Origin of the sequence: Bradyrhizobium sp. ARR65, from assembly GCF_000472385.1 — a bacterium.
GTDB lineage: Bacteria > Pseudomonadota > Alphaproteobacteria > Rhizobiales > Xanthobacteraceae > Bradyrhizobium.
Genome location: NZ_AWZU01000052.1, coordinates 1 through 57,671 on the forward strand (window position 1 = coordinate 1; position 57,671 = coordinate 57,671).

At 64.1% G+C, this 57,671-nt stretch carries 50 protein-coding genes (1 of these 50 running past the window's edge); 24 read left to right on the top strand and 26 right to left on the bottom strand.

Annotated elements, in window-relative coordinates:
* Positions 1–271: 271 nt before the first annotated feature.
* The 5 genes from F758_RS0135675 to F758_RS0135695 all read right to left on the bottom strand — a co-directional run bounded on the left by F758_RS0135675 (position 272) and on the right by F758_RS0135695 (position 4,161).
* Positions 272–1,648: an ATP-binding protein gene (locus F758_RS0135675; protein WP_024512339.1), complete on the bottom strand. Its 1,377-nt coding sequence runs from the start codon at positions 1,646–1,648 to the stop codon at positions 272–274.
* Positions 1,635–2,327 (bottom strand): response regulator transcription factor, encoded by a 693-nt coding sequence (locus tag F758_RS0135680; RefSeq protein WP_024512340.1) that lies wholly within the window; start codon positions 2,325–2,327, stop codon positions 1,635–1,637. Before F758_RS0135680 ends, F758_RS0135675 begins: the two co-directional genes overlap by 14 nt.
* Positions 2,328–2,410: 83 nt before the next feature.
* Complete coding sequence (locus F758_RS51165) at positions 2,411–2,947, bottom strand: hypothetical protein (RefSeq protein ID WP_035724251.1); 537 nt, start codon at positions 2,945–2,947, stop codon at positions 2,411–2,413.
* Between the two features lie 287 nt (positions 2,948–3,234).
* On the bottom strand, positions 3,235–3,684 hold the full coding sequence (locus F758_RS0135690) for a cupin domain-containing protein (RefSeq protein WP_051387137.1): 450 nt from the start codon (positions 3,682–3,684) through the stop codon (positions 3,235–3,237).
* A gap of 21 nt (positions 3,685–3,705) precedes the next feature.
* Complete coding sequence (locus F758_RS0135695) at positions 3,706–4,161, bottom strand: carboxymuconolactone decarboxylase family protein (RefSeq protein ID WP_024512343.1); 456 nt, start codon at positions 4,159–4,161, stop codon at positions 3,706–3,708.
* A gap of 136 nt (positions 4,162–4,297) precedes the next feature.
* Between F758_RS0135695 and pdxR the strand changes: the two genes are divergently transcribed.
* Complete coding sequence (gene pdxR / locus F758_RS0135700) at positions 4,298–5,728, top strand: MocR-like pyridoxine biosynthesis transcription factor PdxR (protein ID WP_084305923.1); 1,431 nt, start codon at positions 4,298–4,300, stop codon at positions 5,726–5,728.
* Between the two features lie 86 nt (positions 5,729–5,814).
* Here the strand turns inward: pdxR and mmsB are convergent, their stop codons facing one another.
* The 11 genes from mmsB to F758_RS0135760 all read right to left on the bottom strand — a co-directional run bounded on the left by mmsB (position 5,815) and on the right by F758_RS0135760 (position 17,123).
* Complete coding sequence (gene mmsB, locus F758_RS0135705) at positions 5,815–7,005, bottom strand: multiple monosaccharide ABC transporter permease (RefSeq protein ID WP_024512345.1); 1,191 nt, start codon at positions 7,003–7,005, stop codon at positions 5,815–5,817.
* Positions 7,002–8,579: a multiple monosaccharide ABC transporter ATP-binding protein gene (gene mmsA / locus F758_RS0135710; protein WP_024512346.1), complete on the bottom strand. Its 1,578-nt coding sequence runs from the start codon at positions 8,577–8,579 to the stop codon at positions 7,002–7,004. Before mmsA ends, mmsB begins: the two co-directional genes overlap by 4 nt.
* A gap of 84 nt (positions 8,580–8,663) precedes the next feature.
* On the bottom strand, positions 8,664–9,737 hold the full coding sequence (chvE, locus tag F758_RS0135715) for a multiple monosaccharide ABC transporter substrate-binding protein (RefSeq protein WP_024512347.1): 1,074 nt from the start codon (positions 9,735–9,737) through the stop codon (positions 8,664–8,666).
* 65 nt (positions 9,738–9,802) lie between these two features.
* Positions 9,803–10,687: an SMP-30/gluconolactonase/LRE family protein gene (locus F758_RS0135720; protein WP_024512348.1), complete on the bottom strand. Its 885-nt coding sequence runs from the start codon at positions 10,685–10,687 to the stop codon at positions 9,803–9,805.
* The gene (locus F758_RS0135725; RefSeq protein WP_024512349.1) at positions 10,687–11,769 is read right to left on the bottom strand and encodes an aldose epimerase family protein; all 1,083 of its coding nucleotides are present in this window, start codon (positions 11,767–11,769) and stop codon (positions 10,687–10,689) included. Before F758_RS0135725 ends, F758_RS0135720 begins: the two co-directional genes overlap by 1 nt.
* Entirely contained in the window at positions 11,766–12,542 is a 777-nt protein-coding gene (locus F758_RS0135730) for a FadR/GntR family transcriptional regulator (RefSeq protein WP_024512350.1), read from the bottom strand. Before F758_RS0135730 ends, F758_RS0135725 begins: the two co-directional genes overlap by 4 nt.
* 388 nt (positions 12,543–12,930) lie before the next feature.
* Positions 12,931–13,857 (bottom strand): Gfo/Idh/MocA family protein, encoded by a 927-nt coding sequence (locus F758_RS0135740; RefSeq protein ID WP_024512352.1) that lies wholly within the window; start codon positions 13,855–13,857, stop codon positions 12,931–12,933.
* A 190-nt stretch (positions 13,858–14,047) separates the two neighbouring features.
* Entirely contained in the window at positions 14,048–15,016 is a 969-nt protein-coding gene (locus F758_RS0135745; protein ID WP_024512353.1) for a PDR/VanB family oxidoreductase, read from the bottom strand.
* Positions 15,013–15,534, bottom strand: coding sequence for an MOSC domain-containing protein (locus F758_RS0135750; protein ID WP_024512354.1), 522 nt, complete (start codon positions 15,532–15,534; stop codon positions 15,013–15,015). Before F758_RS0135750 ends, F758_RS0135745 begins: the two co-directional genes overlap by 4 nt.
* Positions 15,535–15,591: 57 nt before the next feature.
* Positions 15,592–16,905, bottom strand: coding sequence for an MFS transporter (locus tag F758_RS0135755; RefSeq protein WP_024512355.1), 1,314 nt, complete (start codon positions 16,903–16,905; stop codon positions 15,592–15,594).
* Complete coding sequence (locus tag F758_RS0135760) at positions 16,905–17,123, bottom strand: hypothetical protein (RefSeq protein WP_024512356.1); 219 nt, start codon at positions 17,121–17,123, stop codon at positions 16,905–16,907. Before F758_RS0135760 ends, F758_RS0135755 begins: the two co-directional genes overlap by 1 nt.
* A gap of 122 nt (positions 17,124–17,245) precedes the next feature.
* Here F758_RS0135760 and F758_RS0135765 point away from each other — a divergent pair, with 122 nt between their 5' ends.
* The 8 genes from F758_RS0135765 (at position 17,246) to F758_RS0135800 (ending at position 26,492) form a co-directional block, all read left to right on the top strand.
* Complete coding sequence (locus F758_RS0135765; protein ID WP_024512357.1) at positions 17,246–17,809, top strand: helix-turn-helix domain-containing protein; 564 nt, start codon at positions 17,246–17,248, stop codon at positions 17,807–17,809.
* 63 nt (positions 17,810–17,872) lie between these two features.
* Positions 17,873–18,799: a LysR family transcriptional regulator gene (locus F758_RS0135770; protein ID WP_024512358.1), complete on the top strand. Its 927-nt coding sequence runs from the start codon at positions 17,873–17,875 to the stop codon at positions 18,797–18,799.
* Between the two features lie 160 nt (positions 18,800–18,959).
* Positions 18,960–19,814, top strand: a complete 855-nt coding sequence (locus F758_RS0135775; RefSeq protein ID WP_024512359.1) for an alpha/beta fold hydrolase — start codon at positions 18,960–18,962, stop codon at positions 19,812–19,814.
* A 42-nt stretch (positions 19,815–19,856) separates the two neighbouring features.
* Positions 19,857–20,843, top strand: a complete 987-nt coding sequence (locus F758_RS0135780; RefSeq protein WP_024512360.1) for an ABC transporter substrate-binding protein — start codon at positions 19,857–19,859, stop codon at positions 20,841–20,843.
* A 242-nt stretch (positions 20,844–21,085) separates the two neighbouring features.
* Positions 21,086–21,871: an ABC transporter ATP-binding protein gene (locus tag F758_RS0135785; protein WP_035724265.1), complete on the top strand. Its 786-nt coding sequence runs from the start codon at positions 21,086–21,088 to the stop codon at positions 21,869–21,871.
* 28 nt (positions 21,872–21,899) lie between these two features.
* Entirely contained in the window at positions 21,900–22,688 is a 789-nt protein-coding gene (locus F758_RS0135790) for an ABC transporter permease (RefSeq protein ID WP_024512362.1), read from the top strand.
* A 125-nt stretch (positions 22,689–22,813) separates the two neighbouring features.
* On the top strand, positions 22,814–24,310 hold the full coding sequence (locus F758_RS0135795) for a glycosyl hydrolase family 79 N-terminal domain-containing protein (protein ID WP_024512363.1): 1,497 nt from the start codon (positions 22,814–22,816) through the stop codon (positions 24,308–24,310).
* Positions 24,311–24,452: 142 nt separating this feature from the next.
* Positions 24,453–26,492, top strand: coding sequence for a glycogen debranching protein (locus F758_RS0135800; protein WP_024512364.1), 2,040 nt, complete (start codon positions 24,453–24,455; stop codon positions 26,490–26,492).
* 125 nt (positions 26,493–26,617) lie between these two features.
* Here F758_RS0135800 and F758_RS0135805 read toward each other — a convergent pair whose 3' ends face one another.
* Together F758_RS0135805 and F758_RS45320 are read right to left on the bottom strand one after the other, a co-directional pair.
* Positions 26,618–28,036 carry a M20 family metallopeptidase gene (locus F758_RS0135805; RefSeq protein WP_024512365.1) on the bottom strand — a complete coding sequence of 473 codons (1,419 nt, stop codon included), beginning with the start codon at positions 28,034–28,036 and terminating at the stop codon, positions 26,618–26,620.
* Positions 28,037–28,645: 609 nt separating this feature from the next.
* Complete coding sequence (locus F758_RS45320) at positions 28,646–29,032, bottom strand: hypothetical protein (protein ID WP_024512366.1); 387 nt, start codon at positions 29,030–29,032, stop codon at positions 28,646–28,648.
* A 51-nt stretch (positions 29,033–29,083) separates the two neighbouring features.
* On the opposite strand from F758_RS45320, the gene F758_RS0135815 reads away from it, so the two are divergent.
* From F758_RS0135815 to F758_RS0135830, 4 genes are all read left to right on the top strand, one after another.
* Positions 29,084–30,712, top strand: a complete 1,629-nt coding sequence (locus F758_RS0135815; RefSeq protein ID WP_024512367.1) for an ATP-dependent Clp protease adaptor ClpS — start codon at positions 29,084–29,086, stop codon at positions 30,710–30,712.
* A 148-nt stretch (positions 30,713–30,860) separates the two neighbouring features.
* Complete coding sequence (locus F758_RS0135820; RefSeq protein ID WP_024512368.1) at positions 30,861–32,912, top strand: FUSC family protein; 2,052 nt, start codon at positions 30,861–30,863, stop codon at positions 32,910–32,912.
* A complete protein-coding gene (locus F758_RS0135825) occupies positions 32,909–33,118 on the top strand; it encodes a DUF1656 domain-containing protein (protein ID WP_024512369.1) in 210 nt (69 codons plus the stop codon). The genes F758_RS0135820 and F758_RS0135825 overlap by 4 nt, the downstream gene beginning before the upstream one ends.
* Entirely contained in the window at positions 33,115–33,987 is an 873-nt protein-coding gene (locus F758_RS0135830) for an efflux RND transporter periplasmic adaptor subunit (RefSeq protein WP_024512370.1), read from the top strand. Before F758_RS0135825 ends, F758_RS0135830 begins: the two co-directional genes overlap by 4 nt.
* A gap of 129 nt (positions 33,988–34,116) precedes the next feature.
* Here F758_RS0135830 and F758_RS0135835 read toward each other — a convergent pair whose 3' ends face one another.
* From F758_RS0135835 to F758_RS0135850, 3 genes are all read right to left on the bottom strand, one after another.
* On the bottom strand, positions 34,117–35,358 hold the full coding sequence (locus F758_RS0135835) for a dienelactone hydrolase family protein (RefSeq protein ID WP_024512371.1): 1,242 nt from the start codon (positions 35,356–35,358) through the stop codon (positions 34,117–34,119).
* 410 nt (positions 35,359–35,768) lie between these two features.
* Positions 35,769–38,972, bottom strand: a complete 3,204-nt coding sequence (locus tag F758_RS0135845) for an efflux RND transporter permease subunit (protein ID WP_024512373.1) — start codon at positions 38,970–38,972, stop codon at positions 35,769–35,771.
* Between the two features lie 42 nt (positions 38,973–39,014).
* Positions 39,015–40,259 carry an efflux RND transporter periplasmic adaptor subunit gene (locus F758_RS0135850; RefSeq protein ID WP_024512374.1) on the bottom strand — a complete coding sequence of 415 codons (1,245 nt, stop codon included), beginning with the start codon at positions 40,257–40,259 and terminating at the stop codon, positions 39,015–39,017.
* A gap of 98 nt (positions 40,260–40,357) precedes the next feature.
* On the opposite strand from F758_RS0135850, the gene F758_RS0135855 reads away from it, so the two are divergent.
* Together F758_RS0135855 and F758_RS0135860 are read left to right on the top strand one after the other, a co-directional pair.
* On the top strand, positions 40,358–40,957 hold the full coding sequence (locus F758_RS0135855; protein WP_024512375.1) for a TetR/AcrR family transcriptional regulator: 600 nt from the start codon (positions 40,358–40,360) through the stop codon (positions 40,955–40,957).
* A 239-nt stretch (positions 40,958–41,196) separates the two neighbouring features.
* A complete protein-coding gene (locus tag F758_RS0135860) occupies positions 41,197–42,228 on the top strand; it encodes an LLM class flavin-dependent oxidoreductase (RefSeq protein WP_024512376.1) in 1,032 nt (343 codons plus the stop codon).
* Between the two features lie 18 nt (positions 42,229–42,246).
* On the opposite strand, the gene F758_RS0135865 is transcribed toward F758_RS0135860, so the two are convergent.
* Positions 42,247–42,861, bottom strand: coding sequence for a TetR/AcrR family transcriptional regulator (locus F758_RS0135865; protein ID WP_024512377.1), 615 nt, complete (start codon positions 42,859–42,861; stop codon positions 42,247–42,249).
* On the opposite strand from F758_RS0135865, the gene F758_RS0135870 reads away from it, so the two are divergent.
* The 8 genes from F758_RS0135870 (at position 42,847) to F758_RS0135905 (ending at position 51,530) form a co-directional block, all read left to right on the top strand.
* Positions 42,847–43,176 carry a hypothetical protein gene (locus F758_RS0135870; RefSeq protein WP_245286692.1) on the top strand — a complete coding sequence of 110 codons (330 nt, stop codon included), beginning with the start codon at positions 42,847–42,849 and terminating at the stop codon, positions 43,174–43,176. The two genes, F758_RS0135865 and F758_RS0135870, sit on opposite strands and share 15 nt — an antisense overlap.
* An 11-nt stretch (positions 43,177–43,187) precedes the next feature.
* Positions 43,188–43,880: a PspA/IM30 family protein gene (locus tag F758_RS0135875; protein ID WP_024512379.1), complete on the top strand. Its 693-nt coding sequence runs from the start codon at positions 43,188–43,190 to the stop codon at positions 43,878–43,880.
* Positions 43,881–43,891: 11 nt separating this feature from the next.
* On the top strand, positions 43,892–44,170 hold the full coding sequence (locus tag F758_RS0135880; protein WP_024512380.1) for a YiaA/YiaB family inner membrane protein: 279 nt from the start codon (positions 43,892–43,894) through the stop codon (positions 44,168–44,170).
* A gap of 108 nt (positions 44,171–44,278) precedes the next feature.
* Positions 44,279–47,683: an acyl-[ACP]--phospholipid O-acyltransferase gene (locus F758_RS0135885; protein WP_024512381.1), complete on the top strand. Its 3,405-nt coding sequence runs from the start codon at positions 44,279–44,281 to the stop codon at positions 47,681–47,683.
* A 225-nt stretch (positions 47,684–47,908) separates the two neighbouring features.
* Positions 47,909–48,379, top strand: a complete 471-nt coding sequence (locus F758_RS0135890) for a MarR family winged helix-turn-helix transcriptional regulator (protein ID WP_024512382.1) — start codon at positions 47,909–47,911, stop codon at positions 48,377–48,379.
* 3 nt (positions 48,380–48,382) lie between these two features.
* Positions 48,383–50,440, top strand: a complete 2,058-nt coding sequence (locus F758_RS0135895; protein ID WP_024512383.1) for an FUSC family protein — start codon at positions 48,383–48,385, stop codon at positions 50,438–50,440.
* On the top strand, positions 50,437–50,646 hold the full coding sequence (locus tag F758_RS0135900; protein WP_024512384.1) for a DUF1656 domain-containing protein: 210 nt from the start codon (positions 50,437–50,439) through the stop codon (positions 50,644–50,646). The genes F758_RS0135895 and F758_RS0135900 overlap by 4 nt, the downstream gene beginning before the upstream one ends.
* Positions 50,643–51,530: an efflux RND transporter periplasmic adaptor subunit gene (locus F758_RS0135905; protein WP_024512385.1), complete on the top strand. Its 888-nt coding sequence runs from the start codon at positions 50,643–50,645 to the stop codon at positions 51,528–51,530. The genes F758_RS0135900 and F758_RS0135905 overlap by 4 nt, the downstream gene beginning before the upstream one ends.
* Positions 51,531–51,534: 4 nt before the next feature.
* Here the strand turns inward: F758_RS0135905 and F758_RS46835 are convergent, their stop codons facing one another.
* Entirely contained in the window at positions 51,535–52,443 is a 909-nt protein-coding gene (locus F758_RS46835) for an alpha/beta fold hydrolase (RefSeq protein ID WP_024512386.1), read from the bottom strand.
* A gap of 178 nt (positions 52,444–52,621) precedes the next feature.
* Here F758_RS46835 and F758_RS45330 point away from each other — a divergent pair, with 178 nt between their 5' ends.
* Entirely contained in the window at positions 52,622–53,488 is an 867-nt protein-coding gene (locus tag F758_RS45330; RefSeq protein ID WP_024512387.1) for a LysR family transcriptional regulator, read from the top strand.
* Positions 53,489–53,513: 25 nt separating this feature from the next.
* Here F758_RS45330 and F758_RS0135920 read toward each other — a convergent pair whose 3' ends face one another.
* The 3 genes from F758_RS0135920 to F758_RS51170 all read right to left on the bottom strand — a co-directional run.
* The gene (locus F758_RS0135920; protein WP_024512388.1) at positions 53,514–54,395 is read right to left on the bottom strand and encodes a glycosyltransferase family 2 protein; all 882 of its coding nucleotides are present in this window, start codon (positions 54,393–54,395) and stop codon (positions 53,514–53,516) included.
* 8 nt (positions 54,396–54,403) lie between these two features.
* Positions 54,404–56,077: a glycosyltransferase gene (locus F758_RS0135925; protein WP_051387138.1), complete on the bottom strand. Its 1,674-nt coding sequence runs from the start codon at positions 56,075–56,077 to the stop codon at positions 54,404–54,406.
* Positions 56,078–56,309: 232 nt separating this feature from the next.
* Positions 56,310–57,671, bottom strand: the 3' portion of a protein-coding gene (locus F758_RS51170; protein WP_024512390.1) for a HAMP domain-containing histidine kinase. Its footprint extends 57 nt past the window's final position; 1,362 of the gene's 1,419 nt are visible here — the last part of the coding sequence; the start codon falls outside the window, past its right edge; its stop codon occupies positions 56,310–56,312.

The following is a 57,671-nucleotide window of genomic DNA, read 5'->3' on the forward strand; positions in this document are numbered from 1 at the left end:
GGCGAGGCGGTCAAGTTTCACTGGATCGACGGGGATGGAAGGGTTGCGCTCAAGTGCGGTCATGTACGGTAGGCCTGTTGTGGAGGATAGGTCAGCATATAGTGCGTTTGGTGCGCGATGGAAGCGGAACCGGGGGCGTTCGCCGCTCGAAGCGTTATCGTCTTGGATGAAGCGTGTTCCTCACCATCACCGTCACCCCGCGNAAACGGCGTTCGCCGTTTGNGCGGGGATGACGGGTTAACATGGGCGCTCGCTTCAATTCGATCACGCTCTAGCCACCCGGCTCCGAGAACCAAAGCCTGAACTTCAGACCCGGCGCATTGTCCAGCATTTCGATCTGCGCCCCGTGCAGACGCGCCACCGCGGCGACCAGGCTGAGCCCGAGACCGTTGCCCGGCGTGTAGCGGCTTTGCTCGAGACGGTAGAAGCGCTTGAATACGTGGTCGTATTCGCAAGGAGGAATGCCGGGGCCGTCGTCGGCGATCGTGACGACCGGTTGGCCCTCAATATGTTCGCTTGATACGATGACCTGTCCGCCGGCGCGGCCGTGCTTGATTGCATTGTCGACAAGATTGGCGATGGCATCAAAGATCAGGTCCCGATCGCCGGTGACGAGGACGTCCCGATCGCCGCCGAGCGTCAGGTGGGTGCCATCCTGCTCGGCCGCAGCGTCGTAGAGCTCCACGACTTCGCTTGCGATCTCCGCCAGGTTTACGGTGCGAAAGCCTACTTTTCGCGCTTGCGTCTCGATCTGCGCGATCCGGACGATCGAGGCAAAGATGCGCAGGACGGCGTCAAGATCCGCGATGGTGTCGCCGATCAGCGCCTGATCGGCATCGCCGCTGCGCGGGCGCTGATAGGCCTTCTCCAGCCGCCCGCGCATACGCGTCAGCGGCGTGCGCAGGTCGTGCGCGACATTGTCGCTCACCTGTCTGACCTCGCCCATCAACGTTTCGATGCGATCCAGCATCAAGTTGAGATTCTCAGCAACGCGATCCCATTCGTCATGGCTGCCGCGCAGCGGGATTCGCTTGTCCAGGCCGCTCGCCATGATCGCCCGGCTGGTTGCATTGATCTGTTCGATCCGCCCCACGGTCCGGCGCGTCACCAGGATGCTTGCCATCGCAGCCAGCACGAAGATCAAGATGACGCCCGAGATCAGGGCCATCTTGATTTGAGCGGTAAAGCTGTCGAGATCGCTGATGTCGCGCCCGACCAGCAGGCGATCGCCACCCGCGAAGATCTCCACCATCCCACGCACCAGAGGCGGCCTGGTTGCGTCCGGCGCAGCATCGGCGGCGCGGAATTCGGTCCATCCGTTCGTCGTGGCGGCCTGCGGCCACTGCGCGAAATTCCCGGCCACCACGTTCGACGACGGATCGGCGAGCAGGTAGACGTGATCGGCAAATCCCCTGTCGGCCATGCGCTGGCGGATGAGCTCGATCAGCGCGTCGCGGCCCGAGCGCAAGTAAGCGTCGCGCAGGCTCATGTATTCGGCCAGGATGGTGCGATCCGACCGGCTGCGGACGTAGTGGGCAGTCGACAGATAGACGTAGCTGAAGATCGCGGAGACGATCACGCCGAACGTCCCGATCGCGATCAGCGCCAGCTTGAAGGTCGACGACGTCAGCGTCTTAGCCAGGAGCACGGAGACAATACCCGACGCCGCGAACCGTGTGGATCAGCGGATAGGCCTGCTGGTCGTCGACCTTGCGGCGCACCCGGCCGACATAGACATCGATGATATTGGTCGACGGATCGAAATGCAGGTCCCAGACGTGCTGCAGCAGCATCGCGCGCGACACGACGCGGCCTTCGTTGCGCACCAGATACTCCAAGAGCTGAAATTCCTTGGGCAGAAGCAGAATTTCCTTGCCACGCCGGCTGGCGGTCCGCGAGATCAGGTCGATGGCGAGATCGCCGACGCGCAGGATGGTCTCCTTGGCGACGGTGTCGCTGCGGCGGCCCAGCGCCTCCAGCCGCGCAAGCAGTTCGAGGAAGGAAAACGGCTTGACCAGGTAATCATCGCCGCCGGCGCGCAAGCCGCGTACGCGATCGTCGACTTCGCCGAGCGCACTGATGATCAGGAAGGGCGCGGCGATGCCGTTATTGCGCAACTGGCGCATTACCGTGATGCCATCGATATCCGGCAACATGCGGTCGATCGTGATCACGGCGTAATCGCGAGCCGCGCCGAGCCTCAGCGCCTCGCCGCCGGTAGCGGCGAGATCCACCTGATAGCCGCTGGTCGCGAGCTGCTCCGTCAACTGGCCGGCGGTTTCCGGGTCGTCCTCGACGACGAGGATGCGGCGACGACCTCCCGTCATGGCTTTGCTCCGACGATCGCCACCAGCCTACCAAGGCTGGTGGGACATGCGCCAGTGGCGATCATCACGAGGATGCGCGGCGGTTAGAAGTAGCCGTAATCCACGCAGACATTAACCCACTGCGCACCATACGGCGTCCACGCCCAGCGCCAGCAGCCATCGTAGAAGGCGTAATCAGCATAGAAGAACGGTCCGCCAAAAAAAGCAAAGCGCCGGAAGCGATGGTGGAAGAAGGGGCGATGGAAGCCGAAGCGTGAGAACCCCGGCGTGAAGGCCGCATGAGCGAAGCGCGCGCTTGCGAAACGGCTCCCGGCAAAGCGCGGGCCGCCAGCAAATCCACCGAAGCGCGGACCTGGGCCGATAGCCGCAAATCGCGGGCCTCCGCCCATTCCGCCGAAGCGCGTTCCTCCGCCCATGCCGCCGAAATGCATTCCGCCTCCTCCCATGCCGCGCATGCCACCTCCGAAGCCGCCGGCGTGCATGCCGCCGCCGCCGAAGCCTCCGCCATGCCCGCCACCGCCGAAGCCACCGCCGCCGCCACCACGGCCGAAGGCCGGCGACGCAAGCGCAAGCGCGGTCCCGAGCGCGCCTGCAATGAGAGATTTAGCAAGCTTGTTCATCCCATTCCTCCATTGTCCAGCAGCGATGAAACCAGTCGCAAGAGGAGGTCAGCAGACCCAAGTCATGCCACTTCTTCAACTGACAAATGCGCCAGATTCTGACACCGATGTTAGGCTTCTTCATCCGCGGGAGGTCGTCCGACCGCAACGCTGTCACGCAAGCGTCGTCGTCGAGGGAAATCCGCGCGCTGAGCCGGCGTCAGGATCGGGAAACGCAAAGGATCGGCCGGCAACGGTCTCGGCAGCTGGGTATCGTGGCCGGTTGCAGCTCGGCGATCAAATCAGGTTCAGAGCGGCTTCATCAGTTCGACGCCCGATGCTCCCTTTGGCGCGATATAGATCGCGAGCAAGGTCGCAGTCTCCGTTGTGCTGGCATTGCGCGAGACGCGATGCACCGCGCCGGGCGGCTCCCACCACGCCTCGCCGGCGCGATAGGTTTGCTCACGCCCCTCGCCGACCTGCGAGGCGATTTCGCCCGCGACGACGAAGGCCATCACCCCATTGGCATGCAGATGCGGCGGCGAACCGGCTCCGGGTGGATAGGTCACCTCGACGAGGGTAAGATCCAGATCGGAGTTGCCGGGCAGCGGCTGCTTGATGATTTCGCGCCGGGCCGAGGCACCTCCCGCCGGCTGCGCTTGCGCCGATGAAAGCGGGGCGGAACGCGCCGTCAGGGCCGCCACCAGGGAAAGCAGCGCGCCTTGGTTGAAGGTCCGCCGGTTGCTTGCAGTCTTCATCGCGAGATTCTCCTGTTGACCTTACGCAGCCCTGGGCTCGACCGCGGGTTGGCTGCGCAAGCTGATGGCGATGCGATTCCAGAGATTGATCATGCCGACGAGAATGGTGAGATCGGCGATTTCCTTGTCGGTGAAATGCGGGCGCAGCGCTTCATACGCTTCGTCAGGCGCATGTGTATCGGCGATGCGCGTGACCGCCTCGGTCCAGGCCAATGCGGCACGCTCGCGCGGCGTATATATGGGTGCTTCATGCCAGGCGTCGAGCAGATACAGCCGCTGCTCGCTCTCGCCGGCCCGGCGCGCGTCGCGACTGTGGACCGCAAGGCAATAGGCGCAGCCATTGATCTGCGAAGCGCGCATTTTCACCAAATGAATCAGCCGCTCCTCAAGCCCGCACTGGTGCAGATATTTTTCCACGGCAACCAAGGCGGCATAGCCATCAGGCGCGATCTTCGGGGCGGATACTCTCTGTGCCATTGCTCATTATCCTTCAATGCTTGCTCCGCCGACGGAGCGATCGCCGCGCGAAGCCCGATTGGTCATTTCATCATCGCGCAAGGTAAGGGCGCTTGGCCTATGCGTTAGGGCCAAGATGCGTTAATCTGATTAGGCCATGGCGTATTCCCCTCCGCCCCTGATGCTCGCCGGCGGCAAGACGCCGATACACCGGCAGATCTACGATCATTTCAGGTCGGCCATCACCACGGGCCAGCTTCGGCCGGGTGATCGGCTGCCATCGGCGCGCAGCCTCGCACAGCAACTGAGCGTCGCGCGCGGCACCGTCGACACCGCCTACGCGATGCTGACCGGCGAAGGCTACGTCGTCAGCCGTCGCGCGTTGGGAACGATCGTGTCACCGCACCTGCCGAGCCTGGCGGCGCGAAGAGCGGCAACGGAGAGACGCGATGCGCCGCTCCCGCTGCAACCGGCGCAGCGTGAGCCGAGGCCCTTCCAGCTCGGCCTGCCGGCACTCGACGCATTTCCGCGCAAGCTCTGGTCGCGCCTCGTTGCCCGCGAGGCCCGCGCGTTGTCGGCGGCCGATATGGCCTACCCGGACGGCGCCGGATATTGGCCGCTGCGCGAGGCCATTGCCGCCTATCTCGCGGTCGGTCGCGGCGCGATCTGCAGCGCGCGGCAGGTGGTGATCACGAGCGGGTACCAGGGGGCGCTCGGCCTGATCATCCGGGCGCTATTGAAGCCCAAGGACAAGGTCTGGTTCGAAGATCCATGTTATCACCTGGCGCGCGCGGCGTTCGAGGCTGCGGGCACGAGAATTATACCTGTCCCAGTCGATGCCGAGGGCATGCGGGTCTCGGAAGGCATCGCGCGCGCACCTGACGCGCGGCTCGCGGTCGTGACCCCGTCGCACCAGAGTCCGCTCGGCGTTGCCTTGTCTCTGCCACGCCGACTGTCACTGCTGTCATGGGCGGCGGAGGCGCGCGCCATCATCGTCGAAGACGACTATGACGGCGAGTTCCATTATGCGGGCCGGCCGCTGCCTGCACTGAAGAGCCTCGATCGCGGCGGCTGCGTGATCTATGCGGGCAGCCTGAGCAAGGTGCTCTTTCCAGGCCTGCGCCTTGGTTATCTGGTGCTGCCGGACGATCTTGCCGACGCGTTCGAGCGCACCATCCGGAACAGCGATGCCCGCATCGCGACCTTCGAACAACGCGTCGTCGCCGGCTTCATGACCGAAGGACATTTTGCGCGGCACCTGAAGCGCATGCGCAGCCTCTACGCCGAGCGCCGGCAAGCGCTGGCCGATGCGCTCAAAAATGTGTTCGGCGATCGCGTGATCGTCGATCTGCAGCCCGGCGGCATGCATCTGATCGCGCGCTTTGCGAGCCTCCGGCGCGACAGCGAATTGGCGAGCAAGGCAGAGGCCGCAGGCTTTGCGGTGGAACCACTGTCCCGTCGCGCCATTCGACCTGGCTGCGGGGACGGTCTGCTGCTCGGCTTCACCAATGTCGCCGGGCAGGATGCGCAGCGCCTCTGCCGGCGTCTTGCGAACGCGATCGGAGAGACCTTGCGCGCGGGCGCGTGACACTGAGCCGCGGCGCTAGAGCAAGATGGGGCTTGGTCGGACCGGCAACCGCCGAGGCAGCCAACTGAACCCAATCTCATCACGCGCTAGCGGCGCTGGTTATAGACATCGAGGCAGACGGCGCCCAGCAACACCAGGCCCTTGATCACCTGCTGATAATCGATGCCGATGCCGAGGATCGACATGCCGTTGTTCATCACGCCCATGATCATGGCGCCGACCACCGCGCCGCCGACCCGCCCCACCCCGCCATAAGCCGAGGCGCCGCCGATGAAGCAGGCGGCGATGACGTCGAGCTCGAAACCGGCGCCGGCCTTGGGGGTTGCCGTGTTGAGACGGGCGGCGAAGACGAGGCCCGCGAGCGCGGCCAGCACGCCCATGTTGACGAAGGTCAGGAAGGTCAGCCGCTCGGTCTTGATGCCCGACAGCTTAGCCGCCTTGGCGTTGCCGCCGACGGCGTAGATCTGGCGGCCGATCACGGTCCGCCGCGTCACAAAGCCGTACAGGGCAATCAGCGCCGTCATGATGACGAGCACGTTCGGCAAACCCCGGTGCGAGGCGATCAGATAGGTGAAATAGAGCACCACGCCGGCAAGCACCGCACTCTTGCCGACAAAGAAAGCATAAGGCTCGACCTCGATGCCATGCGAGGCTTCGCGTGCGCGAACCTTGGCGCTGGCATAGACCAGCGCGAGCGCCAGCGCGGCGCCGATCAAAAGCGAGGTCGGGTGAAAAGTGCCCGCGCCTGAAAACAGCTCCGGAATGAAGCCCGACGACAGTTTCTGGAAGGTCGCCGGAAACGGCCCGACCGACTGGCCCTGCAGCACGGCAAGCGCCAGCCCCTTGAACACCAGCATGCCCGCGAGCGTGACGATGAAGGAGGGAATCCCGAAATAGGCGACCCAATAGCCCTGCGCCGCCCCGATCGCTGCACCCACCAGAAGGCAGGCGATGAAGGCGAGCGGGTAGTCGATGTGATAGCGCACCATCAGCACGGCCGCGACCGCGCCGACGAAGCCCGCGACCGAACCGACGGAAAGATCGATATGGCCGGTGACGATCACGAGCAGCATGCCGAGCGCCATGATGACGATGTAGCTGTTCTGCAGCACGAGATTGGTGAGGTTGAGCGGCTGCAGCAGCGTGCCGTCGGTCACCACCTGGAAGAACAGCATGATCACGAACAGCGACAGCAACATGCCGTAGTTGCGCAAATTGTGCTTGATGAAGCTGCCGGCCTTGTGCTCCTCGGGCAGCGAAACCGTCTTGTCGGTCATGGCCGCACTCCTCCCATCTCCATGTCGCTCTCGCGCGCGCCGTTTCCGGTTCTCTTGTTATGCATGATGGCGCGCATGATCTTTTCCTGCGTGGCATCGCCGCTTGCAAATTCGCCGACAAAGGCGCCGTCGTTCATCACGCAGATCCGGTCGCAGATGCCGAGCAATTCCGGCATTTCCGACGAGATCACCACGACGCCTTTGCCGGCCTCAGCGAGCTCGTTGATGATGCAATAGATCTCATATTTCGCGCCGACGTCGATGCCGCGGGTCGGCTCGTCCAGGATCAGCACCTGCGGGTCGGTCATCAGCCATTTCGACAACACGACCTTCTGCTGGTTGCCGCCGGAGAGCTGGCCGGTCTCCTGGTAGACGTCGGAGCAGCGAATGCGCATGCGGGTTCGATAATCGCTGGCGGCCCTCAACTCCGCGACATCGTCGATGACCCAACGCGGCGCCACCTGGGCGAGGCTTGCGAGCGTGACGTTCTTGCGCACGTCGTCGGCGAGGATCAGGCCGAGCTGCTTGCGATCCTCGGTCACGTAAGCGAGGCCGGCGTCGATGGCGGCCGGGACGCTGGAAAGGTCGACCTCGCAGCCCTCGAGTGCAATGCGGCCCGTGATATTGCGGCCCCAGGCGCGACCGAACAGGCTCATGGCGAATTCGGTGCGGCCGGCACCCATCAGGCCGGCGATGCCGACGACCTCGCCGCGCCTGACGTGGAAATCAACGTTCTTGATGACCTGCCGCTCGGGATGCAGCGGATGGTAGACCGACCAGTTTCTGACCTCCAGGACGGGACTGCCGATGTGGGCGTGACGCTCGGGAAAGCGATGCGCGAGGTCGCGATTGACCATGCTGCGAATGATGCGATCTTCCTCCACCGGCTGTGTGCCGCAATCGATGCTGTCGACGGTGCGGCCGTCGCGCAGCACCGTGATGCGGTCGGCGACGCGGGCGACCTCGTTCAATTTGTGGGAAATCAGGATCGAGGCGATCCCCTGCTTGCGGAACGCAAGCAGCCGATCGAGCAGCGCCGCGCTGTCGGCCTCGTTCAAGCTGGCGGTCGGCTCGTCGAGGATCAACAGCCGCACGCGCTTGGACAGCGCCTTTGCGATCTCGACGAGCTGCTGCTTGCCGACGCCGAGATCGGTGATCAGCGTATCGGGATGCTCGCGCAGGCCCACCTGGGCCAATAACTCGCGCGTCTGCCGATACACCGCGTCACGATCGATGATGCCGAGCCGCGCGGGCGGATGCGACAGGAAGATGTTCTCGGCGATCGACAGCAGCGGGATCAGCGCCAGTTCCTGGTGGATGATGATGATGCCGAGCGCCTCGGAATCGTTGATATCGCGAAAGCGCCGCTCCTCGCCCTCGAAGATGATGGCGCCCTCATAGCTGCCGTGGGGGTAGACCCCGCTCAGCACCTTCATCAGCGTCGATTTGCCGGCGCCGTTCTCACCGACGAGGGCGTGGATCTCGCCGGCCCGAACGGTGAAATTGACGTCGCGCAGCGCCTGCACGCCCGCAAAGCTCTTGCTGACGCCGCGCATTTCCAGCATTGCCGTCATCGCATCATGTCCCGCGTCGCCGAACGGTGTTTCCTCGGGGAGTCTCCGGCAGGCGCGGGTTCCACGCCTGCCGGAGATTGCAGTTCAGTCGAATTGCGAGCGCTTGTAGTAGCCGGAGTCAATCAAGACCTTCTCCCAATTGCCTTTGTCGACCACCACGGGCTTGAGCAGATAGGAGGGCACCACCTTGACGCCGTTGTTGTAGGATTTGGTGTCGTTGACGGGAACCTGCTTGCCGCCCAGCGCCGCATCGACCATGTCGGCGGCGACCTTCGCGAGATCCCTCGTATCCTTGAAGATTGTCGAAGACTGGTCGCCGCGCAGAATCGCCTTGATCGAGGGCACCTCCGCGTCCTGGCCGCTGATCACAGGCATCGGCTGGTCGGGGCTGCCATAGCCGACGCCCTTAAGCGAGGAAATGATGCCAATAGAGATGCCGTCGTAAGGCGACAGCACGGCGTCGAGATGCTTGCTGCCATAGAAGGCGCTGAGCAGATTGTCCATGCGCGCCTGCGCGGTGGCGCCGTCCCAGCGTAAGGTCGCCACCTTGTCCATGCCCATCTGGCCAGAGACGACGACGAGCTTCTTGCTGTCGATGTAGGGTTGCAGCACCGACATCGCGCCGTTGTAGAAGAAGTAGGCGTTGTTGTCGTCAGGCGAGCCGCCGAACAGCTCGATGTTGAACGGACCCTTGCCGTCCTTCAAGCCGAGCTTCTGCTCGATCGACTGTGCCTGCAGCACGCCGACCTGGAAATTGTCGAAGGTCGCGTAGTAATCGACATTCGGCGTATCGCGGATCAGGCGGTCATAGGCGATCACGGTGATGCCGTTGGCCTTGGCCTGCTTGAGCACGTCGGAGAGCGTGGTGCCGTCGATCGCCGCGATTACCAACGCCTTGACGCGCTTGGTCACCATGTTCTCGACCTGCGAGAGCTGGTTGGGGATATCGTCCTCGGCATATTGCAAATCGGCATCATAGCCGCGCTCCTTCAACGTCTTGACCATGTTGTTGCCGTCGTCGATCCAGCGCGCGGAGGATTTTGTCGGCATGGCAATGCCGATCGTCCCCTTGCCCTGGGCGAGCGCGCCAGTGCTTGAGGACATCGCTGCGAAACTCGCCAGGGCGAGCGCGGCAAAGGCGGTCTTCAGCTTGAGCATTCTTCCACTCCCTTTCTTCTCTTGGTTTTGACGTTACGATCGAAGATTGACTGTCCCTCGTTCCCTTACGAAGTTCCGAGCTTCACGTCGGGCTCCGGACGCCCGGGCGCAGATGCCTCCAACAGGAAGGTGCGGCCATGCTCGGGATCGGCAGCGCGCGCGGCCTCGTCCATATCCTGCCAGGCGGAGGTGACGAGCAGGCGCGACAGATCGGGGCCGACGAAAGCCGGGCAGCTTGCCTGGCGCGCCGGCACGTGGAGGCAGCGCAGATGCGCGCCTTGCGGGCTGTAGATATCGACACAGCCGCCGCCCCAGCGCGCGTTCCAGATCCGGCCCTCGGCGTCGACCACCGCGCCGTCGAGCCCGCCGACATCGCGATGTCGCAGCAACTCCTCGGGCGGGCCGATAGGCAGGCCGGTCGAGGCATCGAGAGGAATGCGATAGAGCACGTTTTCCGCAGTATCAGCGAAATAGCCGAGCGCACCATCGGGTGAGAAGCAGATCGCGTTCGGAATCGCGATGGCTGAAAACAGCCGCGAGAGCTCGCCGCGGTGGAGCGCATAGATCGCCCCCATACCGCGCTCCGCCTTGCGGCCCATGGTGCCGATCCAGAAGGTGCCGGACGGATGCACCCGCGCGTCATTGGAGCGGGTGCGCGGATTATCGGCCTCAAGCGGGCGATAAAGCCTCATCGCGCCGTCGCCAACGTTACGAATATAAAGACCGTCTTCCGCGACGACGAGCTGGCGAGCGGCATCGATGCGCGCCAACGCGCTCGCCATCCTGCCCAGTGCGTGGCTGCGCACACGGCCGCTGCCAACATGCGCTTCAAAGAGGCGGCCTTCGAGAATATCGAACCACCAGGCGGTGTCGGTCGCCGCGTCATAGGTCGGCCCCTCGCCGAGATGACAGCGCTCCTCGCAAAGAATGGAGGTCCGCAGGCGCTCCATCATGCCCCTCCGCGTCGGCTCGAAAAGCGATAGACAATGTGGTGTCGATAGACTTCGCCGGGCGCCAGCCGCGGGCTCGGAAAATCCAGCCGGTTCGGCGCGTCGGGCCACACTTGCGGCTCGAGACAGATGGCGTCGGACTGTCGATAGAGCCGCCCCTGCTTTCCGGCGATCGACCCGTCGAGATAGTTCCCCGAATAGACCTGCAGGCCTGGCTGGTCGGTGAAGAGCTCGAGGACGCGGCCCGACCGGGGCGCCTCCAGCCGCGCGGCAAATTTCAACTGCCGATCGTCTGCCAGGCAGAAATTGTGGTCATAGCCTCTCCCGTTTCGCAACTGCGCGTTATCCTGGCGGATCCGGGTGCCGATGGCGGTGGGCTTACGGAAATCGAAGGGGGTGCCCGCAACGGAGCGCGGTGTCGTTGGCAGGGGAATTGCCGTCGTATCAATCGCGAGAAAATGCTCGGCCGCGACCGTCAGGCGGTGATCGAGGATATCGGTCCCCGAAGCCGCGCCTTCAAGATTGAAAAAGCTATGATTGGTGAGGTTGACGACGGTCGGGCGGTCCGTGCTTGCCCTGAAGACAAGCGACAATTCGGATGGGCCCGTGAGCTGATACATCACGCTGGCTGCGAGCCGGCCAGGATAGCCTTCCTCGCCATCGGCGCTGACATAGGTCAGCGTGACAGAGGGCTGCTCACCCTCGTCCGTCTCCGTAATCTGCCAGAGCTGCCGGTCGAAACCGTTGGGCCCGCCATGCAGGGCATGCGGGCCATTGTTGGCCGCAAGCCGCACCATCTCGTCATCGAGCTCGAAGCGGGCATTGGCAACGCGGTTGGCGTAGCGGCCGACGGTCGCGCCGAAGAAGCGCCGCTCGCCAACATAACCGGCCAGATCGTCATGGCCGAGCACGATGTCTTCGCAATGCCCGGCCGCATCGGGAGCGATCAGCGCCTGCAGCACCGCGCCGTAGGTGATGACATGGGCTGCGAAACCTTTTGCGCCGTGGAGCACGATGCGTTCCACCGCGCGGCCATCCGGCAGCGCGCCGAAGATATCCCTGACGAGGCGCTGACCGGTCATGGCTCGTCCTTCCAATCCGGCTTGGCTGCCACATTCTCGGCTACTTGCAAGCCCGCCGATCGCTCGTGGCGGTGCATGCCGTTATGAATGACCTCGATCATGGCTCTCGCCGCCATGTCGGCGTCGCGGTCCGCGATGGCGTCGACGATGCGCTGGTGCCAGAGCAGGACAGTCTCGCGGTCCTGCTCCTCAGATGGCGCGCTCAGCAGAAAAGAGGCGCGCAAGGCAGCCTCGATCACATGGCCGATCGAGCGCATGAACAAATTGCCTGACGCATTGGCCACCGCGATGTGCAAAGCGAGATCGGCATCGGCAAAGCCGATGGAATCGGGAGCTTCCTGCCGCATCAGCTCCATGCTGCACTTGAGCGCAACGATGTCGGCCTCGGAGCGGCGCGCCGCAGCCAGCCGCGCCGCGCGGGGTTCGACGGCGAGACGGATCTCGGCAAGATCGCCGAGAAACCGCCGGTCGATGCCGGCGTCGAGATGCCAGGCGAGCACATCGGCGTCGAACATGTTCCAGGCGCCGCGCTCGCGCACGATAGTGCCGACCCGGGCCTTGGTCGAGAGCAGCCCTTTTGCCACGAGCGTCTTGACGGCTTCGCGCAGCACCGGCCGCGATACGCCGAACATCGCGATGAGCTCAGCATCGCCCGGCAACCGCATTCCTTTCGCGTAGCGGCCGGCGATGATGTCGACGCCGATGCTGCGCGCGACCTCCTCGTGGTTGGAATGAGCACGCCGCGTGGGGATAACGACAATGCGCGATGTCATGGCTTTTGCTCCTGCACGAACGCCGCCGAGCGGCGCGTCTATGCACACCGGTCACGAGGCCGGGCGCGTCGACGGATCATGCAATGCGCGAACGGATCGCCAGGAGCGGAGCACCTTCAGTGGACTGCGAGATTATGCGAACGGCCGACGCGGTGGCCGCAACAAGTGCTTTGAGGATCATGAGGCGCGTTCTCCCAAGGTGATTATCCAGGTGCCACTTCTTTGGTGTCGTGGCACCTTCGAGCCGCCCGTTTGGGTGCAGCAACAGGACTATTTCACGGAAAACGTGCGCCGACTAGTCATATTATTTGACTATTTCGCGTCTTTTTTTGCTGGATCCTGTCGCCTCAAAAGACGCTGGTAAGGGGAAGCATCCGGCGCCTCCTGCTTAGAAGTCAAAGGATTCGGCCTGCCGCGCCCGGCCGAGCAGGAAGGCATCGGCCACGAGTTGCAATGGCGACAAGTCGACATCGCTTCGGTTTTCCCGGACGAGTTCGACGAAGCGGCGATAGAGCAGCGGATAGGAGTCTTTCTTGGCGTCGACCAGGATTTCCGCCCCGGCGAGCAAGCGGGCGCCGCCGGCGGAGAGGCTGACAGGCCCTTTGTCGGTTTCGATATGGATTTCCCAGATTTCGCGGTTGCGCTCACGAAAATCAAAGCTCGCCCGGATCGGCAGGCCGGCGCCATCGGACAGTTCGAGTTCGACGGCAATCGGGGCTGCACGGTTTGCGGGAATCTCCAAAGTCGAGGCCGTCACGAATGGGGGCCGCGGCAGGATGCGCGTCAGAATCGAGAGCGCATTGATGCCAGGATCGAACACGCCAAAGCCGCCGGGTGCAAAAATCCACTCCTGACCCGGATGCCATTTGCGGACATCTTCCTTCCAGGTGATGGTTGCGCCCAGCAGCTTGCGCTCCGCAAGCAGGCGCCGCGCCGGCTCCACGGCAGGCGCGAACCGCGCGTGCCAGCTCGCAAACAAACTGCGCCGCGCCTCGCGCGCCGCCGCAATGAGCGGAAGAATCTCGCTGATCGCTCGGCCCGGCGGCTTTTCCAGGAACACATGTTTTTGCGCGGCGAGGGCTAGCGCGGCTTGCGCGCGCCGGATCTGCGGCGGTGTCGCGAGCGCAACCGCATCGATCTCCGGACCCTCGCGCAGCAGCTCTTCTAGTGAGCGAAAATGCGGGACGCTCGCAGTCACGGGATTCGGATCAGCAACGGCCACCAGCGTCACGCCGTCCGTCGTTGCAATGGCCGGGACATGCTGGTCGTGCGCGATCTTGCCGAAGCCGACAATCGCTATCCGAATGTCGCTCAACGTTTGTTCCTTTAGGTGAATAGCCGGAACCGGCGGGGAGGATCGCGGCAGCATAACCGCGGCGATCTTCTCACTCTACCGGAAAGGCGCCCACGTCAACCCGTCATCCTTCGAGGCTATCCTTCGAGGCTCGCTTTCGCTCGCACCTCAGGATGATGAAACCAGATCGGGTGTCCACGGCGAACTGGTCCTAGAGATCCAAGATCAATCGTTCGGACTCCGACCCGGCGACGCAGACCATCAGGAAGCGCTCGCGTTCATACGGCGACAGCACGCGATCACGGTGCAGCGGCTTGCCTTCGAGCCAGCCGACCTTGCAGGCGCCGCAGATGCCGCCGCAGCAGGAGGTCGGCACCTCGATGCCGACATCCTCCAATGCGGACAACATGCTCTGGCCGGCGCGCACCGGAATTTCGGTGCCCGCACGCGCAAGCACGAGCGTGTACGGCTTTGCATGGGGATCGACAGCGAGCGGGGGCGGCACGAAGCGTTCGATATGAACATTGTTGGCAGGCCAGCCTTCGACTGCCTGCTCGAAATCGGAAATCATCGATTCCGGACCGCAACAGGCGATCACCGTATCCAGACGCGTGTCTGGACACACTTGACCAAGCAGGGCGGCGATTTCGGGACGACCATGTCTGGATGTGTCGTGCCACACGACGCGGCCTTCGGCGATCAGGGGCGCAAGCCGATGTTCGAGCGGCATAATCTGGCGTGCGATGACGTGAAGCGTGAAATCGTCGTGCCCGATCCGCCGCAGAGAGCTGGCGACGGACAGGTAGGGTGTGACGCCGATGCCGCCGGCGACAAGGATGTAGCGCGCTGCCGGGGAGTCCAGCACAAGCCCGCCGCGCGGCAGCGAAAGGCCGATGCTGTCGCCGATCCTCACCTCCTCATGCAGTGCGATCGAGCCGCCGCGGCCCTCGGCCTCGCGCCTGACTGCAACCACATAACGCGTGTTGTCGGCGGGATCGTTGCATAGCGAATAGGTCCGCACGAGACCATTCGCCAAATGCAGATCGATATGCGCGCCCGGCTTGAACGGCGGCAGCTCCCATCGATCGGGATCGACCAGGGTGAACACCTTGATGCCATGGCCGTCGTCATCGATGGACTCGACGACGGCCTTAACGGTCGTGATCGGCCGCTTGGTCATGCGGCGTTGCGCACGATGTCGCCGATCTTGACGACGCCGCCCCGAATGATCTTGCAGTTAAGCCCCGAGCGGTTGATCAGCGCATCGAAGATCGCCTTGCCGGTAATCTCCTCGATATGCCGGCAGGGAATCGACAGCCGTGTGGCCTCCAGCAGAGTCTCGCCGAGCCAGAAGCGCTGTCCGACCAGATGATTGAGCGGCACCCCTTCCACCGTCACATTGCGCCGGTGCTCGTGCGCGCCCAACTCGATGTTGGCATCGCGCTTGAGTGCGATCAGTGTCTCCAGTTCGAATAAGGTGACCTGCCGACCCTCTTCCGGCTTGTGCGAATAGAAGCCCTCCTCGCGGCCGATCATGTAACGATCGCCCTCGATGCCCTTGCCTGCGACCAGCGTCACCTCGGGCATCGCGCGCATCGGCAAGAAGGCGCGCGGGGTGATGTGCAGATAACGGACAAAACCCGTCCACGACGGCTTTGCCGCGGTGTCCGCTTGAACAGCGTCGACTTTATCCAGCATGATGAAATATCCCGGTCAGACCGTTGAACCTAGCACAAAACGAGGCCGCGGCATGGATCAAGTCAGCTCCTTGTTCGCCATTTCGGGCGCGACATAGGTGGCAGTCGCCGTGATCATGGCGCACGCGATCAGGAACAGCGAAACCGGCCAGGTTGCGCCACCGCTTACGGCCATCAGAGATGCCGCGATCAGCGGGGTCAGGCCGCCGCTCAAGGCCGCACCGACCTGAAAGCCGAGCGAAGCACCGCTATAGCGCAGGCGCGCGGAAAACAGTTCCGAGTACCAGGGCGCGCCGATGCCGAACATCACCATCTGCCCGAAGCTGATGGCAATGACGATGGTGAGGATGACGATGGCGGGCTCACGCGTGTCAAGCAGCCAGAACAGCGGGAAGGCAAACAGGACGGAAAACGCACAGCTCGCAAAGAACATGGTCTTGCGGCCGACGCGATCCGATATCCAGCCGAACAGCGGAATGGCGAACAGCGCGACCACGGAGGAAGCAAACGCACCGTTCAACACGACACTGCGCGGCAGGCCGAGATGTGCGGTCGCGTAAGCGATCACAAAGACGCCGCCGATGCTGGCCCAGGCGATCTCGGAGATCTTCAGGCACACCGCGGTTAAGAAGGGCCGGCGGTGATGCTTGAAAATCTCGACCAGCGGCAGGCGGGCAACTCCATTCTTGGCCTGCACCTGACGGAATGCTCGAGTCTCATCCATGCTGAGACGGATGTAGAGACCGACACCGACCAGCAGGATCGAGATCAGGAAAGGAATCCGCCAGCCCCAGCTCATGAATTGCGCCTCGGGCAGACCGGCGACGAGAGCGAAGATGCCGACCGCAGCGATATTGCCGATGGGGTTGCCGACCTGCACCATGGCGCCCAGCAGCCCGCGCCGGTCGCTCGGACAATTCTCGACCACCATCAGCACGGCGCCGCCCCACTCGCCGCCGAGGCCGATGCCCTGCAGGAAGCGCAATACGACGAGAAGCAGCGGCGCGGCGATGCCGATCTGCTGATAGGTCGGCAGCAAGCCGATCAGGAAGGTGCCGAGGCCCATGACGATGATCGTGATTGCAAGCATCGCCTTGCGGCCGACGCGATCGCCGTAGTGACCGAAGACGGCGGCGCCGAGCGGACGCGCCAGGAAGCCAACCGCGTAAGTGCCGAACGCGGCGATCGTCGCCAGCGTCCCGTTGCCGGTGGGAAAGAAGATCTTGTTGAAGACGAGGGCCGTCGCGGTGGCGTAAATCAGAAAGTCGTACCACTCGACCGCGGTGCCGATGACGCTCGACCAGACGATCCGCCGCAAGGTCGCGCTATCGTCCTCAACGGTTTTGAAATCAACCTGCTCCGCTACGCTCATCAAGCTCTCCTTGTCGCGCGCACGCCTGCGCGCAGTTGGTCGGATGCCGGCTTGAAAGAGCGACCATGTTTACTAACAGCAATCAATTGCAGAAAAGCGGCAGTTGCCGCCCAAATCGGCACTAACGGCGATTTGCTGTATTTTGCGGCAATTTTGTCGCGTTTGACGCTGCCTTTGCTCATGAAATCCGCGCTGGTGCTTGAAATTTCGGCCATCATGTTTTCTGTGAGATATCAATCGCGGCTCGCCGATTGTGCAGCATTGGCGCCGCCCGCGCTGGCAGATCGCCGCGATCTGCGGCAAAAGGGGCGATCCAAAGATCTCGCGCCCGGAGAAGAGATTGCTCGACATCACCAAAGCCGACGGCGTTGGCGCCAATATCCGCCAACTGCGCATGGCCAAGGGCATGACGCTGGATCGGCTCGCGAGTTTGAGCGAGCTGACCCGCGGCTATATCTCGCTGGTCGAACGGGGGCTGAAGATGCCCTCGATCGCGGCGCTGTTGCGTATCGCGGCCGCGCTTGAGGTGAAGGCCGCCTATTTCTTCGACCCCAACTCCGAACCAGCGCCGCGCTACACGCTGTTTCGCGAGGAGGATCGCAACACGCCTTTACAGGAGGGCGGTTTCGAGCTGTTCGCGCTCGCCGCCGGACGCACGCTGAAAATGATGGAGCCGTTCCTGTTGAGCCCGCCGCTGAAATCGGCGCAGCGGGCCTCCCACGCGGGCGAAGAGATGCTGTTCGTAGTCAACGGCAGGATCGCCATCAAGCTCGACGGCGAGGAGCTTATCTTGTCCAAGGGCGACTGCCTTTATTTCTCCGGCGAGACTCCGCACGAGGTCAGGAGCCTCGGCCGGCAGCGCGCCGAGGTGCTGGTGGTGGTGGCGCAGACCAGCAACAATTGAGACAATTGCTTGCGTCCTGTGGCACCGTGACCGAATCGCTGTCTTGCCGAGGTCTTTAAGAATTTGCGTATCCATGCCGCCGCGCTTTTGTATTTCGACGCGGTGCGCCGCGCCGGCTCGATCCGCGAAGCCGCACGGCGGCTGAACGTCGCCTCTTCCGCGGTCAACCGCCAGATCCTGAAGCTCGAGGGCGAAGTCGGCGCGCCGCTGTTCGATCGCTTTCCCGACGGCATCAAGCTGACCTCGGCGGGCGAAGCGCTCGCGCGGCATGTGCTGGTCGTGCTGCAGGATCTCGATCGGGCGCGCTCGGATATCGAGGGGCTGAAGGGCGCGCGGATCGGCCACATCGCCATTGCAGCCGTCGACGGCGTTTGCGGCGCGCTGCTGCCGGACGTGCTCCGCCGCTTGCGCGAGCGAACGCCGCGCGTCACCGTCTCAGCGGAATCGATGGGATCGCTGGCGATTCCGCGCGCGGTGCTCGAGGGCGAGGTCGATATCGGCATCGCGTTCGCGTTGCCGCGCCACGCTGAATTGCGGCAGGTCGCGGTCGGACGCTTCCGGCTCGGCGCGATCATGGCGCCCGATCATCCGCTGGCCTCGCGGCCCAAGGTCACCCTGTCGATGTGCTTCGATCACCCGGTGATCATGCCGATGGGCGAGCTCTCGATCGGGCAATTGCTGGCGCCGGCCCTGGCGCGGCTGCCGCGCAACGTACAGCCAATCATCCGCTCGTCCTCGATCGAATTGATGCGCGAACTTGCCGAGCGCGGCATCGGCGTCTCATTCCAGACGCGGGTTGGGCTCGAGCGGCACATTGCCGAGGGACGGCTGGTTCACGTGCCGCTGGACGCTAGCGGACCGATCTGGAGCGACCTAGGCGTCTATGTCCGCGCCGGGCGCGCGCTCCCTGCAACCCTCGACCTCGCCTTGCACATCCTCTCCGAGGAGGTGCGCCGGCGCGAGGCGGCCGAGCAGACAAAAGGTTCCTAACCCTCTCTGCTCGCTGCGCTTTTCAGGCGGTGCTGATTTGGCATCACCTTGTGCGAAATTCTCTGCTTTCTCGCTCGCATCGCGCCAGCTAGCATTTTCGTGCGAACCATGGAGACCGCGCGACAATGGCGTTAGCGCTTGAACGACTACCCGTCGCGGCATGACCCGGGCTGCTGCTGATCCCGCCATCCTGATCCATGGCGCCTGGCAAGGCGGCTGGGTGTGGGACCGACTGATCCCGCTGCTGGCCAAGACGGCCGGAATCCTGTCCGTCGCCGTCGACCTGCCGGGCAACGGCAAGGACGATGTCAGGCCCGCCGATGTCTCGCTGGATCTCTACGTCGCGCATATTGGCGGCGTACTGAAACGCCTCGGCGGACGCGCGAGCCTGGTCGCGCATTCCGGCGGCGGCATCGTGGCTTCCGCCGTCGCCGAGCGCTTTCCCGAATGCGTCAGCCGCATTGCCTATGTCGCCGGAATGATGCTGCCGAGCGGCATGGCGTTTGCCGATCTGGTTGCGGAGCTCAAGGGCGATCACCCCGATGCAGTCGGCGTCGCGCCGCACCTCATCTGGTCGCGCGACCGGCTGACGAGCCGCGTCCCCATGCAGGTGGCGCTCGCCTATTTCTTTCACGATTGTCCTGTGGCCGACGCCGCTGCCTGTGCGCAGCGGCTCACGCCGCAGCCCGACCGCGGCCGCGCCGTGCGAGCTCGACTTACGCCGCAACGATTTGGCCGCATTCCGCGGCTCTATGTCGAGGCTGAGGCCGACCGCGCCGTGATTCCCGCATGCCAGCGTCGCATGCAGGCACTCGTTCCCGGCGCCGACGTCGTGACGCTGCCGACCGGGCACGCGCCGCATCTCGCCGCGCCGCGACTGCTCGCCGATGTGCTGATCCCGTTCCTGACGGCGAGCGAAGATGGCCCGGCCTTTGCAACAACTGCTCTCAGACCTGTCATGCAAGATGCGAGCGCGAGCAGTGGGTCGCCGCGGCGGCGCGTCAGCCGCAAATGAGTTTTGTCGAGGCTTGAGGCCACACCCGTCAGGAGCACATCCATGAGACGTTTGCTGCCATTCTGCGCTGCCGTGACGCTTGCGCTGACCTTCGCACAAGCCTGCCGCGCGGCCGAACCCATCACTTTCATGCTCGACTGGTTGCCGGCCGGCGACAAGGCCGCGGTCTATCTCGGCGTCGAAGAGGGCCTGTTCGAAGCGGAGGGTATCAAGGTCAATATCCAGTCGGGCCGCGGCTCGAGCGACGTGGTGACAAAACTGGCAACCGGCGCCGCCGATATCGGAACCGGCGGGCTCGCCGCTCTCTTACAGGCCAAGGCGACCGACGACGTGCCGGTGAAAGCGGTGATGTCGATCTACACGCTGCAGCCCGACGCGATCTTCACCACCAGCGAAAACGGCATCAACGGCCTGAAGGATCTCGAGGGCAAGACGGTTGCGACGGCGACCTTCTCCTCCTCCAACGTCTCCTGGCCACTGGTGTTGAAGGCAAACGGCATCGACGCCGAGAGGATCAAGCTCTTGAAGGTGGATCCCGGCGCACTCGCGCCGATGCTTGCGTCCGGCAAGGTGGACGCGACCATCAACTGGCTCACCGTCGCGCCGGCTTTTGCTGGTCCGCTCAAGGAAGCGGGAAAGTCGTTCAAGGCGCTGCCATGGTCTGCTTACGGCTTTGACGGATATGGTCTATCCGTGTTCGTCTCCGATAAGATGCTCACACAACGGCCCGAGACCGTGCGCAAATTCCTCAAGGCGTATAAGCACGCGAGCGACATGGCGATCGCGGACCCGATGGCCGCGGCGAAAGCGCTGAAGGCCATGGTGCCGGAAGTCGACGTCGATACTGCCGTGGAGCAGTGGAAAGCTTCCATTCCGCTGATGGTCAACGACATCAGCAAAAAGGACGGCGCAGGCGCGTTCGAGCCCAAATTGCTGGCGACGACCTGGAAGTGGGTGGCGGAAGCGCAGAACCTGCCGCTGGACAAGCTCGACCCGGAGAAGGCGGTGAGCCGCGAGTTTTTGAAGTGAGACAACAGCGCGTCATGTCGGCCGACAGCGTTCAGTTTCAAAGCGCGGATGCGACGCGAGCACCTACCTTTCACCGTCATCCTGAAGGCGCGAGCCACCGGGTCCACGCGAAGCGCGGCCCGATGACAGGCTCCGCGAGCCTCGAAGGATGAACGGCCCCGCTGCCACCACTCGGAGTGGCGGTGATAGTTGGGAGCCCGTTTTGCTCTAACACGACGATGCTGCAAGCAAAGGTCAGCCGAATGGCCCTCGACGCGCCCGTGATTCAGTTCACCGATGTCTGCCAGAGTTTTTCCGGGGCTGGGGGAGACGTCGTGAGCGCGCTCGACGGACTTTCCTTTGGTATCGGCCGCCATGAATTCGTCGCCGTGCTCGGCCCGTCCGGCTGCGGAAAATCCACCCTGGTGCGGCTGATCGCCGGGCTCATTCGTGCAAGCACGGGAAAGGTGGAGATCTTCGGCACTGAGGTGACCGAACCGCGCGACGAGATCGGCATCGTGTTCCAGAAGCCGACGCTGTTGCCCTGGTTCGACGTGCTCGGCAACGTCACCTTTCCGATGCGCCACAAATACGGCTACGTCAGCGATGTCGAGCGCCGGCGCGCCCGCGAACTGCTGGCGCTGGTCGGCCTTTCCGATTGCGCGACGCGCCGGGTGGACGAGCTGTCCGGCGGCATGCAGCAGCGCGTGGCGATCGCCCGGGCGCTCTTGCTCGATCCCGATATTCTCCTGATGGACGAGCCCTTCTCCGCGCTCGACGCGCTGACGCGCGACGAGATGAGCTTCGAGCTGCTGCGGATCTGGACCGAGCGCCCGAAGACCGTGCTGTTCATCACCCATTCGATTCCGGAGGCGCTATTGCTGGCCGACCGCATCATCGTCATGACGCCGCGACCTGGACGTGTCCGCGAAATTCTGGACGTGCCGCTCGCCCGCCCACGCTCGATCAAGACGCTGTCGGAGCCCGCGTTCCATGAACTTGCCAACCACATTCGCGGCCGGCTGTTCAGCCGCCCCGTCGCGGTGTGAGCGGCGCATCGGAGCGGATGACGAGGCCGTGAAGCCCGACCAAGCCAATCGCTTCGGCATACTGCTCGATCGCTTTGCCCCACCGCTCACCTTCATCGCGCTGATCCTCATATGGGAGGGCGCGGCAAGGCTGTTTGCGATTCCCTCTTTTCTGCTGCCGTCGCCCAGCGCGATCCTGCAGGCACTGCTGGCGACGCGGCTCTCCGTATGGGTCGGACATATCTGGGCGACCTTGCGGGTCGCCTTGATGGGCTATGCGCTCGCCATCATCGTATCGGTGCCGCTGGCCGTGGCGCTTGCTTCCTCGCGCTTCCTGTCACGCACGCTCTATCCTTTGCTGGTGGTGGTGCAGTCGACGCCGATCGTCGCCGTGGCCCCGATCATCGTGGTGACGTTGGGAGCCTCCGACCTGCCGCGCGTCGTTATCACCTTCCTGATCGCCTTCTTTCCGGTCGTGGTCTCGACCGTCACCGGCCTGCTCGCCACCCCCGACGAACTGATCGAATTGTCGCGCTCGCTGCGTGCGAGCCGCGCCCGGGAGATCCTGTATGTGCGGCTGCCCTTCGCGCTGCCGCACCTGTTCGCGGCGATGAAGATTTCGACCACCCTCGCGGTCATCGGCGCCGTGGTCGCCGAGTTCGTCGCCGCGGAAAATGGGCTCGGCTTCTTCATCGCGTTCTCGACCTCGTTCTTCAAAATCCCGACCGCTTTTGCCGGGCTCGTGGTGCTGGTGACGATCAGCCTGATCCTATTTCGCCTGGTTGGCCTCGCGCAAAAGCTGCTCGCGCCCTGGTCGCTGCCGAAATCGCAGCGCTGAACTCAAGTCAAATCCGTCACCCTGAGGTGCCGATGACGGTCGGAGATGGTGTTGCCCTGGTCTATTGAATAGTCTCACGGCGCGGATATGAAAGTTTTGGTCGTTCTCGCCCACGGGCGATCGTCATGAATTCGAAGTGCACCACCACGGCAATATTGATCGCAGTGCTGGCCGGCTCCAAAGCCTTCGGCCAACAAGCGGTGGCGCCGGGCGGCATGGCTCGCATTGGCGAGATCGATCCGCGGTTTCAGTCCTACAATATCGAGATGGTGGAGGTGACCGGCGGCCGGTTTTGGAAGCCCTTTGGGCGAAGTCACGCATTGGCCGCTCAGGACCTTTACGAATACCGGCTGCCAATCGAGCTTTCCGACACAAGGCTGCGAAATCTCGCATCCGCATTGGCGCCCGCTTACCTGCGGGTCAGCGGGACCTGGGCCAACGCGACCTATTTTGCGGATTCGGAACCAGCGCCGGCGACACCACCAGCGGGATATAATTCCGTGCTGTCGCGCGCGCAGTGGCGCGGCGTGGTCGACTTCGCGCAAGCGGTTGGTGCGCGGATCGTCACTTCTTTTGCGGTGAGCGCAGGGACACGCGATGCGAGCGGCGCCTGGATGCCGGAGCAGGCTTCCCGCCTGCTCGCCTATACCCACTCCCTGGGTGCGCACATTGCCGCCGCCGAATATATGAACGAACCCACGCTCGCCGCACAGAACGGCGCGCCACCCGGATACGACGCCGCAGCCTATGGACGGGACTTCCGGACCTTTCGGGCCTTCATGCGACAGGCTTCACCGGAGACCCTAATCGCCGGCCCCGGCAGCATCGGCGACTCCGCCGCCGGCACGACATCCAGGATCAGCACGCGCGATCTGCTGGCCAGCTCCGGCGCCGATGTCGACGTGTTCTCCTATCACCATTACGGCGCGCTCTCGCCACGTTGCGGCGGTCGCGAGACGCCGGACCGGGCGCTGTCCGAAGCTTGGCTCGCGCGAACAGATCACGCGCTGGCCTTCTATAAAGCCCTTCGCGACCAGTTCGCGCCGGGCAAGCCGATCTGGCTGACCGAAACCGCCGATGCCGCCTGTGGCGGCAACGCCTGGGATGCGACGTTTCTCGACAGCTTCCGCTATCTCGACCAGCTCGGGCGATTGGCCAAGGCCGGCGTTCAAGCCGTCATGCACAACACGCTCTCGGGAAGCGACTATGGCCTCCTGGCGGAGCGGACGTTTACACCCCGGCCGAACTACTGGGCCGCACTGCTGTGGCGTCGCCTGATGGGACCAGTCGTGCTCGACCCAGGTCCACCGACGCAAGCGGGACTTCATGTCTACGCCCACTGCGCCACCGACAGAGCCGGCGGCGTTTCCATTCTCGCGATCAACACGTCGCGCGATATGCCGCGGGCGCTTGCGATTCCGCTCGCCTCCGAACGGTATGTGCTGAGCGCCTCGCGGCTGCAAAGCGCCTTCGTGCAGCTCAACGGCAGAACGCTGCGCCTGGCCGACGATGCACTGCCCGCCATCACTGCAAAACCAGTGCCCGCCGGCATAGTGACATTGCCGCCGGCCACGATCACCTTTTTGGCAATACCGCTCGCGGCAAATCCCTCCTGCCGCTGACGATACGACCATCAGCCGACACGTGCACAAAATACGGACGTCATAGGCGCTGGACATTATACTCCCGTTGCGCAACCCTCCGGCGAGCCGCCGCGTTATGGTCACGCGGGCTGTTGGGACAACGCCCATCCAAGGGACCCGCATGGCGAGCAACGGCGCAAGTCTCGGAGGCGAACCTCTCGAAGGCAAACCTTGGCCGCTCGGCTGCTCCTGGGACGAATTGCGACAGAGCTATAATTTTGCATTGTATTCGAGGGATGCAAGCTCGGTCACCTTGCTTCTCTATGACGATCGCGATTTTGCGACGCCCTTGCGCGTCCTGCCCTTTGCCTTTCCCATCAACAAGACCGGCCGCGTCTGGCACCAGCGGGTGCCGGCCCCGACCGTCGATGGTGCGAAATACTACGCCTACCAGGTTGACGGCCCTTATCAGCCGAGCCTCGGACTGCGCTTTGATCGCGACAAGATCCTGCTCGATCCTTACGCCACAGGCGTTTTCTTTCCGCCGGCCTTCAGCCGCGAGGCGGCCATTGCGGGAGGATCCAACGCCGGACGGGCGCCGCTTGGCATGCTGCCCGAACGGCAAATCGCGCCGCTGTCCACCCGGCCGCAGGCGCCGCGCCATGGCCACGACCTGATCATTTACGAGATGCATGTGCGCGGCTTCACCCGACGCGCCAATTCAAACGTCCCCGACAACGAACGCGGCACCTATGCGGGCGTGGTGGCCAAGATTCCCTACCTCACATCACTCGGCATCACCGCGGTTGAGCTGCTGCCGGTGCATCAGTTCGAGCCGGGGTTGGGTAATTATTGGGGCTATATGACGCTGAATTTCTTCTCGCCCCATGCGCAATACAGCGTCGACGGCGCACCGCAAGGCGCGCTGCTGGAGTTTCGCTGGATGGTGGACGAGCTGCACAAGGCCGGAATCGAGGTGCTGCTCGACGTCGTCTACAATCACACCTGCGAAATGGGCAATGGCGGTCCGACCTATTCGTTCCGCGGTATCGACAACTCGACCTACTACGCCCTCTCGCCGAGCGATCTCTCCGAGTACGTCAATTACAGCGGCTGCGGCAACGACTTGCGCACCGCCCATCCCGCGGTACGGCTTCTGGTGGTCGACAGCTTGAGATATTGGGCGAGCTCGATCGGCATCGACGGCTTCCGCTTCGATCTCGCCTCGATCTTCGCGCGCAATGAGGACGGGAGCCTAAATTCGGAAGACCCTCCGATCGTCTCCGAGATCAGCAACGATCATAATCTCGCCGAGATGCGGTTGATCGCGGAGCCGTGGGATGCGGCAAGGGGCTACCTTATGGGGCGCGCCTTTCCCGGCAAGTCCTGGAGCCAGTGGAACGATCATTTTCGCGATACCGCGCGCGGCTTCGTCAAGGGCGACGGCGGCCTGGTCGCCGATCTCATGACACGCCTCTACGGCAGCACGGACCTCTTCCCCGACACCGTGATCGATGCCAACCGGCGTTATCAGAGCATCAACTACATCGATTGCCATGACGGCCTTAATCTCTGCGACCTCGTCAGCTACACGAGCGACGCGCAGCGTAGCTGGAATTGCGGCCATGAGGGCGGCCACAACGTGCCGGCCGAGGTGGCGGCACTTCGCAGGCGGCAGGTCAGGAATTTCTGCTGCCTCTTGATGCTTGCGAACGGCGTGCCGATGTTCGTGGCGGGCGATGAGTTCATGCACACGCAGGGTGGCAACGCCAACGCCTATGACCAGGACAACGGGACGACCTGGCTGGACTGGGACCTCACCGCGACCAATGCGGATATCCTGCGCTTCTTCAGTATGATGATCGCCTTTCGCAAGGCGCATCCCATCATCGGCCGCAGCACCGGCTGGGGCAGCGACTGTAGCTGGCACGGCACGGCCGGCAATCCGGATCTCTCGGACGCCTCGCGCGCGATCGCGTTGCACCTGTATGGTACGCATTCAGGCGACCTCGACATTTACGTGATGATGAATGCCTATTGGGAGACGCTCGGCTTCGCCCTGCCCTCGGCTTCGCGCTGGCGGCGGCTGGTCGACACGTCGCTGGCGAGCCCGCTGGACATCGTGGCGGAAACCGATGCCGTGCCGCTCGATGTTGGATCGTATGAGGTCGGACCGCGCTCGACGGTGGTGCTGATTTCAAACGCTGGAGCGGCGGCGTGATGCTCTCTACTGCTCCAAGCCATGATCAAGTTGAGCGGCGAGCGTCCTACTTAGCACCGTCATCCTGGGTGACGGTGATAGTTGAGTTTCTGTTTCGTCTAACAGGATTCGCATAAGCCTCGCCCCTACGTACGCGCCATATCGAGCGGGGGTGCGACATCGTCCGGGATCGGACAGCGATAGGGATGGCGCGCGGTGCGCGCGCCGTGGTCCGCCTTCGCGGCCGCAAGCAGCGCCTCGTCGCCCAAGAGCTTGCACGCGGTCGCCGCCATGACCTTGGCGACATGCACCATGCCCTTGTGCGCGGCCGGCATCTTGCCCTGCGCCACGAGCTGCCAGGAATGCAGGGGCGTGCCGATCGCCATCATCGCACCATGGGCCTGCACCGTCGGCACCGCCCAGCTCACATCGCCGACATCGGTCGAGCCGCGCATGAGCTGGCGTGGCGCCTCGCGCGGGATGATCTTGTCGCACAGCGGCGCGTCGCCACGCATCTCGCCGACCGTGCGATAGACACTCTCGATGTCCTGGTCGGTGAGCGTCGCCTGAATCTTCTTCGCGAAATCGCGGTCGGCCGCATCGAACGGCGGCGGGCCTAGCTGCTGCAGCACGTCGTGCATCGCGCGCTCCAGCGGCTCGTTGCCAAGCAGGTTCGAAACCGCGCTGATGATCTGCGCCTCGACTTTAGTTTCGGTCATCAGCGCCGCGCCTTGCGCCACCTTGCGGACGCGCTCCACCAATTCATGCATGCCGGCAAGATCGCGCGCCCGCACGGAGTAACGGACCTTTGCGCGCGCCTGCACCACGTTGGGCGCGATCCCACCGGTCTCGAGCAAGGCATAGTGGATGCGCGCATCGCTCGGGATATGCTCGCGCATATAGTTGACGCCGACATTCATCAGCTCGACCGCATCGAGCGCGCTGCGGCCGAGATGCGGGGCTGCCGCCGCATGAGCCGCGCGGCCCAAGAAGGTGAAATCGATGCGGGTGTTGGCGAGCGACACCGCCGGCATCACCTCGCAGAAACTCGCAGGATGCCACGAGATCGCGGCATCGACATCGTCGAAAGCGCCGTCGCGCACCATGAAGGTTTTCGCCGCGCCGCCCTCTTCCGCCGGGCAGCCATAATAACGCACGCGGCCCTTGAGCCCGTTCTTCGCCAGCCAGTCCTTCACCGCGACGGCCGCCAGCATGGCGCCGGCGCCGAGCAGATTGTGCCCGCAGCCATGGCCGTTGCCTCCAGCTTGAAGCGGGCGCGGCTCGGCAACACCCGATTCCTGGGACAGGCCTGGCAGCGCATCATACTCGCCGAGAATCGCGATCACAGGACCGCCTTCGCCGGCCTCGCCGATGACAGCGGTCGGAATGCCGGCGACGTTCCTTGTGATGCGAAAGCCGTGGCGTTCGAGCTCAGCCAAGTGCTCGGCGGCGGAACGCGTCTCGGCATAACAGAGCTCGGGCATCTCCCAGACCCGATCGCTGAGTGCAATCAAAGGCTCCTGCTTGGCGTCAACCAGTTGCCAAACGTCGCGGCTATTGTTCATGGGGCTTTACTCTTCTGATGGACCGGCGAACTATCACTAGCACGACGATCGGGACAATTTCACTTTCCCTTGAAGCAGAGCTACGGCGCGCATGGTGCAGGACAGGTTCGAGCCCGTCATTCCGGGGCGATGCGAAGCATCGAACTATGGTGCGCAGTTGCGCACCTGAGAATCTCGAGATTCCGGGTTCGCCTCGGAGCCTGTCATCGGGCCGCGCTTCGCGCGGACCCGTTGGAGGCGCCCCGGAATGACGAATCTCAAGACAAGCGAACGCCTCCTCGCGACGCTCCTCGCCCGAGCTTTTGCATCACCATCACCCTCTTCATAACGTAGAGGGCGCAGGGAAGGCCGGGTGGCCGCTGCACCCGGGGCCCCCGCGCAAAAGAAATTGCGCGAGCGCGCGTTGACCACAGGTACAGGCGGATACACACCGGCCTTCCCCGCGCGAGTGGTTTACGGCTTACTTCGGGCTCTCCCCGGTGAACCAGCTTGATTGCCACCGTCGCCGGCGCGATACGGGCCGCATCGAACNCCAACTTGGCGCCTGCATGGGCGCGCCAGGACCACCCGACTTCGCCGTCCGCGACGACAGCCGTTCGTCTGTCGGCATCATCGCGGCCACCGCATCCCGCCTCGCGTGTCGTGACGATCGCGATACGCCCCTCTTGCCGAGGCGGGATGGCGAAAGGAAACCGCGATTTCTGAAAAAACGAAAGAGAAATATTTCTCGCGCGAGGACTGGACAGCCCAAATCAGCTTGAATCGGTTCAGGAAATTTCTTCCTGCGCGCACGCGATTTGAAGGCGCTTCAAGCCGAGCCGGCGAGGCGGGAACGAGGAGAATCGAACTGATTTGCCCGGCGATCGGAGCACGATACTGTTCGTCGCAGGCGCTCAGCGCGCCACGAACCACCTGACTCACGCATCTTCGAAACGCGGTTGGGCCTGCCCGCGTCGCAGAACTTTCATGCGCAAGGCGCTTGACGAACGTCATCATCCATGTTCTTCATTTGTTCCATTCGTGCTGTAGTTGTACCTGGGGTTCATCATGGATCAAGTTTGCGCCGACGCCGAGCCTGTTCAGCTTGTTATTCACAATGACGACAAGACGCCGTTCGATTTCGTGGTGGAGCTATTCCGCGAGGTGTTCGGCAGACACGAGCGCGATGCCTACGCGCTCACCACGCTGATCAACCGGCAAGGCAAGGTCGCCTGCGGCCCCTTTCCAGCGTCAGTTGCAAAGGCGCTCCTCGATGCCGCCCAGACGCGCATCCGGGCCGATGGACTTCCGCTGCTGATCACCAGCGAGGCCGCCGGCGCAACGGTCGCGGCAGATCCTTCCGACATACAGTTCAATTGGGCCATCGACGCGCTGAATTGGCATTTCGCCGACATCCCGCCGAACAAGCTCGTGACCATGGTGCGACAGTTTCCCGGCCATATGCGCGCGGACGTCCAGGTCGCGATCGACAAGCTGTTCGCCTCGCCGATCCGCTTCTTCGGCGCGCATGAGGAATATCGTTACGAGACGCTGTCATTCGCGCGGCTCAAGCGCGCAGGACGCAATGCGATTCCGCTGGCGCCTCCGCAATATCACGAGATCGACGTCGGCGAGGCCGCGCCGGTCAAATGTCTGCACAATGGGCTGTGGCTGTGCGAGGCGAACGAATTCCGTTATGCCGTCGTGCTCTCCTATGACCGCGAGTACCGCCATGAGGCGATGATGCGCATCGAGATTGCGGTGCCTGGCGGCGTGGCCGGCGAGGCCTTCGCGCAGCGCTGCTTTGTCGAACTGGAGAGGGCCGTACACTCCGCCCGCTCGTACCGCGGCAAAATCCTCTCACTCGACGGCGACCCTGATTACAGCGGCCGGTCGCGCGGCGTCACGGTGCATCGTTTGCCGCCGGTCGACCGCGCCGACGTGATCCTGCCGGAAAAGGCGCTCAAATTGCTCGATCGCAACGTATTGAGCTTTGTCGGAACGCGCGATGCGCTCCGCCGGCTCGGCCAATCCACACGCAAGGGCATTCTGCTCTACGGCCCGCCCGGCACCGGCAAGACCCACACCATCCGCTATCTCGCAACCAACCTGCCTGATCATACCACGCTGATCATCACCGCCGAGCAGGTCGGTTTGCTCGGCGTCTATATGAACCTTGCGCGGCTGTTGCAGCCGGCCCTGGTGGTGATCGAGGACGTCGATCTGATCGCGCGCGACCGCGACGAGATGGGAGGACCTTGCGAGGAATCGCTGCTCAACAAGCTGCTCAACGAAATGGATGGCTTGAAGGAGGACGCCGACATCCTGTTCTTACTCACCACCAACCGGCCGGAAGAACTCGAGGACGCGCTCGCCGGCCGGCCCGGCCGCATCGACCAGGCGATCGAGGTGCCGCTGCCCGACGCGACGGGCCGCGGCAAGCTGGTGCGGCTCTATGGCAAGGGGCTGCCGCTCACCGACGCTGTTGTCGATGATGCCGTGCGGCGCACCGAGGGCGTCAGCGCCGCCTTCATCAAGGAGCTGATGCGGCGCATCGCGCAATCGTCCATCGCGCGCGACGGCGGCGAAACGGTTGCCTCCGCTGATATCGACGAGGCGCTCGACGACATGCTGTTCACGGGCGGGCGGCTCAATGTCAAGCTGCTCGGCGGCGCGCAGGCGATGGCCGAAGCTTGAGGCGAAATGGGAGCGATTTCGATCGCGCCCTATTTCCCAGCGCGAGGGAACCGCCGGCCGCGAAGGGCGTAGATCAGCCTCGACGGTTGCCGAGCATTGAAAGCCGGGTCACTATGTCTGGTGCGGCGCTGTCAGAGGCGATCCGGCCATGACCCAGGACAGGCCTTTCCTGGTCCGCCACGCGGACCTGATTTTTGCGCTCAAGACGTTCGGCGCCGCGATGCTCGCCCTGGTCATCGCGCTGTGGCTCAACCTGCCGCGGCCTTATTGGGCGATGGCCAGCGTCTACATCACCTCCCAACCTCTCGCCGGCGCGACAAGCTCGAAGGCGGTCTATCGATTGATCGGAACCTTCGTCGGGGCCGCCGTCTCCGTCCTCATGGTCCCCAACCTCGTCAACGCGCCGGAATTGCTGTGCCTCGCGGTGGCGGCTTGGGTCAGCCTGTGCCTCTACTTCTCCCTGATGGATGGGACGCCCCGCAGTTATGCGTTCATGCTGTCGGGCTATACGGTCGCTATCATCGGATTTCCCGCCGTCTCCGACCCCGGCAACATTTTTGATGCCGCGGCTGCACGCGTCCAGGAAATATCGCTCGGCATCATCTGTGCGAGCCTGATCTCTTCCACATTCTTTCCGCGCGGCATCGGCGCGGCGGCCTCCGAGCGGCTCGGCTACTGGCTCGCGACCGCCCGCGAATTGTCGCGGGAGGCGCTTGCGGGAGCCGGCACCAGCCGAGAGCAACGCTTGCAGCAACTGCTGAGGGAGGCGGTCGAGCTGGAGACGCTGCAGGTCCATCTCGCCTATGACCGGCTCACCGACGTCAACACCGCGCAGGCACTGCGCATGCTGCGGCCACACATGCTGTTGCTGCCGGCCATCCTTGCTTCGATCAATGACCGGATCACCGCGCTTGGTCCGCGCCTGCGGACGGATTACCCCGGCCTCGCGCGCCTGTTCGACGAGATCTCGGCGTGGATTGTCGACGACAGGGGCGCGCCGCAAGCGGCGCGGGAATTGCAGGAGAAGATCGAAGCACAGCGGCCGCGGCTCGGCACCGGCTCCGGCTGGGATCAGATCCTGATCACCAGCCTTCTGATCCGTCTGCAAGAATTGGTCGATCTCCTGCAGGACTGCCGAGCGCTCGGCCCGGCCGTCGCGCAAGGCACGAATCCCTCGCGCGTCGGCCTTCAGTTCAACCCGGAGAGCGGTGTTGCGGAGACACGTTATCGCGACCGCACGCTCGCGATGTGGTCGGCAGCCGGCGCGGCGGCCGCCATTCTTCTGTGCTGCGCGTTCTGGATCGGCACCGGATGGCCGGATGGCGCATCCGCGCCGATGATGGCCGCTGTCGGCAGCTCGATCTTTGCCTCGCAGGACGATCCCACCGTCGGCATTCGCCGCTTCGGCGTTTGGGCGGCTGTCGCGATCATTATCGTCGCCGTCTATCTGTTCGCCTTGCTGCCGCCGATCTCGACGCTCGAGGCTCTCATCGCGGTGCTGGCGCCGGCTTTCATCCTGTTCGGCTATCTGATGGCGCGCCCCGCCACGACATCGATCGGAACTTCGCTCGGCGTGAACGCCGCAACCCTGATGGCGCTGCAATCCGCCTATGCGGCCGATTTCGTCGCCTTCGCCAATTCGTCAATCGCTTTCATCATCGGCATCGTCGCCGCCATCGTGGTGACGCGGACGGCGCGCTCGGTCGGAGCGGAATGGATCGCGCACCGCGTGCTGCGCGCGGGCTGGGTATCGCTCGCCGTGGCGGCGGAACACCGCGGCAGGCGCGACAGGGCGAGCTTTCTCGGTGCCATGCTGGGCCGCCTCGACCAGTTGGTGCAGCGGCTCGCCGCGATTCCCGAGATCGCTCGTCGCGACGTCGACAACCTCAGCCAGCTCCGTGTCGGCCTCAACATCATCGACCTGCGCCGCGCCCGCCACCACCTCTCGCCGACCAGCTTGCATGCAATTGACCGCATGCTCGATCGCCTGGCCACGGCGTTTCGCTCGCATTCGGAAGGGCCGATGCCTCGGAGTTTGCTGTCCGACATCGACGCCGCGTTGGCCGCGACCGTCGATGATCCCGGTGCGGCTGCGAACGAAGACGCACTGCTCGGTCTCGTCGGGATTCGCCGGGGCTTGTTCCCGGACTCACCAGCCTATGGGACCCATTCTTCCCTATCCGGGCAGCGCGTCGCATGAGGCAGGACCTGAACATCTACGGTATCTATGTCCCCGCCCTGCTGCTGGAGCTCGTGATCACCTATGCGCTGTCCATGCTGGTGTCGCGGCTGTTCGTCCGCCTCGATCTCTATCGGCATGTGTGGCATCGCGCCCTGTTCGATCTCGCCATTTTCGTCTGCCTGCTCGGCGGCGTCGTCTATTTCTCTTCGGAGTTTCTGTCGTGAAGAGCATGCTCGCGTCTTTCCGCCGCTTCGCGATCACCGGCATCGCCGTTGTTGCCGCCGTGGCGGTCGGCTACCGCCTGTGGGTCTATTACATGGAGGAGCCGTGGACGCGGGACGGACGTGTCCGCGCCGATGTCGTCGTGGTGGCGCCGGATGTATCGGGCTTCGTCACCGAGGTGCTTGTCCACGACAACCAGCCGGTCCATCGCGGCGACGTGCTGTTCCGGATCGACCGCGCGCGGTTCGAGCTGGCACTGCGGCAGGCCGAGGCGGTCGTCGCGGGAAAGCGCGCTTCGCTCGACCAGGCGAACCTGGATCTCAAGCGCTATAGCGCGCTGAGCACCGATGCGGTTTCGCAGCAGAAGCAGGAGGAAGTTCGCGCGACGCAGCTTGTCGCACAGGCTTCTTACGACCAGGCCGTCGCCGATCGCGATCTCGCCCAGCTCAACCTCGACCGCAGCGAGGTCCACGCGTCAGTCAACGGCATCATCACCAATATGGATCTGCGTCCGGGCACCTATGTCACCGCCGGCAAGGGCGTGATGGCGCTGGTCGATACCGACACACTGCGCGTCGAAGGCTATTTCGAGGAAACCAAACTGTCCCGCATCCGCGTCGGCGACCCCGCGTCGATCCGCCTGATGGGCGACAACACCCGCCTGGCGGGACGCGTGGAAAGTATCGCGGCCGGCATCGAGGATCGCGACCGCACCGCCGGCAGCAATCTGCTCGCCAACGTCAATCCCACCTTCAACTGGGTGCGGCTGGCACAGCGCGTGCCCGTGCGGATCGCGCTGGAAAACGTGCCGCCCAACACCGTTCTCGTGTCCGGCCGCACCGCCACCGTCGAGATCCGTCCCGCGACGTGACGTCAATCTGCTCGGCGGCGCACAGGCGATGGCCGGGGTTTGAAGCGGAAGAGGCGCGATCTTTGGATCGCGTGCTATCGGCGGCGTCATGCAAAGCAAAGAACGGGCGCCGTCAAGCCCAACGCGCGATTATCCGGCCGCTTTCGGTGCGCTCTCGGCCCAGCGCGCCATCAATGTGTTTGACGGCAAGGACTCCTCGACCAGCTTCTTGGCGGTCTCCACGCCGGCCACGGGCAGTTTTGCCGGATCGAGCAGACCGATCTGCACCAGCACCGAGGCCTGATCCCAATAGATGTGCTCGTTGTAGAGCTTGTCGCCGCGGAAGCGAACGATCGCGACCAACGGTATCTCGACATATTTGCCGGTCGGCGGCACGCCCGGCAGCATCCAGTCGATCTCGATGTCATGAGTGAAGCAGAACAGCATCTCGTCGACGACGCGATCGGCGCCGATGGTGCGCGAGATCGGGATCAACCTGGTGTCTTTCGGCGTCTTCGGGATGAAATGGTGCTTGTAGAAGCGCAAGAGATCGCGGTAGCCGACGCCGCCGGTCATGGTCGGGATGTGATTGACATAGGGCTCCGCCACCATGGTCTCCATGGTTGCTTCGGCTGACCGCGTCGCGAATTCCAATTCGGTATGCTTGTCCCACAACGAGGAGAGGTCGTAATGCGGACCCAGCACCTTGCGGAACAACGCGATCGAGCGCGAATGCGCCATTAAGGTCGCCGGCTTGTTGAAGCTGGCCCGCTCCGGCGCCGCGAAGGCATGATCGCAGCCGGGATAGAGATAAAATTCGATCTCGGGACGGCCGGCGAACGCCGCCATCACTTGTGCCCGCGCTTCGGCCGGCGCGAAGCGGTCGAGCTCGGCAAAGTGAAACACCATCGGGCATTTGATATTGGCAGCGTCCCCGATGTCAGCCTCGATGCCGACACCGTAGTAGCTGACCGCGCAATCCACATCGGTGCGCGCGGCGACGAGATAAGCGAGCTTGCCGCCCAGGCAGAAGCCGAGCGCGCCGACCTTTCCGGTGCATTCGGGACGGTTCCGCAGCGCCTTCAGCGCATCGGCCGCATCCTTGATCGACCGATTGGCATCGAAGCGCTGGTAATAGTCCATTGCCTTGGCGACATCAGCCTCGCTGTAGCCGAGCTCGATCCCCGGCGCCATGCGCCAGAACAGATCCGGCGCCAGCACGACATAACCCTCCTCGGCGTAATAATCCGCCACGCTGCGCATCGAGGCGTTGATGCCGAAAATCTCCTGCAGCAGCAGGATCCCCGGCCCGGACCCCGATGCGGGAATGGCGAGATAGCCTTTGAAGTTGCCGCCATCGGCGGCGTTGATGTCGATCCACTGTCCCGCCATCGCCTCGGCCTCCTTGTCTTGCAGGTAACGTTCGCAACCGCGCCATCACTCCTTTGAGCATGATCCCTCGGGTCAAGCCCGAGGGCAAGCTTTTCGGAAAGCCGCTACGTTGGCAAACTTGTACGGCCAGGCAACGCGGGTCGCGATCGCGTGCCGGCATCAGCCGCGATTGCTGCCCGCGCAATCGCCTTGCGCATCCGGCACGGATGCGCACGAACATCTGCGGACAAGAGCGGCGGCGCTCGCGAAGCCGTGACGGGCAAGTTCGGTTTCCATGATCCGCCACGGCATCGCTCTCACAATCCCTCGGACAGTGCGAAGCGTGCCCGCGCGATCATGGATCGTCTCACGCGCTCTCCTGCACGCCCGCGCGAAGATCGTCCCGAGTGAGCTCGGGACGCGCCTGCCCCTCACTCCGCCTGCTGCATGTGCACATGCCCGCCCGGCGCAATCGGCGCGGTGCTCGCGGCGTGATGCGTCAGCGGCTTCATGCCGGTGACGGTGCGCAGGAGCACGTAGAACACCGGCGTCAGGAACAGGCCGAAGATGGTGACGCCGATCATGCCCGAGAACACGGCCACCCCCATGGCGCGCCGCATCTCGGCGCCGGCGCCGGTCGAGAGCACCAGGGGCAACACGCCCATGATGAAGGCCATCGATGTCATCAGGATCGGGCGCAGCCGCAGGCGGCTCGCCTCGATCGCGGCGCGGACCGGTGAATGCCCGGCAAACTCCAGCTCACGCGCGAACTCCACGATCAGGATCGCGTTCTTCGCGGACAGGCCGACCAGCACGATCAGGCCGATCTGGGTGAAGATGTTGTTGTCGCCCTTGGACAGCCACACGCCGAACATGGCGGCAAACAGCGCCATCGGCACGATCATGATGATCGACAACGGCAGCACGAGGCTTTCATAGAGCGCTGCCAGCACCAGGAACACCAGCAGGACGCAGAGTGGGAAGACCCAGATGCCGGAATTGCCCGCGATGAATTCCTGATAGGTGAGGTCGGTCCATTCGAAGGCAAAGCCGCGCGGCAGCGTTTCGGCCGCGATGCGCGTGGCTGCCGCCTGCGCCTGTCCCGAGGAATAGCCCGGCGCCGCGGCCGCATTGATGTCCGAGGACAAAAAGCCGTTGTAGCGGATGGCGCGTTCAGGTCCCGCGCTCTGCCTGACCTTGAGCAGCGCGGAGAGGGGGATCATGTCGCCGGATGCCGAGCGCACCTTGAGCTGGCGGATGTCGTCGGCCCGCGCGCGGAACGGCGCGTCGGCCTGGACATAGACCGAATAGGTGCGGCCGAACTTGTTGAAGTCGTTGACGTAGTAGGAGCCGAGATAGATCTGCAGCGTGTTGAAGACGTCGGTGACGGGCACCCCGAGCTGCAGCGCCTTGGTGCGGTCGATGTCCGCGAAGAGCTGCGGGACATTGACCTGGTAGCTCGAGAACAAGCCTGCGATCTCAGGGGCTTTCGCCGCCGCCGCCATGAAGGCCTTGGTCGCGTCGTTCAGCGCGTCATAGCCGAGCCCGGCGCGATCCTCGATCTGCAGCTTGAAGCCGCCGATGGTGCCGAGGCCGTTGACCGGCGGCGGCGGGAACATCGCGATGAAGGCTTCCTGGATCTTGGCGTATTTCTTGTTCAGCGCCGCCGCGATCGCGGGGCCGCTGAGCGAAGGATCCTTGCGCTCGTCGAAGGGCTTCAAGGTCGAGAACACGATGCCGGCGTTGGATGAGTTGGTGAAGCCGCTGATCGAGAGGCCGGGGAAGGCCACCGAGCTTTCGACGCCCGGCTGGGTCAGTGCAATCTCGCTCATCTTGCGGATCACTTCCTCGGTGCGATCAAGCGTCGCGCCGTCCGGAAGGCGCGCGAAGCCGACCAGATATTGCTTGTCCTGCGCGGGCACGAAGCCGCCCGGCACCTCTTTGAATAAGAAGCCCGTCGCGGCGGCGAGTACGAGATACACGCCGAGGACGGCGAGCTTGCCGGAAATCACGCCCTTGACGCTGCCGCCGTAATTTTCCGATGCACGGGCAAAGGCGCGATTGAACCGGCGGAAGAACCAGCCCAGCGCGGTGTCGAGCAGCCGGGTCAGCCCGTCCTTCGGATCGTGATGGCCTTTCAAGAGAAGGGCTGCGAGCGCCGGCGACAGCGTCAGCGAGTTGACCGCCGAAATCACCGTCGAGATCGCAATCGTCAGCGCGAACTGCTTGTAGAATTGGCCGGTCAGCCCGCTGATGAAGGCGAGCGGCACGAACACCGCAACCAGCACCAGGGCGATAGCGATGATCGGTCCCGACACTTCCCGCATCGCCTGGTAGGTCGCATCCCGCGGCGAGAGCCCGGATTCGATGTTGCGCTCGACGTTCTCCACCACGACGATGGCGTCGTCGACCACGATGCCGATCGCGAGCACGAGGCCGAACAGGCTCAGCGCGTTGATGGAAAAGCCGAACGCATGCATCACGGCAAAGGTGCCGATGATCGAGACCGGCACCGCAAGCAGCGGAATGATCGAGGCTCGCCAGGTCTGCAGGAACAGGATCACCACCAGCACGACCAGCGCCACCGCCTCCAGCAGCGTATGCACCACCGCCTCGATCGAGGAGCGCACGAACTGGGTGGGGTCGTAGACGATGCGGTAGTCGACCCCTTCCGGCATGTTCTTTTTGATCTCCGCCATGGTGGCGCGGACATTGTCGGAGATCTGCAGCGCGTTGGAACCTGGCGACTGGAAGATCGGGATCGCCACCGCCTGCTTGTTGTCGAGCAGCGAGCGCAGGCCATATTCGGAGGCGCCCAGTTCGATGCGCGCGACGTCGCGCAGGCGCGTCACCTCGCCCTGCGGGCCGCTTTTCACCACAATGTCGCCGAACTGCTCTTCGGTCGAAAGGCGGCCTTCGGCATTGACCGAAAGCTGCAGATCGATGCCCTTGACGCTCGGAGAGCCGCCGACCACGCCGGCGGCGGCCTCGACGTTCTGCGCCTGGATCGCTCTCACAATGTCATTGGCCGCGAGGTCATGTTCGGCGGCCTTCTGCGGATCGACCCACACCCGCATCGAATAATCGCCCGCGCCATAGAGCTGAACGTCGCCGACGCCGTCGATCCGCGCCAGGCGGTCCTTGACGTTGAGGACGGCATAATTGCGCAGGTAGGTCATGTCGTAGCGGCCGTTCGGCGACAGCAGGTGCACCACCATGGTGAGGTCGGGCGAGCTCTTCTTGGTGATGATGCCGAGCTGACGCACGACATTCGGCAGCCGCGGCTCGGCCTGCTGCACGCGGTTCTGCACCAGTTGCTGCGCCTTGTCGGGATCGGTGCCGAGGCGGAACGTCACCGTGAGCGTCATGGCGCCGTCGGTGGTCGCCTGGCTGCTCATGTAGAGCATGTTTTCGACGCCGTTGATCTGCTCCTCGATCGGCGTGGCGACCGTCTCGGCGATCACCTTCGGGTTGGCGCCGGGATAGGTCGCGCGCACCACGACCGACGGCGGCACGACGTCGGGATATTCCGAGATCGGCATCGCCACCAGCGAGATCAGGCCGGCCAGGAAGATGAGGATCGACAGCACGCCCGCAAAGATCGGGCGGTCGATGAAGAATTTGGACAGATTCATGATGCTGGCGCGCGCTCGCGCGAAACCCTGTTGAACGGTTGATTAGCGCCGGACGACCTGCTGGTCGCCATCGGCCGCGGCCTCTCGCAGGCCGCGCGCGCCCATGTCGGCGACTTCGGTCTTCAGAAGCGCGCCGGGACGCACACGCTGCAACCCGTTGACCACGATGCGATCGCCCGGTTGCAGGCCCGAGGTGATGATGCGCAGGCCGTCGGCGCTGCCGCCAAGCGTGACGGAGCGATATTGCGCGCGATTGTCCGCGCCGACCAGCATGACGAATTTCTTGTCCTGATCGGTGCCGATCGCCCGCTCGTCAACCATCACCAGCGTCTGCTGGTGCGGCTGGCCCATGCGCAACCGCGCGAATTGACCCGGGATCAGGCGGCCGTCGTCGTTCCTGAAGACGGCGCGCACGCGGATCGTGCCGCTCTGCGCGTTCACCTGGTTGTCGATGAGCTGGATGTGGCCTTTGGCGGTTACCCCGTCGGAAGTGTTCATCTCGACCGGAATCTGATCGAGATTGCCGCGCTTGCCTGAACCGTCAGCGATCGCGCTCAGCGCGCGTAGCACGACATCCTCATCGGCATCGAAGCTGGCATAGATCGGGTTGATCGACACCAGCGAGGTCAGCACCGGCGAGGTCGGCCCGGCCGCAACGAGGTTGCCGACGGTCACTTCGATCTTGCCGACCCGCCCGTCCACGGGCGCCCGCACCTCGGTGTAGTCGAGATTGAGCTTTGCCGTTTGCAGCGTCGCCTCGGCGGCCTTCACGTTGGCGACCGCTTCGCGATTGGCATTGTCACGCTGATCGAAGTCCCGGCGGGTCACGATGTTGTCGCCGACAAGCTGGCGGCCGCGCTCGACTTCGGATGTGGTGAACACCACGCGCGCCTTTGCCGCCTCGAGCTGAGCCTCGGCCTTCTCCACCTCGGCGAGATAGGGCGCGGGATCGATCTTGAACAGCACGTCGCCGGCCTTCACCAGAGCCCCTTCGGTGAAATTGGTGGACAGGATGGCGCCGGCGACACGCGGGCGGAGCTCGACGCGGTTGATGGCCTCCAGCCGCCCCGAAAAGTCGTCCCACAGCGTGGTCTGACGCGGCTCGACCACCGCGACCGTCACGTCGACGGCCGGCTCGGGTGCGGCCGCGGTCGTCGTGGCTTGCGCTGCGAAGAAATAGCGATTGGCAAGCACCGAGCCGGCGAGGATCACGGCCCCGGCGATGGCCAGCCCTGAGAAAACGCGTCGAAAACGGCTCGGATGGGGGATAACGGCGGCTGGGGGCATTTTCGCTCTCCAATTTGTAATGTTCGCTACAAATGTGGAGCTAGACCCCGCCCGTCAAGGTGCTTATGTAGCAAATATTAAAAAATGGAGGAAGCCCCATGGCCATAGGACGCCCGCGGGCCTTCGATGCCGACAAGGCCTTGGACGAAGCGATGGAAGTGTTCTGGCGGCACGGCTATGAGGGGGCGACCATTGCCGAACTCACCGCCGCGATGGGAATAAATGCTCCGAGCCTTTATGCCGCGTTCGGCAGCAAGGAAGGGCTGCTGAAAGCCGCGCTCGACCGATATAGCGGCAAGCGTGCGGCTTTCATGCAACACGTGCTGGATGCGCCGACCGCGCGCGAAGTCGCCAGACGCCTCTTGTTCGGCACGGCAGACCTGCAGACAGATCCCGCCAATCCGCCCGGCTGCCTCTTGGTGCAGGGCGGTCTCGCCTGCGCCACCGGACACGAGAACGTGCCGTCCGAACTGGCATCGCGTCGCGCCGACAACGAGGAGCTGCTGCGCGAGCGCTTCAAGAAAGCCAAGGCGGATGGCGACCTCCCGGCGACTGCCGATCCCACAGGCCTGGCGCGTTATCTCTCGGCGCAGACGGCGGGAATGGGCGTGCTGGCGGCTTCCGGCGCAGATCGCCGTGCCTTGCGGCAGGTCGCTACGCTGGCCATGAAGGCATTCGACAGCGCGTCCGGCGCTTAAGTTTTACCTCATCTCCGCTCGGGAGAGGGTGAGACCGACCTCGCGGACAGATGATTGGAGCAGTTTGGCGTTCGCGGCCAAGCCACGCACTTGGCTCGAGCAGAGACCGGCGAGCAAAATGCGAAACAATTCGTTTCGTGACGCGAGCTTGCCCGACCGCGAGGCGCCATTAATTGTGGCGTGTTTCAAGCCACAAAGCCTTATCACGCCTGCAGGACCAGGCTCAGTGAGATGCAATGATGACCACACCGCTGGAATTTGGATTAGACACCTTTGGCGACGTCACCAGAGGTGAAGACGGCGCGCTGCTGCCGCATGCGGAAGTCATCCGCAACGTCGTCGAGGAAGCGGTGCTGGCCGACGAGCTTGGCATCCACTTCATCGGCCTCGGTGAGCATCACCGCGCGGATTTTGCGATCTCCGCGCCTGAAGTCGTGCTGGCGGCGATCGCAGCGCGTACCCGGCAGATCCGGCTCGGCTCTTCGGTGACGGTGCTGAGCTCGGATGATCCGATTCGCGTATTTCAGCGCTTTTCCACCATCGATGCGGTCTCGAACGGCCGCGCCGAGGTGATCCTCGGCCGCGGCTCCTTCACCGAATCCTTCCCGCTTTTCGGCTTCGACCTGCGTCAATATGAAGAATTGTTCGAGGAGAAGCTGGACCTGTTCGCCGCGCTGTTGAACCAGGGGCCGGTGACCTGGCAGGGCAAGCTGCGCCCGCCGCTCAAGGATCAGCTCGTGTTTCCGCCGATCCAGCACGGCCGCCTGAAGACCTGGATTGGCGTCGGCGGCAGCCCGCAGTCGGTGGTGCGCGCCGCGCATTATGATCTGCCGCTGATGCTCGCAATCATCGGTGGCGACCCCAAGCGCTTTGCGCCTTTCATCGATCTCTACCACCGTGCCTTGAAGGAGTTCGGCCGCGAGCCGAAGCCGCTCGGGGTGCACTCGCCCGGCTACATCGCCGAGACCGACGAGCAGGCACGCGAAGAATTATGGCCCGACTACAAGATCATGCGCGACCGCATCGGCAAGGAGCGTGGCTGGCCGCCGATGGGGCGTGACGAGTTCACCAATGAAGCCGATCACGGCTCGCTCTATGTCGGCTCGCCGGAAACCGTGGCGCGCAAGATCGCCGCCAGCGTGAAGGCACTCGGGCTGACGCGCTTCCAGCTCAAATATTCGGCAGGGCCGCTTCCGCACCAGAAGCTGATGCGCAGCATCGAGCTTTACGGCCGCAAGGTCGTGCCGCTGGTGCGCGACATGCTGGCATAGCGCCGTTGTAGCAGCCCGTCAGGGAGCGACGCCCAAACCAGCCAAATAAGTGTCGACGAACTGCGCCACCTGCCGGCGCAGTTTTTCCGGCGGCACCGCCACCATTCGTTCCTCCAGGCCGAGCGAGATGATGCCGTGCACGGCGGAGAACATCATGCGCGCCTGAAGCGCGATATCGGCGCCGTCACGATCGGGCATCAGGCGGACGAGCGGGTCATGCATCAGCGCGAAGGCGCGCATCACCATGAGCAGGATGTCTTCCGGGAACGGACAGTCGTCCTCCATGCGGTGCTCGTAGAGGGAGCGCAGCAGATTGGCGTGCTCGGTGAAAAAGGCGAGATAGGTTTCGGCCAGTCCGTGGAGCTGACGAATCGGGTCGTCCTTCGGCACGGCATTCAGCCGCACCGCGAGCGCCTCCACCGTCTCCCGGTTCACGGTGAGGATCAGGCCGTCGAAGTCCCCGAACTCATTATAGACGCTGCCGATCGAGCAGTCGGCGGCTTCGGCCACGTCCCGAACTTTCAATGATCTCAGCCCTTTAGCGGCAATTATGGCGCGGGCGGTCTCGAGCATGAGCGCGCGCCGGCGGCTCTTTTTCTGCTCGCGCAAAGATTCTTCTTGAACATTGTTCATTTTTGTGATATCCATTTTGAACAATGTTCATTTAGTGCGGAGGCACCGAAAATGCAAACCCTCGCTTTGGAGATCGCGACCACCTTTGTGGACGACGCGGCGGCCCTCGTGACCGGTGCTGGCCGCATCATCATCCGCCTTGCGACGGCGCCGATCGAACGCCTCGCCAGTGCCTGCGATGTCGCTGGCGTACTGCCCCGCGCAAAAAGCAAGGATGCCGCATCGATCACATGCCACGAAGGCCTCGCTGCGCGACGCCAGCGTCGCTGGCGCAACTGCCTGTTTCCACTGCGCTCGCTCGGCGACTTGACCTGACGGAGGCGGCGATGCGCAAATTCCTCGAACGCCTGCTTGGCCTGCTCGCTGATCTGCCGGGGCAAGGCCCCTCCGCATTAGCGGGCCTGGAGCGCGCGATCGCGGCCGCGCGGCACGCGCACACCGCCGCCCGGCGCGCGCTCGCCATCGCCATGGCGGAGGAAGCTCGAGAAGCCGAGCGGCGTGCCGCATTGACGGCGAAAGTCAGCGCACTGGAGCAACGCGCCGTGCAGGCGCTGCGTGCCGGCCGCGAGGATCTTGCCACGCAAGCCGCGGAAGCGATCGCCGCGATGACCGCGGACGTCGATGCTTCGAAGCAGGCTTCCCAACGTTTCGCCGCCGAGGTGGCGCTGGCCCGACGTGAGGTCGATGCCCAGCGCAGACGCTTGTCCGATCTCGATCGCGGCCGGCGCCTCGCCAGGATCGGCACCGCATTGAACGCCGCGGCGCCCGCTTCGCGCAGCGGCGTCGACAGCTTTGCAGAGGCGGAGGCGGCGCTGGCCCAGGTCGTTGCCGACAATCAGGACGCCCGCTTCGTGCGCGAAGAAATGGCGCCGCCGGCGGAACAACTCATCGAACGCATGGCAGATGCCGGTCTCGGCGACCCGGTCCAGGTCCGCGCCGCCGACGTTCTGGCGCGACTTCGCAGCGCCGCCGGACTGCCCGTAATCCCTCTCCTCGAATCCACCTCAAACGCTCAATAAGGGAGCAAACCATGTCCCAGCCCCTGACTCATCTGGATCGTCCCACCGGCGCGTGGGTCAATTTCTCCTACATTTCGTTCGCCGCGTCCGTGCTCATGGTCGGCGGCGGCATCTTCGCGCTGCCGCTCGATTGGTGGGTCCGGGCCTATTTCGCGATGGGAATGGCGATGGTGGTACAATCGGCATTCACGCTCGCGAAAACCGTTCGCGACCTTCATGAGACCAACCGCATGATCAACAGGATCGAGGAAGCCAGGACCGAGAAACTGTTGAGCGCCGAAAGAGCCTGAATCGAGCGGCGTTAATGCCTTATTGTTCATCGCGGCTCACGCATCTTGCAACTCGATTAACGCAATGGCAATTCCAAGTTGCTCGGCCGAGAAAAGACAGGACCAGTCATGATCAAGCAGTTGATGTCCTCCCGCCGGTTCGCCCCACTGTTCTGGGCGCAGTTCTTTTCCGCACTCAACGACAACGTCCTCAAGAACGCGCTCGTCATCATCCTGCTTTATAGCGCGACCGTCGGGCACGGGGACGCATTGGTGACGGTTGCGGGCGCGGTCTTCATCTTCCCGTTCTTCATCCTGTCGGGGCTCGGCGGCGAGCTCGCGGATAAATATGTGAAATCGATCGTCGCCAGGCGGTTGAAATTCACCGAGATCTTCGCGGCCTGCTTCGCCGCCGCCGGCTTCTTCCTGCACTCGGTGCCGTTTCTGTTCATCGCGCTCGCGCTGTTCGGGATCATCGCGGCGCTGTTCGGCCCGGTGAAATACGCGATGCTGCCCGACCAGCTCACGGTCGGAGAGCTTGCGACCGGCAATGCGCTGGTCGAAGGCGCGACCTTCCTTGCGATCCTGCTCGGCACCATCGCCGGCGGGCAGTTTGTTGCGGGATCAACGCATATGGGACTGGTGTCGTCCGCCGTCGTGCTGCTGGCGCTGCTCTCCTGGGCCTTCGCGTCCCGCATCCCGGTGACTCAACCCTCCGCCGCCGGACTTGCCATCACCGCCAATCCGTGGACCTCGACCGTCCATTTGCTGAAGACGCTTTATGCCGCGCCGCGGCTGTGGGACGGCATGATCATCGTCTCCTGGTTCTGGCTGGTTGGCGCGGTCGTGCTTTCGCTGCTGCCTGCTCTGGTCAAGGAGACGATCGGCGGTACCGAAGGCGTCGTCACGCTCTGTCTTGCGATCTTCGCCATCGGCATCGCGGCCGGCTCGCTGTTTGCTGCGCATTTGTCTCACGTCCGCCCCAATCTCGCGCTGGTGCCGATCGGCGCCATCATCATGGGGATCGTCGGTCTCGACCTCGCTTGGGCGATCAGGCAGACGACGCGCGGCGCTGAGATCACGCCGGCCGGCTTCGCCACCTCGCTCGGCGGCTTCCGTATGCTGGCCGACTTCGTCATCTTTGCCTTCGGCGGTGGCCTTTTTGTCGTTCCCTCCTTCGCGGCCGTCCAGGCCTGGTCGGAGCCGTCCGAGCGCGCCCGCGTCATCGCTGCCGGCAACGTGCTGCAGGCCGGCTTCATGGTGGTCGGCTCGCTGTTCGTTGCGCTGCTGCAGGCGCAGGGGCTGCCGATCGCCTGGATCTTCTTTGGCCTCGGCATCGCCAGCTTCGGCGCGGTCTGGTTCGTGCTGAGCAAGTGGGGCAAGGAAGGCGTGCGCGATTTCGGCGCGCTGTTATTCCGCGCGCTGTTCCGCACCGAAGTGCGCGGGCTGGAGAACCTGCCGCCCGCGGGCACCCGCATGCTGATCGCGCCCAACCATGTCAGCCTGATCGACGGACCGCTCTTGCACGCGATCTTGCCGATCGATGCGAGTTTTGCGGTCGACAGCGGGATTGCGAAAGCCTGGTGGGCCAAGCCGTTTTTAAAGATGATCCGGCACTACACCATGGATCCGACCAAGCCGCTCGCTGCGCGCGAGCTGATCAAGCTGGTTGCCGCGGGCGAGCCGGTCGTCATCTTTCCGGAAGGCCGCCTCACCGTTTCCGGCTCGCTGATGAAGGTCTACGACGGCACCGCGATGATCGCAGACAAAGCCGATGCGGTGGTCGTTCCCGTGCGCATCGAGGGCGCGCAGCGCTCGCACTTGAGCTACTTGCGAAACGGGGAGATCAAGCGCGCCTGGTTTCCCAAGGTGACGATCTCGATCCTGCCGCCGGTGAAATTGTCGGTGAACGATGCTCTCAAGGGCAAGGCGCGGCGCAACGCCGCCGGTGCCGCCCTGCAGGACGTGATGATCGACGCCATCGTCAAGACCGCGCTGCTGGACCAGACCCTGTTCCAGGCGCTCGCGCATGCCTATCGCGATCGCGACACCGGCAAGGTCGTGATCGAGGATCCGCTTGGCACCAAACTGACTTACCGCAAGCTGATCACCGGCGCGCAGGTGCTGAGCCGCAAGCTGGAGACTGGAACGGCTATCGGGGAGAATGTCGGCGTGCTGCTGCCGAATTCCGCCGGCGTCGCCGTCGTCTTCATGGCACTGCAGACCATCGGCCGCGTGCCGGCGATGCTGAATTTCTCCGCGGGTCCCATCAATGTGCTGGCGGCGATGAAGGCGGCGCAGGTCACGACGGTTTTGACCTCGAAGGGCTTCATCGAGAAGGGCAAGCTGGACAAGCTGATCGCAGCCATCTCGGCGGAAGCGAAGATCATATACCTCGAAGACATCCGCGCGACCGTCGGCCTCGCCGACAGGCTGCGCGGTCTTCTCGACGGCACCAAGCCGCGCGTGGTCCGCGACGCCAACCACCCGGCGGTCGTCCTGTTCACCTCGGGGTCGGAAGGCACGCCGAAAGGCGTGGTGCTCTCTCACCGCAACATTCTCGCCAACGCGGCGCAGGCGCTCGCGCGCGTCGACGCCAATGCCAACGACAGAGTGTTCAACGTGCTGCCCGTGTTCCATTCCTTCGGACTGACGGGCGGCATGATGATGCCCCTGCTCGCGGGCATTCCGATCTACATGTATCCGTCGCCGCTGCATTACCGGATCGTGCCGGAATTGATCTATCAGACCGGCGCCACCATCCTGTTCGGCACCGATACGTTCCTCGCCGGCTATGCGCGCTCGGCGCACGCCTATGACTTCCGCACGCTGCGTCTCGTGCTTGCCGGCGCCGAAGCGGTGAAGGATCGCACCCGGCAGATCTATATGGAGCGTTATGGCGTCCGCATCCTCGAGGGCTATGGCGTTACCGAGACCGCGCCCGTGCTCGCCATGAACACGCCCATGGCAAATCGGCCGGGCACTGTGGGGCGCCTGTCGCCGCTGATGGAATATCGCCTCGATCCCGTGCCCGGCATCGACGATGGCGGGCGCCTCTCCGTGCGTGGCCCGAACGTGATGCTGGGCTACCTGCGTGCGGAGAATCCCGGCGTGCTGGAGGCGCTGCCCGATGGCTGGCATGACACCGGCGACATCGTCAGCATCGACGAGGCCGGATTCATCACCATCAAGGGGCGCGCCAAGCGCTTCGCCAAGATCGCCGGCGAGATGGTGTCGCTGTCCGCGGTGGAAGCCATGGCTGCGACATTGTGGCCGCAAGCGATCTCGGTCGCCGTCTCGGTCCCCGACCAGCGCAAGGGCGAGCGCATTGTGCTCCTGACCACGCAGAAGGAGGCGGACCGTGCCGCGATGCAGCGGCAGGCCAAGGCGACAGGCGCATCCGAGCTGGCGGTTCCCGCCGTGATCCAGGTGGTCGACAAGGTGCCGCTGCTCGGCTCCGGCAAGACCGATTACGTCGCCGCCACCGCCCTCGCCCGCGAGATCGCGGCGCCGACGGAACGGGAAGTGGCGTGAGCCGCGGATCACCCGCCCCGCCGCCATCGGCGATCGCGTTCCTGTCGGGCCAACGCCGCGTAAAGAGCCGCAGGCGGCGGCGCATGCCCCCCGAGAACTTGTTTCCGGCCGACGGCGGGAACGCGGGCTGAGCACGCCCCGTTCCTGATCGCTTTTTCGTGAGGTTCGGGCAAATTTGCGACCCATTCCATTGTATCCTAATCGTTAGCATCCTATCTAATTGGCATGGTTCTTTCTCAAACAACGATCCATGCCGAAATGGGTTTGCTGATTGCACGGCTGGCGCGCCTGTGGCGGCGCGAAGCCAATCAGGCGCTCGCCGACCACGGGCTGTCCGAGGCCACCGCGCTTCCGCTCCTGGTGCTATCGCGGCGGGGCAAGCTGGTCCGCCAGGGCGTGCTTGCCGAAGAGATGGGCATTGAGGGGCCGTCGCTGGTCCGGCTGATCGACCTGTTGCAGGCCGAGGGCCTCGTGGAGCGCCGCGAGGACCCGACCGACCGCCGCGCCAAAATCCTGCATCTCACGGCGACGGGCGAGGCCAAGGCCAATGAGGTCAACCGGGTCCTGCGCCGAGTTCGCGCGTATCTCCTGAAGGACATCGGTAGCGACGAGCTTGTGACGACATTCGAAGCCCTGCTGAGCATCGAACAGCGGGCCAACCGGTTGCGCGAAGCCGCAGAGGCCGCGGAGGCTTGAGCCGTGCGTTCCGATCAGTCTTTCCTGGTCCGCCATGCGGACCTTATTTTTGCATTCAAGACCTTCCTGGCGGCGTCTCTGGCGCTCGTCGTCGCGCTTTGGATCGACCTGCCGCGCCCCTATTGGGCGATGGCGACTGTGTACATCGCCTCGCAGCCGCTGGCGGGCGCGACGAGTTCGAAAGCGTTCTACCGCGTGCTCGGGACATTGATCGGCGCGACGGTTACCGTCGCCCTCGTTCCCAACCTGGTCGACGCCCCCGAACTGCTTTGCCTTGCCGTCGCGCTCTGGGTCGGCTTGTGCCTCTATTTGTCGCTGCTCGATCGTAGCCCGCGCAGCTACGCCTTCATGCTGGGCGGATATACGGTCGCCCTGATCGGTTTTCCCGCCGTTTCCGACCCCGGCAGCATCTTCGATACCGCGCTGGCGCGGGTCGAGGAGATCTCGCTCGGCATCATCTGCGCGACCCTGGTGTCGACCATCGTGCTCCCGCGCAGCGTCGCGCCCGCGGTCGCCGGCCGTGTCAACAATTGGCTGTCCGACGCAAGGCGCCTCAGTCAGGACGTGCTCGCCGGCCGCGGCGACGAGCCGGCGCATCGGGCGCAGCGCCTGCGGCTTGCCACCGACGCGGTCGAAATCGACGCGCTTGCCGGTCATCTCGCCTATGATCCGCTCGCGGATGCAAACGCGGTGCGCGGCCTGCAGGCGCTTCGCCTGCACATGCAGATGTTGTTGCCGCTCCTCGCCTCCATCACCGATCGGATCGCCGCGCTTGGCGACCGCCTGCGGACCTGCTCGCCACAATTGCCGCGACTGCTTGATGATCTCCGACGCTGGCTTTCGTTCAGTGCCGGCGAACCGCAACCGGCCGCGACGCTCCGCACCGCGATCGCCTCGCTGCAGCCGAAGCTCGATGCCCAATCCTCCTGGGATCAGATCACGGCGGCAAACCTGCTGATACGATTGCGTGAGCTCCTCGATGTGTCCGAGGATTGCCGCGCGCTCAACCGCGCCATTGCGAATGATGAGGACGTATCCCGCCTGCAACTGGCGTTCCGGCCCGAGGCCGGCGTTGCGCCGGCGCGACATCGCGACCACGCCCTGGCCTTGTGGTCGGGCGCGGGCGCGGCCATCGCCATCCTGATCTGTTGTGCCTTCTGGATCGCGACCGGCTGGGTGGACGGCGCATCGGCGCCAATGATGGCGGCGGTCGGCTGTTCCTTTTACGCCGCGCAGGATGATCCCGCGCCCAGCATCCGCAGCTTCGCCTGGTGGTCGCTGGCTTCGATCGTCGTGGTTGCGATCTATCTGTTCGCTATCATCCCTGGAATTTCCAAGATCGAGGTGCTGATCGCTGCGCTGGCGCCGACCTTCATCCTGTTTGGTTACCTGATCGCCCGGCCGCAGACGGCCTTTGCCGGCATGCCGCTGGCCGTGAACTCGGCGACCCTGCTGGCGCTGCAATCGAACTACGACGCGGATTTTGCGACTTACGCCAATTCGGCGATCGCGTTCCTGCTCGGCATGGCGGCGGCTGCGGTCATCACCAGGCTCGCCCGATCGGTTGGAGCCGAGTGGGTCGCGCGTCGCCTGATGAAGACCAACTGGACGACGCTTGCGCTCACGGCCGAGCGGCGCGGCCAGAACGACCGGGCCCGCTTCTTCGGTGTGATGCTTGATCGCCTCGGCCTCTTGGTCCAGCGCTTCGCCGTCATCCGCGAGGTCGATCGCCGCGATGTCGACAGTCTGACCCAGCTCCGGGTCGGCCTTAACATCATCGATCTGCGCCGCGCCCGCCACGAGCTGACGCCGGCAACACTTGCTGCGATCGACGACATGCTGGATCAGCTTGCGCTCGCCTCTCGCGCGCATGTGTCCGGTCCGCTGCCGGAGGAGCTGCTCGCACGCATCGATCGCGCGCTGGCGGAGGCGCTCAACGAGCCCGAAAGCGAGGCGAGGAAGGACGCGCTGATCGGCCTCATCGGCATCCGGCGCGGACTTTTCCCGCAAGCCTCGGCCTATCGGCCTCAATCGCCCAATCCGTGGAGTCTCGCCGCATGAGATATGAAATCGATATCTATGGCGTGCTCGCGCCCGCGCTCCTGCTGTGGCTGGTCGTCGCCTATGCCTTAAGCGCGCTGCTGCGCCGGAGCGTACGCAAAACGGGTCTCTACTGCCTGGTCTGGCATCCCGCGCTGTTCGATCTGGCGCTGTTCGTCTGCCTCCTCGGAGGCGTTGTCTATCTGTCTTCGGAGTATCTGTCGTGAAGAAGCTTTTCGCCCTGCTTGGCCGCCTTGCCGTCACAGGCATCGCCGTCACAGCGGCTGTCGTGGTCGCGATTCATCTGTGGGGCTACTATGTGGACGCACCCTGGACGCGCGACGGCCGTGTGCGTGCCGATATTGTCCAGATCGCGCCTGACGTATCTGGTCTGGTCACCGACGTGCTGGTGCACGACAACCAGAAGGTCCGTCGCGGCGACGTCATCTTTCGCATCGACCGCGCCCGCTTCGCGCTCGCTTTGCAACAGGCCGATGCCGTCGTCGCGAGCCGCCGCGCGGCGCTGGATCAGGCCAACAGCGATTTGAAGCGCTACCGCGCCTTGACCACCGACGCCGTCTCCCAACAGAAGAAGGAGCAGGTGCTGGCGACGCAGCAGGAAGCCCAGGCCGCCTATGATCAGGCGGTGGCCGACCGCAATCTCGCCCAGCTCAATCTCGATCGCAGCGAGGTGCACGCACCTGTCAACGGCACGATTTCCAACATGGACCTGCGTCCCGGCACCTATGTAACGGCCGGCAAAGGCGTGATGGCCCTGGTCGACAGCGATACGCTGCACGTCGAGGGCTATTTCGAGGAAACCAAGCTGCCGCGTATCCACGTCGGCGACGAGGTCAGAATTCACCTCATGGGCGACAGCGGCCGCTTGACCGGGCATGTGGAGAGCATCGCCGCCGGCATCGAGGACCGCGACCGCGCCGAGGGGACCAGCCTGCTTGCCAACGTCAATCCGACCTTCAACTGGGTGCGCCTGGCGCAACGCGTCCCCGTGCGCATCGCGCTCGATCGTGTTCCCGAGCATACCGAGCTCGTGGCCGGCCGCACTGCGACCGTCGAGGTGGTCGGGTCGCCGGGCAAACAAACGCTCTAAATGCTCAGCCTGCGGCCGCAACATGCTTCTCGATGATGCTGGCGACGCGCACCGGCGTTTCCAGCATCGAATAATGACCGGCATCGTCGATCATCTCGAAGCTCACCTGCGGGTAAGCGGCGGCGAACGCATTGTGCGAGGCCTCGCCGCGATAGAACGGGATGTCCTGCGCCCCGTTCACCACATGCAGGGGCGCGGCGAGCCGCCTCGTGTCGTCGGTGATGGACTCGGTCGTGAACATCTTCAGATAACCGCGCATTGCCTCCACCGTGGCGGCCTCGCGCGCAATTTTGAGCTTGCGCGTGAGCCAGCCGGCGCCATAGCGGTTGGAGGTGCGGGCCGTGATCGCGCGCGCGGCCGCCGCGTCCTCGTCGATCACGGCATTTAACGCCTTCATCGCCGCCTCGTCGGCGTGAAAGCCCGTCGGCGGCACCGGCGAAAACAGCGTCGCACTCTGGACGCGGCCTGCAGCCTGCAGAGCGATCTTCTGCGCGACGAGGCCGGACATCGAATGCCCGATCAGGTGGAAACGGGAGAGCGCGAGCTTATCGGCGGCCCGCAGCACATCGGCGGCGGCTTCATCGAGCGTGTAGCTGCCGCTCATCGCGCGTGACCAGCCATAGCCGCGCAGATCCATGAACACCAGGGTATGACGGGCGAGATCGAAATAGGGCAGCGCCGGCTCCCAATTGACGTGGTCGCCAAGCCATTCGTGCAGTACCACGCAGACCGCAGGACCCTTGCCGATGCGGCAGTAGCCGAGCCTGTCGGCCACTGCCAATTGCGGCTCCGGCCAAGGGGGCGGCGGCACAATCACGCTCGGCTTGGCTGCTTCTTCCGCGCCAGCCGGCGCGCCCACGATAGCGGCAGTGGCACTCCAACCCAGCACCTTCAGGAGATTGCGACGCTTCATGTGATTCCTGCCCTCGATACGGCTTCGATGGCGCTTTCCGCGCCCAATCCGCGTCCATAGCCTGTCGACCTGCGAGCTGAGAAATTGATTTCTGCAATCGTCTCATTGATAAATCTCATTTCGACCGCTCCCTCGCTGGGCTCGTCCGCCAGCACCGCCGTTTCTCGGAGTTTTGCCCATGCCGACGACCCTCGACATCGACACGCTGCGATCCCTGATCGCCATCGTGGACCTCAAGAGTTTCTCGCGCGCCGCCGAGCGGCTCGGCCGCTCGCAATCGGCGATCAGCCTGCAGATCGCCCGGCTCGAAGGCCTGGTCGGACATCCCCTGCTCGAGCGGTCGCGGGGACGGCTCATCGGCCCGACACCGCGGGGCGCGGCGCTGGTCGCGCATGCACGGGAGATCGTCGCGCTCAACGAACGCGCGGTCGCGGCGATGCGCCAGCCGGCCTCGGGCGAGCGGATCCGGCTGGGGCTGCCGGCGGATTTCCTCGAGCGCGATCTTTCGTCTGCCCTTAAGGAGATCCGGCTCCGCTATCCGAAAGCACAGCTCTCGCTGCGGACCGACGTCTCTGCGCGCCTTAAAGAAGACCTCGGCCTCGGCCGGCTGGATCTTGCGTTCTTCAAACGCGCGCCGTCGAATGAAGCCGGGGCTGCGATCGCGTTCGAGCCGATGGCATGGTTCGGCCGTCCGGCGGTGTTCGCGCGAGGCGATGGCGCGGTGCCGCTGGTCGCCTTCGCGGAAGGTTGCGCCTATCGCGACGAGGCGCTGCGCAGCTTGCGGCAGGCCGAGCGCGACTGGACCATCGCCTGCGAGGCGCGCAGCCTGTCGGCGCTGGTTAACGCGGTCAAGGCCGGCCTTGGCTACGCCGCGCTGCCGGAGAGACTCGGCGCCGGCAAGTCGCTCGGCCGCGCCGAAAAGCTGGCGTACGACCTGCCTGAGCTGAACCCGGTCGAGCTCGCCCTCGGCATCGCCGAGCGCTGCGAGATCCCGTTCGCGCGCACTGTCGGCACGATCATCGCGGAGCGCTGCGCGCCGGGTTGATGCGGCATCTCCAGCCCGACCGCCTTCAGCCCGGCGCCTGCGCGTGGACTCTGCGCAACAGCTCGTTGAGGTCTATGACCGTCTCCGACGCGTGCTCGCGCAACTCGCGGAGATCATAGGCGAGATTGGCAATCGTGCCGAGGCCGACTTTGCCCTCGGACAGATCCTTGCGCAGAAGTGCGTTGAGGATGCTCGCCTCCACCGAGCTGTGGCTCTGAACGCCCGTCAGCACGGAATTGCCAAACTGCTCGCCCGCATCCGCGGGGCGCAGGTGGTAATTCGCCAGAACGCGCGGAACGAGCTGGATCTCGAAACACGACAACAGCCGCATGTAGAAATCCCAATCGCCGAGCACCGGCAGATCCTCCCGGTAAACGCCCAATTGCTCATGCACGCTGGCGCGGTAGAGCAAGGAGATCGGCGGAATGAAATTCCGCGAGGCCATCCGGAACAGGGTGACGTTCTGCATCCAGCTATTAAAGGGACGAACGCCCTTGCGGGCGATAGTGCCGTCGAACACGACCTCATCCACATATTGCGTGTGGCAGACCACACCAGCGACCGACGGCGGGTGGCGATCGATCGCAGCGACCATGGTCTCCAGAAAGGCACCGTGCCAGCTATCGTCGTCGTCATGAATGACGACGAGGTCGCCGCGCGCCACCTTCAATCCGGCATTGGCGGCCGCCCAGCGTCCTTGCGATGTGGCATGGTGGACGACCGTGACACGACTGCGAACGACACCGGGCACCTGCGCCAGCAACTGCTCGAGCGCCGGCGCATCGCCGCCATCATTGACGATGATGATTTCCCAATCTCGGAAACCCTGCTGCTGAACGCTGAGAAGGCTGCGCGCAAGGAAGACCAGACGATTCTTGGTGCGGATGATGACGGAAACGCGGGGCATGGTGCCATCTAGCTCGCCGGAATGATCGCCATCTCCCGATCGGTAGCGGCCAGTGGCTTTGCCGCCGCCTTGTCGAGGACAAGCAGCGTTTTCTCCGCCCCGATCTGCTGCAGGCGATAGGTGACGATTTCGGTCAGGCTCAGTTCGAGCGAGATGGCTGCCTTGCGATAGGCATCCAGGGAGCGCCATCGCACATGCTGCGCATCGCTCGGCGCTTCCGGAAAATGCTCGAGCACCAGCAGCCGGCCGCCGGGCTTGAGATTTCTTGCGAGCGCCTTGAGGCCGCGCTGCCATAGACCGTCATCGACGATATGAAAGAGGACATCCAGGCAGATGATGGCATCGACCGGCGACAGCGGCACCTCGTCAAAGGCCCCCGCGATGAAGGTTGCGCCCGGCACGCGGACGCGAGCTTGGGCGATGGCCGTCTTGGAGAAATCGGCACCGATGACCTCAAAGCCGAGATCGGCGCAAACCGCGCTCACCACGCCGGTACCGCAGCCAGCGTCAAACAGAACGCGTCCTTGCGGGTCGGGAAACTTGGCAAGCAGAGCGGAGCGCAGATGATCGGCGTTGACGGCGTAGTCCTGCAAGTTCTGGATCTCGCTCAGTCCGATATGGCCGACGCTGCGGATCGACCCCTTGAGCTGTTCATGCCGGGCCTCCCAATAGCTTTGCGGATCGAACACGGCAAAGTCTTCCGCGAGCAGCCGGCGAACGGCGTCCATTTGGCGGGCGATCGAATAGCGGTCGACGACGAATGCACGATAGCCGTTCGGCCGGACCTGGCGAATGCGCTCGACGGCTTGATCCACGGTCGCGAACAGCGTCTCCGCCGGCCAGGTCTTGGCGGCGCCGGGATAATTATGGACCACCGGCCAGCAGCCGCTGGCCATGGCCTCGCCGATGTTCATGCCGAAGCTCTCATACAGGGTGGTCGAGAGCAGCACGCCCTTGTCGCGATACCAGGCTTCGATATCGGCAATGCGCCCATAGAAGGTGATGGAGCGCCCCAGCTCCATTTCGCCGACCAGATGATCCAGATATCGCGCCGTGCGCGGACAAATCACCTCACCCGCCACATACAGATGATAATCCGCGTCCAGGTCGACCAAGCGCCGCAAGATCTGCAGCGCGAGCATCGGGTTCTTCTTCATCGCGACGTCGCCGACCCAGGCGATGTGGCGAGGATCGCCGGCGCGCGGGCCAGGCGCAAAGCGATCGCAATCGATTCCGTTGGAAATCACGGAATGCCTGACGCGGCGCGGCAGATCCGGAATCTGCTTCAGCAATTCGTCGCGGATATCTTCACTCACGAAGATCAGGTGATCGACCGCTTCCCATTTCACCTGGTGCGGGAAGCGTCCGTCGATGACTTCGGTCGAATGCAGGCGGACGATGACCTTCTTGCCATGGCCGCGCATGTTGAGCCTGTTGGTGGCCCAGACGGCAGGCTCCAGACACCATTCCAGCCAGACGATGTCGACCCAGGCAATGGTCTCGATCAGAACAGCTTCCTGACGTGAGTTCGTGAAACGGATGTCGTAATCCGACTCCAGCGCAGCCATGATGTCGCGCAGAAAGGAGATATCCCGCGCCTTCAGAGCGTCGATGAAGGCGATGCGCGGACGTCGGCGGTTACCGGTTGGACCTGCGGGCGGCCGAGGGACCTGGTGATGCATGGACGAGATTGCCTTTTTCGCGGCCGAAAGCAGCCTCAGGACTGATACGTCGAACCGCTTTGGATCAGGCGGGAAAAATGGGGTTGCGAAATTCACAGCGATGGGCCCGCCGGGCCACCGGTCGATGGCAATCAAAGCTGCAAGTGCACCCATAGCTCGCTGAGAGCTCTTCTGGAGATGTCCTCTCGATCAAAAAATCTGCCGAGCCAGTGATAGGCCGGATCAATCGGCATCAGGCCGGCAGCTCGATAAGAGCGCTCAGCCCACCGCTGTCGCGGCTCTTGAGCGTGACATCACCGCCATGCTCGCGCGCCACCGTTCTGGCAATGCTTAGGCCGAGGCCGACACCTGCGTTGGTCGGATCGCGCGCAGGCTCACGCCTGTAGAACGGCGCAAAAACCTTCTCGTACTCTTCCGGCGGAATGCCCGGCCCATCGTCATCGACGGCGATCACGACCCGATCGTGGTCGTGGACAATCCCCACCCGCGCGCCGCCGCCATATTTGACAGCATTGTCGATGAGATTGGCGACGGCGCGGCGAACAAGGGCGGGCCGGCAGGACACATCGATGCCACGCCGGCCGGTGTAGGAGACCTCGCCACCAGCGTCGGCGAAATCTTCGCAAAGGTCTCCGACGAGGACGCCGAGATCCACGAGCTTCCGCGGCTCCTGGCGAGTGTCATCGCGCACGAAAGTCAAGGTTGATTCGATCATGGCATTCATGGCTTCCAGATCATCGAACATTTTGCGCTGTTGTTCGCTATCCGCCACCAGTTCGGCACGCAGACGCAAGCGCGCCAGCGGCGCCCTCAGATCGTGCGAAATTGCCGCCAGCATCTGCGTCCGGTCTTCCAGGAAACGCTGCAACCGGTGCTGCATGCGGTTGAGCGCCTGGATCGTGACGCGCAACTCTCGCGGTCCACGCTCGGCAAGCGGCTGCATCGTCAAATCGACGCCAAGGCGCTCGGCGGCCCGCGCAAACTCCTTGATCGGAGCGGCAAGCCGACGCGCTGTCCAGACCGAAACCAGCCCCGAGACGATAACAATCGAAATCAGGACGAGGATCAATCCGTTAGGATTTCCCAAGAGATCATAGGGAATGGTGAAGGTGATCCGCCGGCCATCCTGCAAAACTGCTTCAACCACAGCCCTGCCCTTTGGTGTCGAGTTCGAATGGCCGGTATAGCCGTCAACGCTCGCCGGCAGACTGCGAGCGCTGACCGATATCGGTGGCGATGCCATGTCTAGCTGCATTTGGATCAACCGGCGAAGCCGATCGGTGTAGTCATCCGCGTGACCTGCAGGTACGGGAGCCACTGCCGCGTCGAGCGCAACTTGTATTTCCGGGTCCGCGACGGCCGCGACGATCCGCTGCTGCTCGGACGAAGGGGCTGAGGCGACCGAACGTATGATCACGGCAATCCTGCCGGAAAGCATCATTGGATTGCGTCGGGGATTGACGATGCCGAAGCTGGATTTGTTGACTATGAGGTGACTGCGCACACGCCCATCTTCATCGCCCTGTCCGTAGCCGTAGTATTCGAGAAGCTGGCTCAGGCCGATCAGCGTTAGCACCACCAGAAATATGGCAAA

Coding starts and splice junctions, on each gene's coding strand:
- F758_RS0135865 (WP_024512377.1), bottom strand. CDS start 42,861: ATGAACAATGTTCAAGAAGAATCTTTGCGCGAGCAGAAAAAGAGCCGC.
- F758_RS0135755 (WP_024512355.1), bottom strand. CDS start 16,905: ATGAGCGTAGCGGAGCAGGTTGATTTCAAAACCGTTGAGGACGATAGC.
- mmsA (WP_024512346.1), bottom strand. CDS start 8,579: ATGACGGCAATGCTGGAAATGCGCGGCGTCAGCAAGAGCTTTGCGGGC.
- F758_RS0135815 (WP_024512367.1), top strand. CDS start 29,084: ATGGATCAAGTTTGCGCCGACGCCGAGCCTGTTCAGCTTGTTATTCAC.
- F758_RS0135920 (WP_024512388.1), bottom strand. CDS start 54,395: ATGCCCCGCGTTTCCGTCATCATCCGCACCAAGAATCGTCTGGTCTTC.
- F758_RS0135875 (WP_024512379.1), top strand. CDS start 43,188: ATGCGCAAATTCCTCGAACGCCTGCTTGGCCTGCTCGCTGATCTGCCG.
- F758_RS0135785 (WP_035724265.1), top strand. CDS start 21,086: ATGGCCCTCGACGCGCCCGTGATTCAGTTCACCGATGTCTGCCAGAGT.
- F758_RS0135720 (WP_024512348.1), bottom strand. CDS start 10,687: ATGGAGCGCCTGCGGACCTCCATTCTTTGCGAGGAGCGCTGTCATCTC.
- F758_RS0135845 (WP_024512373.1), bottom strand. CDS start 38,972: ATGAATCTGTCCAAATTCTTCATCGACCGCCCGATCTTTGCGGGCGTG.
- chvE (WP_024512347.1), bottom strand. CDS start 9,737: ATGCTCAAGCTGAAGACCGCCTTTGCCGCGCTCGCCCTGGCGAGTTTC.
- F758_RS0135855 (WP_024512375.1), top strand. CDS start 40,358: ATGGCCATAGGACGCCCGCGGGCCTTCGATGCCGACAAGGCCTTGGAC.
- F758_RS0135695 (WP_024512343.1), bottom strand. CDS start 4,161: ATGGCACAGAGAGTATCCGCCCCGAAGATCGCGCCTGATGGCTATGCC.
- F758_RS0135725 (WP_024512349.1), bottom strand. CDS start 11,769: ATGACCGGTCAGCGCCTCGTCAGGGATATCTTCGGCGCGCTGCCGGAT.
- F758_RS0135750 (WP_024512354.1), bottom strand. CDS start 15,534: ATGCTGGATAAAGTCGACGCTGTTCAAGCGGACACCGCGGCAAAGCCG.
- F758_RS0135800 (WP_024512364.1), top strand. CDS start 24,453: ATGGCGAGCAACGGCGCAAGTCTCGGAGGCGAACCTCTCGAAGGCAAA.
- F758_RS0135775 (WP_024512359.1), top strand. CDS start 18,960: ATGACCCGGGCTGCTGCTGATCCCGCCATCCTGATCCATGGCGCCTGG.
- F758_RS45330 (WP_024512387.1), top strand. CDS start 52,622: ATGCCGACGACCCTCGACATCGACACGCTGCGATCCCTGATCGCCATC.
- F758_RS0135745 (WP_024512353.1), bottom strand. CDS start 15,016: ATGACCAAGCGGCCGATCACGACCGTTAAGGCCGTCGTCGAGTCCATC.
- F758_RS0135885 (WP_024512381.1), top strand. CDS start 44,279: ATGATCAAGCAGTTGATGTCCTCCCGCCGGTTCGCCCCACTGTTCTGG.
- F758_RS0135880 (WP_024512380.1), top strand. CDS start 43,892: ATGTCCCAGCCCCTGACTCATCTGGATCGTCCCACCGGCGCGTGGGTC.
- F758_RS0135820 (WP_024512368.1), top strand. CDS start 30,861: ATGACCCAGGACAGGCCTTTCCTGGTCCGCCACGCGGACCTGATTTTT.
- F758_RS0135730 (WP_024512350.1), bottom strand. CDS start 12,542: ATGACATCGCGCATTGTCGTTATCCCCACGCGGCGTGCTCATTCCAAC.
- F758_RS0135795 (WP_024512363.1), top strand. CDS start 22,814: ATGAATTCGAAGTGCACCACCACGGCAATATTGATCGCAGTGCTGGCC.
- F758_RS0135680 (WP_024512340.1), bottom strand. CDS start 2,327: ATGACGGGAGGTCGTCGCCGCATCCTCGTCGTCGAGGACGACCCGGAA.
- F758_RS46835 (WP_024512386.1), bottom strand. CDS start 52,443: ATGAAGCGTCGCAATCTCCTGAAGGTGCTGGGTTGGAGTGCCACTGCC.
- F758_RS0135780 (WP_024512360.1), top strand. CDS start 19,857: ATGAGACGTTTGCTGCCATTCTGCGCTGCCGTGACGCTTGCGCTGACC.
- F758_RS0135890 (WP_024512382.1), top strand. CDS start 47,909: ATGGTTCTTTCTCAAACAACGATCCATGCCGAAATGGGTTTGCTGATT.
- F758_RS0135900 (WP_024512384.1), top strand. CDS start 50,437: ATGAGATATGAAATCGATATCTATGGCGTGCTCGCGCCCGCGCTCCTG.
- F758_RS0135835 (WP_024512371.1), bottom strand. CDS start 35,358: ATGGCGGGACAGTGGATCGACATCAACGCCGCCGATGGCGGCAACTTC.
- pdxR (WP_084305923.1), top strand. CDS start 4,298: ATGGCGTATTCCCCTCCGCCCCTGATGCTCGCCGGCGGCAAGACGCCG.
- mmsB (WP_024512345.1), bottom strand. CDS start 7,005: ATGACCGACAAGACGGTTTCGCTGCCCGAGGAGCACAAGGCCGGCAGC.
- F758_RS0135760 (WP_024512356.1), bottom strand. CDS start 17,123: ATGATGGCCGAAATTTCAAGCACCAGCGCGGATTTCATGAGCAAAGGC.
- F758_RS0135850 (WP_024512374.1), bottom strand. CDS start 40,259: ATGCCCCCAGCCGCCGTTATCCCCCATCCGAGCCGTTTTCGACGCGTT.
- F758_RS0135825 (WP_024512369.1), top strand. CDS start 32,909: ATGAGGCAGGACCTGAACATCTACGGTATCTATGTCCCCGCCCTGCTG.
- F758_RS0135860 (WP_024512376.1), top strand. CDS start 41,197: ATGACCACACCGCTGGAATTTGGATTAGACACCTTTGGCGACGTCACC.
- F758_RS0135925 (WP_051387138.1), bottom strand. CDS start 56,077: ATGCATCACCAGGTCCCTCGGCCGCCCGCAGGTCCAACCGGTAACCGC.
- F758_RS0135690 (WP_051387137.1), bottom strand. CDS start 3,684: ATGAAGACTGCAAGCAACCGGCGGACCTTCAACCAAGGCGCGCTGCTT.
- F758_RS0135805 (WP_024512365.1), bottom strand. CDS start 28,036: ATGAACAATAGCCGCGACGTTTGGCAACTGGTTGACGCCAAGCAGGAG.
- F758_RS45320 (WP_024512366.1), bottom strand. CDS start 29,032: ATGATGACGTTCGTCAAGCGCCTTGCGCATGAAAGTTCTGCGACGCGG.
- F758_RS51165 (WP_035724251.1), bottom strand. CDS start 2,947: ATGAACAAGCTTGCTAAATCTCTCATTGCAGGCGCGCTCGGGACCGCG.